The organism is Ferruginibacter sp. HRS2-29 (assembly GCF_024343615.1).
Taxonomy (GTDB): domain Bacteria; phylum Bacteroidota; class Bacteroidia; order Chitinophagales; family Chitinophagaceae; genus Ferruginibacter.
The window spans coordinates 1-57,671 of sequence record NZ_RJUB01000128.1; the positions used below are offsets into that span (position 1 = coordinate 1).

At 44.2% G+C, this 57,671-nt stretch carries 54 protein-coding genes (1 of these 54 running past the window's edge); 18 read left to right on the top strand and 36 right to left on the bottom strand.

Going from position 1 to position 57,671, the window contains the following annotated elements; all coding sequences use genetic code 11:
* The 3 genes from EGI32_RS13920 to EGI32_RS13930 all read left to right on the top strand — a co-directional run.
* Positions 1-360: zinc metallopeptidase (locus EGI32_RS13920; protein ID WP_255155973.1), on the top strand; the 360-nt coding region annotated here is incomplete at its 5' end.
* Positions 361-494: 134 nt separating this feature from the next.
* On the top strand, positions 495-1,187 hold the full coding sequence (locus EGI32_RS13925; protein WP_255155974.1) for a ClpP family protease: 693 nt from the start codon (positions 495-497) through the stop codon (positions 1,185-1,187).
* A gap of 99 nt (positions 1,188-1,286) precedes the next feature.
* The gene (locus EGI32_RS13930; RefSeq protein ID WP_255155975.1) at positions 1,287-1,910 is read left to right on the top strand and encodes a ClpP family protease; all 624 of its coding nucleotides are present in this window, start codon (positions 1,287-1,289) and stop codon (positions 1,908-1,910) included.
* A gap of 88 nt (positions 1,911-1,998) precedes the next feature.
* Here the strand turns inward: EGI32_RS13930 and EGI32_RS13935 are convergent, their stop codons facing one another.
* Positions 1,999-2,220, bottom strand: a complete 222-nt coding sequence (locus EGI32_RS13935) for a helix-turn-helix domain-containing protein (RefSeq protein ID WP_255155976.1) — start codon at positions 2,218-2,220, stop codon at positions 1,999-2,001.
* Positions 2,221-2,338: 118 nt separating this feature from the next.
* Between EGI32_RS13935 and EGI32_RS13940 the strand changes: the two genes are divergently transcribed.
* The 5 genes from EGI32_RS13940 (at position 2,339) to EGI32_RS13960 (ending at position 8,161) form a co-directional block, all read left to right on the top strand.
* Complete coding sequence (locus EGI32_RS13940; protein ID WP_255155977.1) at positions 2,339-3,427, top strand: hypothetical protein; 1,089 nt, start codon at positions 2,339-2,341, stop codon at positions 3,425-3,427.
* A 121-nt stretch (positions 3,428-3,548) separates the two neighbouring features.
* Positions 3,549-4,793, top strand: a complete 1,245-nt coding sequence (clpX, locus tag EGI32_RS13945; protein ID WP_255155978.1) for an ATP-dependent Clp protease ATP-binding subunit ClpX — start codon at positions 3,549-3,551, stop codon at positions 4,791-4,793.
* A 255-nt stretch (positions 4,794-5,048) separates the two neighbouring features.
* Positions 5,049-6,311 carry an adenylosuccinate synthase gene (locus EGI32_RS13950; RefSeq protein WP_255155979.1) on the top strand — a complete coding sequence of 421 codons (1,263 nt, stop codon included), beginning with the start codon at positions 5,049-5,051 and terminating at the stop codon, positions 6,309-6,311.
* A gap of 81 nt (positions 6,312-6,392) precedes the next feature.
* The gene (locus EGI32_RS13955) at positions 6,393-6,842 is read left to right on the top strand and encodes a hypothetical protein (RefSeq protein ID WP_255155980.1); all 450 of its coding nucleotides are present in this window, start codon (positions 6,393-6,395) and stop codon (positions 6,840-6,842) included.
* An 8-nt stretch (positions 6,843-6,850) separates the two neighbouring features.
* Complete coding sequence (locus EGI32_RS13960; protein WP_255155981.1) at positions 6,851-8,161, top strand: anthranilate synthase component I family protein; 1,311 nt, start codon at positions 6,851-6,853, stop codon at positions 8,159-8,161.
* Positions 8,162-8,257: 96 nt separating this feature from the next.
* On the opposite strand, the gene EGI32_RS13965 is transcribed toward EGI32_RS13960, so the two are convergent.
* The 11 genes from EGI32_RS13965 to pheT form a co-directional block, all read right to left on the bottom strand.
* Complete coding sequence (locus tag EGI32_RS13965) at positions 8,258-9,457, bottom strand: lytic transglycosylase domain-containing protein (RefSeq protein WP_255155982.1); 1,200 nt, start codon at positions 9,455-9,457, stop codon at positions 8,258-8,260.
* A 4-nt stretch (positions 9,458-9,461) separates the two neighbouring features.
* Positions 9,462-10,907 (bottom strand): Asp-tRNA(Asn)/Glu-tRNA(Gln) amidotransferase subunit GatA, encoded by a 1,446-nt coding sequence (gatA, locus tag EGI32_RS13970; RefSeq protein WP_255155983.1) that lies wholly within the window; start codon positions 10,905-10,907, stop codon positions 9,462-9,464.
* A 176-nt stretch (positions 10,908-11,083) separates the two neighbouring features.
* On the bottom strand, positions 11,084-11,335 hold the full coding sequence (locus EGI32_RS13975) for a twin-arginine translocase TatA/TatE family subunit (protein ID WP_255155984.1): 252 nt from the start codon (positions 11,333-11,335) through the stop codon (positions 11,084-11,086).
* 101 nt (positions 11,336-11,436) lie between these two features.
* Entirely contained in the window at positions 11,437-11,952 is a 516-nt protein-coding gene (locus tag EGI32_RS13980) for a DUF6705 family protein (RefSeq protein WP_255155985.1), read from the bottom strand.
* 9 nt (positions 11,953-11,961) lie between these two features.
* Entirely contained in the window at positions 11,962-13,590 is a 1,629-nt protein-coding gene (locus EGI32_RS13985) for a hypothetical protein (protein ID WP_255155986.1), read from the bottom strand.
* A 64-nt stretch (positions 13,591-13,654) separates the two neighbouring features.
* Complete coding sequence (locus EGI32_RS13990) at positions 13,655-13,786, bottom strand: hypothetical protein (RefSeq protein WP_255155987.1); 132 nt, start codon at positions 13,784-13,786, stop codon at positions 13,655-13,657.
* Between the two features lie 181 nt (positions 13,787-13,967).
* On the bottom strand, positions 13,968-14,348 hold the full coding sequence (gene rplS, locus EGI32_RS13995; protein WP_255155988.1) for a 50S ribosomal protein L19: 381 nt from the start codon (positions 14,346-14,348) through the stop codon (positions 13,968-13,970).
* 199 nt (positions 14,349-14,547) lie between these two features.
* Positions 14,548-16,113 carry a ribonuclease Y gene (gene rny / locus EGI32_RS14000; protein ID WP_255155989.1) on the bottom strand — a complete coding sequence of 522 codons (1,566 nt, stop codon included), beginning with the start codon at positions 16,111-16,113 and terminating at the stop codon, positions 14,548-14,550.
* 367 nt (positions 16,114-16,480) lie between these two features.
* The gene (locus tag EGI32_RS14005; protein WP_255155990.1) at positions 16,481-16,765 is read right to left on the bottom strand and encodes a cell division protein ZapA; all 285 of its coding nucleotides are present in this window, start codon (positions 16,763-16,765) and stop codon (positions 16,481-16,483) included.
* A 4-nt stretch (positions 16,766-16,769) separates the two neighbouring features.
* Entirely contained in the window at positions 16,770-17,057 is a 288-nt protein-coding gene (locus tag EGI32_RS14010) for a hypothetical protein (RefSeq protein WP_255155991.1), read from the bottom strand.
* A gap of 70 nt (positions 17,058-17,127) precedes the next feature.
* Positions 17,128-19,551 (bottom strand): phenylalanine--tRNA ligase subunit beta, encoded by a 2,424-nt coding sequence (pheT, locus tag EGI32_RS14015; RefSeq protein ID WP_255155992.1) that lies wholly within the window; start codon positions 19,549-19,551, stop codon positions 17,128-17,130.
* A gap of 566 nt (positions 19,552-20,117) precedes the next feature.
* Here pheT and dnaB point away from each other — a divergent pair.
* From dnaB to EGI32_RS14030, 3 genes are all read left to right on the top strand, one after another.
* A complete protein-coding gene (gene dnaB, locus EGI32_RS14020) occupies positions 20,118-21,683 on the top strand; it encodes a replicative DNA helicase (RefSeq protein ID WP_255155993.1) in 1,566 nt (521 codons plus the stop codon).
* Between the two features lie 133 nt (positions 21,684-21,816).
* Positions 21,817-22,536 carry a 16S rRNA (uracil(1498)-N(3))-methyltransferase gene (locus EGI32_RS14025; protein ID WP_255155994.1) on the top strand — a complete coding sequence of 240 codons (720 nt, stop codon included), beginning with the start codon at positions 21,817-21,819 and terminating at the stop codon, positions 22,534-22,536.
* Positions 22,537-22,547: 11 nt separating this feature from the next.
* Positions 22,548-23,501 carry a M20/M25/M40 family metallo-hydrolase gene (locus EGI32_RS14030; protein WP_255155995.1) on the top strand — a complete coding sequence of 318 codons (954 nt, stop codon included), beginning with the start codon at positions 22,548-22,550 and terminating at the stop codon, positions 23,499-23,501.
* 73 nt (positions 23,502-23,574) lie between these two features.
* Here the strand turns inward: EGI32_RS14030 and EGI32_RS14035 are convergent, their stop codons facing one another.
* Together EGI32_RS14035 and EGI32_RS14040 are read right to left on the bottom strand one after the other, a co-directional pair.
* On the bottom strand, positions 23,575-24,393 hold the full coding sequence (locus EGI32_RS14035; RefSeq protein ID WP_255155996.1) for a TerC family protein: 819 nt from the start codon (positions 24,391-24,393) through the stop codon (positions 23,575-23,577).
* A gap of 126 nt (positions 24,394-24,519) precedes the next feature.
* Positions 24,520-25,629, bottom strand: a complete 1,110-nt coding sequence (locus tag EGI32_RS14040; protein WP_369681667.1) for a quinone-dependent dihydroorotate dehydrogenase — start codon at positions 25,627-25,629, stop codon at positions 24,520-24,522.
* A 202-nt stretch (positions 25,630-25,831) separates the two neighbouring features.
* Here EGI32_RS14040 and EGI32_RS14045 point away from each other — a divergent pair, with 202 nt between their 5' ends.
* Positions 25,832-27,010, top strand: a complete 1,179-nt coding sequence (locus EGI32_RS14045; RefSeq protein ID WP_255155998.1) for an acetyl-CoA C-acyltransferase — start codon at positions 25,832-25,834, stop codon at positions 27,008-27,010.
* A gap of 134 nt (positions 27,011-27,144) precedes the next feature.
* Here the strand turns inward: EGI32_RS14045 and EGI32_RS14050 are convergent, their stop codons facing one another.
* The 3 genes from EGI32_RS14050 to EGI32_RS14060 form a co-directional block, all read right to left on the bottom strand.
* A complete protein-coding gene (locus EGI32_RS14050; RefSeq protein ID WP_255155999.1) occupies positions 27,145-27,582 on the bottom strand; it encodes a DUF983 domain-containing protein in 438 nt (145 codons plus the stop codon).
* Positions 27,583-27,584: 2 nt separating this feature from the next.
* Positions 27,585-27,848: a SemiSWEET family sugar transporter gene (locus EGI32_RS14055; RefSeq protein WP_255156000.1), complete on the bottom strand. Its 264-nt coding sequence runs from the start codon at positions 27,846-27,848 to the stop codon at positions 27,585-27,587.
* Positions 27,849-27,947: 99 nt separating this feature from the next.
* On the bottom strand, positions 27,948-29,720 hold the full coding sequence (locus tag EGI32_RS14060) for an ABC transporter ATP-binding protein (protein WP_255156001.1): 1,773 nt from the start codon (positions 29,718-29,720) through the stop codon (positions 27,948-27,950).
* 238 nt (positions 29,721-29,958) lie between these two features.
* Here EGI32_RS14060 and EGI32_RS14065 point away from each other — a divergent pair, with 238 nt between their 5' ends.
* A complete protein-coding gene (locus EGI32_RS14065) occupies positions 29,959-31,101 on the top strand; it encodes an AI-2E family transporter (RefSeq protein ID WP_255156002.1) in 1,143 nt (380 codons plus the stop codon).
* A 62-nt stretch (positions 31,102-31,163) separates the two neighbouring features.
* Complete coding sequence (locus tag EGI32_RS21400; protein WP_369681668.1) at positions 31,164-31,232, top strand: hypothetical protein; 69 nt, start codon at positions 31,164-31,166, stop codon at positions 31,230-31,232.
* Between the two features lie 253 nt (positions 31,233-31,485).
* On the opposite strand, the gene EGI32_RS14070 is transcribed toward EGI32_RS21400, so the two are convergent.
* Entirely contained in the window at positions 31,486-33,042 is a 1,557-nt protein-coding gene (locus tag EGI32_RS14070; protein ID WP_255156003.1) for a YifB family Mg chelatase-like AAA ATPase, read from the bottom strand.
* A gap of 507 nt (positions 33,043-33,549) precedes the next feature.
* Here EGI32_RS14070 and EGI32_RS14075 point away from each other — a divergent pair.
* On the top strand, positions 33,550-34,365 hold the full coding sequence (locus EGI32_RS14075; RefSeq protein WP_255156004.1) for an MBL fold metallo-hydrolase: 816 nt from the start codon (positions 33,550-33,552) through the stop codon (positions 34,363-34,365).
* Between the two features lie 127 nt (positions 34,366-34,492).
* Here EGI32_RS14075 and EGI32_RS14080 read toward each other — a convergent pair whose 3' ends face one another.
* Complete coding sequence (locus EGI32_RS14080) at positions 34,493-35,809, bottom strand: DNA mismatch repair protein MutS (protein ID WP_255156005.1); 1,317 nt, start codon at positions 35,807-35,809, stop codon at positions 34,493-34,495.
* Between the two features lie 227 nt (positions 35,810-36,036).
* The gene (locus EGI32_RS14085) at positions 36,037-37,377 is read right to left on the bottom strand and encodes a dihydroorotase (protein ID WP_255156006.1); all 1,341 of its coding nucleotides are present in this window, start codon (positions 37,375-37,377) and stop codon (positions 36,037-36,039) included.
* A 39-nt stretch (positions 37,378-37,416) separates the two neighbouring features.
* Here EGI32_RS14085 and EGI32_RS14090 point away from each other — a divergent pair, with 39 nt between their 5' ends.
* Complete coding sequence (locus tag EGI32_RS14090) at positions 37,417-39,141, top strand: capsule assembly Wzi family protein (protein ID WP_255156007.1); 1,725 nt, start codon at positions 37,417-37,419, stop codon at positions 39,139-39,141.
* 495 nt (positions 39,142-39,636) lie between these two features.
* On the opposite strand, the gene EGI32_RS14095 is transcribed toward EGI32_RS14090, so the two are convergent.
* Complete coding sequence (locus tag EGI32_RS14095; protein ID WP_255156008.1) at positions 39,637-40,344, bottom strand: outer membrane beta-barrel protein; 708 nt, start codon at positions 40,342-40,344, stop codon at positions 39,637-39,639.
* A gap of 20 nt (positions 40,345-40,364) precedes the next feature.
* Positions 40,365-41,108 carry a bifunctional demethylmenaquinone methyltransferase/2-methoxy-6-polyprenyl-1,4-benzoquinol methylase UbiE gene (ubiE, locus tag EGI32_RS14100; RefSeq protein WP_255156009.1) on the bottom strand — a complete coding sequence of 248 codons (744 nt, stop codon included), beginning with the start codon at positions 41,106-41,108 and terminating at the stop codon, positions 40,365-40,367.
* Between the two features lie 96 nt (positions 41,109-41,204).
* Between ubiE and yihA the strand changes: the two genes are divergently transcribed.
* Positions 41,205-41,852, top strand: coding sequence for a ribosome biogenesis GTP-binding protein YihA/YsxC (gene yihA, locus EGI32_RS14105; protein ID WP_255156010.1), 648 nt, complete (start codon positions 41,205-41,207; stop codon positions 41,850-41,852).
* A 267-nt stretch (positions 41,853-42,119) separates the two neighbouring features.
* Here yihA and EGI32_RS14110 read toward each other — a convergent pair whose 3' ends face one another.
* The 12 genes from EGI32_RS14110 to EGI32_RS14165 all read right to left on the bottom strand — a co-directional run bounded on the left by EGI32_RS14110 (position 42,120) and on the right by EGI32_RS14165 (position 52,144).
* Positions 42,120-42,593: a ribonuclease H-like YkuK family protein gene (locus EGI32_RS14110; protein ID WP_255156011.1), complete on the bottom strand. Its 474-nt coding sequence runs from the start codon at positions 42,591-42,593 to the stop codon at positions 42,120-42,122.
* A 343-nt stretch (positions 42,594-42,936) separates the two neighbouring features.
* Positions 42,937-44,520, bottom strand: a complete 1,584-nt coding sequence (locus EGI32_RS14115; RefSeq protein WP_255156012.1) for a T9SS type A sorting domain-containing protein — start codon at positions 44,518-44,520, stop codon at positions 42,937-42,939.
* 74 nt (positions 44,521-44,594) lie between these two features.
* Positions 44,595-45,026 (bottom strand): hypothetical protein, encoded by a 432-nt coding sequence (locus EGI32_RS14120; protein WP_255156013.1) that lies wholly within the window; start codon positions 45,024-45,026, stop codon positions 44,595-44,597.
* A gap of 344 nt (positions 45,027-45,370) precedes the next feature.
* Positions 45,371-45,736: a CoA-binding protein gene (locus EGI32_RS14125; RefSeq protein WP_255156014.1), complete on the bottom strand. Its 366-nt coding sequence runs from the start codon at positions 45,734-45,736 to the stop codon at positions 45,371-45,373.
* A gap of 4 nt (positions 45,737-45,740) precedes the next feature.
* Positions 45,741-46,142, bottom strand: coding sequence for a thiol-disulfide oxidoreductase DCC family protein (locus tag EGI32_RS14130; protein ID WP_255156015.1), 402 nt, complete (start codon positions 46,140-46,142; stop codon positions 45,741-45,743).
* Positions 46,143-46,245: 103 nt separating this feature from the next.
* Positions 46,246-46,632: a hypothetical protein gene (locus EGI32_RS14135; RefSeq protein WP_255156016.1), complete on the bottom strand. Its 387-nt coding sequence runs from the start codon at positions 46,630-46,632 to the stop codon at positions 46,246-46,248.
* Positions 46,633-46,656: 24 nt separating this feature from the next.
* Positions 46,657-47,031 (bottom strand): hypothetical protein, encoded by a 375-nt coding sequence (locus tag EGI32_RS14140; RefSeq protein ID WP_255156017.1) that lies wholly within the window; start codon positions 47,029-47,031, stop codon positions 46,657-46,659.
* A gap of 84 nt (positions 47,032-47,115) precedes the next feature.
* Positions 47,116-47,622 carry a GbsR/MarR family transcriptional regulator gene (locus EGI32_RS14145; RefSeq protein ID WP_255156018.1) on the bottom strand — a complete coding sequence of 169 codons (507 nt, stop codon included), beginning with the start codon at positions 47,620-47,622 and terminating at the stop codon, positions 47,116-47,118.
* 53 nt (positions 47,623-47,675) lie between these two features.
* Positions 47,676-48,407 carry an energy transducer TonB gene (locus EGI32_RS14150; protein WP_255156019.1) on the bottom strand — a complete coding sequence of 244 codons (732 nt, stop codon included), beginning with the start codon at positions 48,405-48,407 and terminating at the stop codon, positions 47,676-47,678.
* A gap of 91 nt (positions 48,408-48,498) precedes the next feature.
* A complete protein-coding gene (locus tag EGI32_RS14155) occupies positions 48,499-50,205 on the bottom strand; it encodes a pyruvate dehydrogenase complex dihydrolipoamide acetyltransferase (RefSeq protein WP_255156020.1) in 1,707 nt (568 codons plus the stop codon).
* 77 nt (positions 50,206-50,282) lie between these two features.
* Positions 50,283-50,987, bottom strand: a complete 705-nt coding sequence (locus EGI32_RS14160; protein ID WP_255156021.1) for a LytTR family DNA-binding domain-containing protein — start codon at positions 50,985-50,987, stop codon at positions 50,283-50,285.
* A gap of 128 nt (positions 50,988-51,115) precedes the next feature.
* Complete coding sequence (locus EGI32_RS14165; protein WP_255156022.1) at positions 51,116-52,144, bottom strand: sensor histidine kinase; 1,029 nt, start codon at positions 52,142-52,144, stop codon at positions 51,116-51,118.
* A gap of 191 nt (positions 52,145-52,335) precedes the next feature.
* On the opposite strand from EGI32_RS14165, the gene EGI32_RS14170 reads away from it, so the two are divergent.
* Entirely contained in the window at positions 52,336-54,747 is a 2,412-nt protein-coding gene (locus EGI32_RS14170) for a TonB-dependent receptor (RefSeq protein ID WP_255156023.1), read from the top strand.
* On the opposite strand, the gene dnaX is transcribed toward EGI32_RS14170, so the two are convergent.
* Complete coding sequence (gene dnaX / locus EGI32_RS14175; protein WP_255156024.1) at positions 54,744-56,543, bottom strand: DNA polymerase III subunit gamma/tau; 1,800 nt, start codon at positions 56,541-56,543, stop codon at positions 54,744-54,746. The two genes, EGI32_RS14170 and dnaX, sit on opposite strands and share 4 nt — an antisense overlap.
* Before the next feature lie 225 nt (positions 56,544-56,768).
* Positions 56,769-57,671 carry the 3' portion of a hypothetical protein gene (locus tag EGI32_RS14180; protein ID WP_255156025.1) on the bottom strand. 267 nt of this gene lie beyond the right edge of the window, so only the last 903 of its 1,170 coding nucleotides appear in the window; the start codon falls outside the window, past its right edge; its stop codon occupies positions 56,769-56,771.

The following is a 57,671-nucleotide window of genomic DNA, read 5'->3' on the forward strand; positions in this document are numbered from 1 at the left end:
CAGTTGCGCAGTAAGATCGTTCCGGCTGTGCAGATCAGCAGTAATCTTTCGCAGTGGATTATTCTTGCAGGTATCGGTTTTATGGGTTTTGGAAATGGCAATCCAACGATCTTGCTGGTGGGAATCATCCTGTTTGCAGTGACCACATTATTTACCGTGATCACTTTGCCCGTAGAATTCGATGCATCAGCGAGAGCGCTGAAGTGGCTCGATTCCACCAATATCACTTCACATACAGAACATGCACAGGCTAAGGATGCATTGAAATGGGCAGCATTGACCTATGTTGTAGCAGCATTGGCATCGCTGGCAACATTGGTACAATACATCATGATCTATCAGGGAAGGAGCAGAGACTAAAATAATTACGAATTAAAAATTACGAATTACGAATGTGTTTCGAAATTTGTGCACTTAATTCGTAATTCGTAATTTTTAATTCGTAATTGAATACTTAACTTACAAACAATCTTAAATCAATTAAAGCATAACAGATGAATTTTGGAAAAGAATTTGAAAAATACGCGGTAAAGCACAAAGGCATCAGCAGTAATACTTTGAGCAGTTACATCAATCATAACGTTACCAACCTTACCCCGAATATCATTGAGGAAAGGCCTATGAATGTAGCAGTGATGGATGTATACAGCAGGCTCATGATGGACAGGATCATTTTCCTGGGTTATCCCATCAGCGATGAGGTAGCCAACATCGTAACGGCGCAACTTTTATTTTTGGAAAGTACCGATCGCACCCGGGATATACAGATGTATATCAACAGTCCGGGAGGCAGCGTGCATGCAGGTTTGGGCATGTATGACACTATGCAGTTCATTACTCCCGATGTAGCCACCATCTGTACGGGTATGGCAGCGAGCATGGCGCAGGTGTTGATGTGTGCAGGTGCACATGGTAAACGCACAGCGTTGAAACACAGCCGCATCATGATGCATCAGCCGAGTGCAGGTGCGGGCGGGCAGGCATCGGATATCGAAATTACGGTGAACCAGATCAGGAAGCTGAAACATGAGCTGTATGAGATCATTTCAGAACATACGGGGCAGCCTGTTGAAAAAGTTGCACTCGATTGCGACCGTGATAAATGGCTTACAGCATTAGAAGCCAAGGAATACGGACTGGTGGATGAAGTACTGCTGACCAATACACGCAAAGCGAAAAAAGACTAACAAGGTATGATGTAAGATGTGAGATGTGCGATGTGGATCATCGATATCTGATATCAATTGTCAAATCAATTTATCACTACAACCATTAAACATTTAGCAATGAATATAAATTATAAAATACGCCAGGACGAGGAAGAAGAAAACCCGGAAGTTCAGTCACCGGAAAACCCGATGGAGAAAATGATGGGTGGATGGAGATTCGATAAAAAATTCATCGAGCAAAGAAAAGTATTTCTTTGGGGCCCGGTAGATGACAAGAGTGCCAAGGATATCACTGATCGTCTATTGTACCTCGAAGCGATCGAACCGGGAAAAGAGATCACGTTTTATATCAACAGCCCGGGTGGTGTTGTTACCAGCGGAATGGTGATCTATGATACCATGCAGATGATCTCCTCGCCGGTAAGCACCGTGTGTATGGGGATGGCAGCGAGCATGGGTTCAATTTTACTGAGTGGTGGCGAAAAAGGACGCAGGTTCATTTTTCCTAATGCCGAAGTGATGATCCACCAGCCAAGTGGCGGCGGGCGTGGTACCAGTGCCGACCTGGAGATAATGGCAGTGCAGATACAGAAAGCGAAAATGCTGGGAGCGAAGATCCTGGCAGATAATTGCGGCCAGCCGATTGAAAAGATCTTAAAGGATTTCGATCGTGATCATTGGATGGATGCGGATGAAAGTATCGCTTATGGAATTGTGGATGCGAGATTGGAGAAGTTGTAAATTTTATTACACGAATTATAGCGAATTACACGGATTTTTCAAACCCCGCCCAAGGCGGGGTTTAATTTTATTCAAACAGTAATTATAGTCAGGCTAGTTGAAGATATTCCTTATCAATTTTTACATTAAAATTAATATCTGCTTTCAATGCTTTGAATACTTTGAGAATAGTACCGATGGTAGCGCTGTTGGCGTTGTTTTCCAGCTTTGATATCTGGGCTTTTTGTACGCCTACAAGTTCTCCGGGTTGCTCTTGAGTCAGATTCCTTTCCGTACGCACGGTTTTGATCATATGGCCTAGAAGGTCCATGCGTAATTCATATTCATATTGGTCACGTTCTCCTGCAATAAATACAAACCTGAATTTACCGAACCAAGCCTCGGAGGTTTGACCATTCATCATTCACTTATTCACCTAACTTTGCCCCATGCAATTCTCCGACATCATCAACGCTAAAGTTTCTCATGAAGCCGACAGGCCACTGATGAAAAAGGATATCTATCCGGTGAGTGAAGGATTGCAGAAATATCTCCGCCGCAATAACCGCGACACCCCGCTGCCCATCAATTACCGCGACCTGCTGAATTATCGGTATTCGGATTCCATCCGCGATAAGAATGGCAAACTGACACATTGGGAAACGGCCGTGTACGATCTCAAAGAAATGGAAGTGCTCAAGGAGAGCCTGATTGAAACCTATGCCGTTTTAAAAACCGAAGGCAACCTGCGATATATAGAGCACCTGGAGATTGAGCGCATCGACTTCTGCGAATTTGGCAACAGCGTGCCTTTTCGCATCCGGGTAAAAAATAAGGTCAATAGCAATTACGATCATTTTTATGTAAAAATGGCGGATGCTTCCCGGATCTACGGACTGGAACTCGAACATTTACTATCACCCAATTATATCGTTTTCCTGCATCACAAGAATACGCTGGTAGAAGAACATATTCCCGGTATACCCGGCGATGTTTTTCTGGAAAAATACCTGAACCATCCGGAACATAATAAGATCCGTATCGCCAAGGAATTTGTCAAGTTCAACGAACGGTGTTTCGCCCGCCTGCTCGGCGACATGCGCAATTATAATTTTGTAGTAGACATCACACCGGATATTGAAGATTACCAGTATCGTTTCAGGGCCATCGATTTTGATCAGCAATGTTACGAGGGCAACAAAAAATTATACCTTCCCCAGTTTTACAAAGAAAATTATGAGTATGTGGAAGTGGTGCTCAAAAACCTCAGTGCCCACGTGATAGAACAATACCAGACAGAAGAGCATACCACCATGGCATACAGGGTAATAGGCAACCGAAAGCAGCTGATGGAACTGTTCAATACCATGATAAAAGACGAATTATCCGAGAATTATAAGGTAAAACAGTTGCGATCCGAACTAAATGAGCACTTCAGCAGCACCAATTTTTCGAAATGCAACACCATGGGGGCTATCGTCAAAAAACAGCTTAAGCAGATGATACAGAAGCATTTGAAGAATCTGAAGCATGTATAATTGGCTTTTCTTTCACCTCAATTGTAACGGGCACACATTGCTTTTACGAAGCATTTAGTATCTTTACATTGTGTGAGCATTACACAATTCGTACTCAACTCAACAACTTAAGGAAATTTCAATGGCAAAACAGCAAGCATTACATTGTTCATTTTGTGGCCGCAACAGGGATGAAGTTAAGATCCTCATTGCGGGACAGGATGGTCATATCTGCGAAAATTGTGTAGAGCATGCCCAGGAGATCATCATGCAGGAAATTGTTCCCAATGCGGAGAGCAAACAGCCGGCATCATCTTCCCAATACAAGCTTACCATCAAGAAACCGATCGAGATCAAAAAATTCCTGGACGAATATGTGATCGGGCAGGATGAAGCAAAAAAGATCCTCGCGGTTGCCGTATACAATCATTATAAAAGGCTGAATCAGAAAGCTGATAACGAGGTAGAGATAGAAAAGAGCAATATCATCATGGTGGGCGAAACCGGTACGGGTAAAACCTTACTGGCGAAATCCGTAGCACGTATGTTGAACGTGCCCTTCGCTATTGTAGATGCTACGGTGTTTACAGAAGCCGGGTATGTAGGTGAAGATGTGGAAAGCATGCTGACGCGATTGCTGCAGGCATGTAACTATGATGTGGCTGCCGCCGAAAAAGGGATCGTATTCATCGATGAGATTGATAAGATCGCCCGCAAAAGCGACAACCCCTCCATCACCCGTGATGTGAGCGGCGAAGGTGTGCAGCAAGGTTTGCTGAAATTACTCGAAGGAGCTGAAGTACTCGTTCCACCTCAAGGGGGCAGGAAACATCCGGAACAAAAACTGGTAAAAGTAAATACGCAGAATATATTGTTCATTTGCGGCGGGGCTTTCAATGGCATCGACCGTATCATCGGCCGCAGGGTGAACACCAACGCGATTGGTTTCAACGTGAATAAGGAAATGCAGGAATACCAGCTCAACAACCTGTTGCAGTTTGTGAATTCTGTCGACATAAAAGATTTTGGTATCATTCCCGAACTGCTGGGGCGTTTGCCGGTGATCACTTACCTGAATCCGCTGGATGCAAGCACATTGCGCAGCATTCTTACAGAACCTAAAAATTCGCTGGTAAAACAATTTACCCGCCTGTTTGAAATTGAAGGCATAGCGCTGAAATTTGAACCGGAAGTGCTGGATTTTATGGTGGAAAAAGCATTGGAATACAAACTCGGCGCACGTGGGTTACGCAGTATCTGTGAAAGCATCCTCACCGATGCGATGTATGAACTGCCAAGCCAAAAGGTAAAACAATTTGACGTAACGATCGAATATGCAATGCGTAAATTCAGCAACAGCAAGCTGAGTTTATTGAAAGTTGCATAAACGTTTTTCATATCTTATATAAGGGAGCCAATGGCTCCTTTTTTATTTGTATCCGCTCAAGAGCCTTCAAAAATAAAATTGGTATAAGCCTGAAAAAGTAATCTGTGAAATCTGTTTACATCACCTTAAAATCTGCGTTTAATTTTTAGGTGGTTGTTTTTTTTACGGTTATTTTTGCGTTTTGTTACAATACAGTCCATCCGGGCGCAAACAATTTCATAAACATTCCCTTATCCGGGAAAAAACTACAAGACAATGGTTGATGTAATTCTGGGGCTTCAATGGGGCGACGAGGGCAAGGGTAAGATCGTGGATTATTTCGCGAAAGACTATGACGTGATCGCCCGTTTCCAGGGTGGGCCGAATGCGGGGCACACACTTTATGTAAACGACAAAAAGATCGTACTGCACCAGATCCCCAGCGGTATTTTCCATGAAGATAAAACCAACCTTGTAGGCGCCGGCGTAGTACTGGATGCGGTAACGTTGAAGAGAGAATGTGATTCGGTAGCGGCATTTGGCGTAGATTACAGGAAGAACCTTTTTATCAGTGAACGTACCAATCTTATTTTGCCTACGCACAGGGCGCTGGATAAGGCGAGCGAATTGGCAAAAGGTACCGACAAGATCGGAAGCACTTTAAAAGGTATCGGCCCGGCATATATGGATAAAACAGGCCGTAATGCATTGCGTGTAGGCGACCTGCTCGATAAGAATTTCACCACCCAATATATCAAGCTTCGCCTGAAGCATCAACGCCTGCTCGACAGTTTCAATTTTCAGGAAGACATCAGCGCATGGGAAGAAGAGTTTTTTGAAGCCATCGATTTCCTTCGTTCATTGAAGATCGTAAACGGTGAATATTTCCTGAATGATAAGATCAGTGCCGGGAATAAAGTACTGGCCGAAGGTGCACAGGGAAGTATGCTGGATGTCGATTTCGGAACATTTCCGTTTGTTACAAGCAGCAGTACTATCACCGCAGGTGTCTGTAGCGGATTGGGGATTGCGCCACAAAAGATCAAAGAAGTGATCGGGATCACCAAAGCATATTGCACACGAGTGGGCAGTGGTCCGTTCCCTACAGAACTTATGGACGAAACCGGCGATTTCCTGCGGAATACAGGTAACGAGTTTGGCAGTACTACCGGAAGGCCGCGCCGTTGCGGATGGATCGACCTGGTGGCATTACAATTTGCCTGCATGATAAATGGAGTGACTCAGATCGTGATGACAAAAGCGGATATTCTTGATGGGTTGAAAGAACTGAAAGTTTGCAACAGTTATAAGATCAACGGGGAAGAAACAGACCGCATTCCTTTCCAAATGAATAAGTTGGATATTGAACCAATTTATAAATCATTTGAAGGGTGGAATACCGACATACAGGCATTTGCGAATTATGAAGCGATGCCTTCGCAGATGAAAAATTATATCAACTATTTAAATGAATTTATAAAAGTACCTGTAAAATATATCAGTAACGGTCCTGGCAGGGATCAGCTGATCATCACGTAGAATATTTTTTTTGAAAAAAAGTAAAAAATATTTGGCTAATTAAAAAAGTCGTGGAATTTTTACAGTAACAATTCTCTTAGCATGGCAACAAAATCTGATAACAACAAAAAGACAGCTGCGGCAAAATCAGCAGCTCCGAAAGAATCGCCAAAGAAGTCATCTGCCAAATCGAAAGCAGAAGAAGATGATGACCTGGAAGATGACGACCTGGATGAGGTAGAGGATACCCCGAAAAAATCTGCGGCGAAAGGTAAAGCATCCAAAAAGAAAAGCAGCGACGACGATGATGACGATGATGATGAAGTGGATGATGTAGAAGATGATTGGGAAAAACCGGAAGAAGATGACAACTGGGATCCTGATTTCGACGAATTCGATGTGCCAAAATCCAAGGTCAAAAAAACAGGCGGATCAAAAAAGAAAGACGATGACGACCTGGGCCTTGATGACGACTTCAAAGAATTCGGCCTGTTCGACGACATGGACGGCGGCGGTGGTAGCGGTGGCTACGATGACGATGATGATTTTTAATTAAAAATGTGAAATCAACCTTTCCATATTTACAGATAAAGGATAACAATATTTTTAAGCAGAAGATGTTGAATTGGGCGAGCCGGTTCAACATCTTTTGTTTTTTGGATAATAATGAATATTCTGAAGGTACTGTATCTTTTGAATGCATACTGGCTGCAGGTTGCAGGCGATCAGTAAAACTCATGCCGGGAACTGCCTACCAGCAGTTGCGCACATTTTACGATGAACGACCTGCCTGGTTATTCGGCCATCTCGGATACGATCTTAAAAACGAGACAGAAAAACTTTCCTCTTCCAGAGAAGACAAAACCGGTTTTGGCCCGGGGTTCTTTTTTGAACCGGAGTATATCATCCGCCTGCGAGATAATGAATGGTCGGTAGAGAGCGATCATGCCGATCCCGCTTCCATCATTGCAGAAATTGAAATGGAATCTGCTGAAGCCGGTGCAAAAATGCCGTATCACATTCCGCTGATACAACATAGTACCACAAAGCCGGAATACCTACGCATCATCAATGCATTGAAGGAGCATATCGTTCGCGGCGATTGCTATGAAATAAATTTTTGTCAGCATTTTTTTGCTGAAGATGCAGTAGTAGATCCTATACAGCTTTATCACAAGCTCATTCATTCTTCACCCGTACCATTTGCGGCGCTTTATAAATGGGAGGATAAATACTGCCTTTGCGCCAGCCCGGAACGGTATCTCAGAAAAGAAGGCCAGTCGGTCATTTCACAGCCAATCAAAGGTACCAGCCGGAGATTTTTACAGGATGCTGCCGCCGATGAAAACAGTAAGGAGTCGCTTCGTAATAGTGCAAAAGATAAAAGTGAAAACGTGATGGTGGTAGACCTGGTGAGAAACGATCTGAGCCGCATTTGCAGGGAAGGTAGTGTGCACGTGAAAGAATTATTCGGTATCTATAGTTTTCCGCAGGTGCACCAGATGATCAGCACGGTGAAAGGTTTATTGAAGGATGGTTTACATTGGACAGACGCCATCAGGGCCACCTTCCCGATGGGCTCGATGACAGGTGCGCCAAAGAAACGCGTGATGGAACTGATAGAACAATATGAAGCAACCAACCGCGGCTTGTTTTCCGGCTCTATAGGTTATGTAACACCCGATGGGGATTTCGATTTTAATGTGGTGATTCGCAGTATATTCTACAATGCTTCGCAACAATACCTTTCTTTTTTTGCCGGTGGCGGAATAACTTTTTACAGCAATGCGGAAGATGAATACGAAGAGAGTTTGCTGAAGACGAAAGCAATTGTAGAAAGTTTAGGGAGAAGATTAGAGATTAGGGATTAGGTTTAGAAGGTTTAGAGGTTTAGAAAGTTTAGAAAGGGATTTCTTTCCAGAAATGAACAACCTTCAAAGATTTGACTATTGACTATTCACTATTGACTACCCTTTCTTTCGAGCCTTCCCATATTTTGCAGGATAGACTGTCTTGTTGTTGGGGATATTATTGTCGCTTAACAGCAGCTGCACACACTCATTCAGGATCTGGTATTTGGTAGCGAGGAAAAGCTGCATCTTATCTGCCGGGAGTATCAGTTCAAACTGCCCGTTGGTATTGATCTTGCTGTCGAACTGCGGATTGTATTTATTGAAAACCACGATGTCCATCGCGAGATTTTTTGCAATGACAGCCGAATTATATTTTCCCGAAATGGTTTGGGTTTCAGCCTGTTCTTTTTCCTGTGCGGTAAGGTTGGAACTGCTTTCGTAAGGATTGCTGCTGCCGGTGGCATCCAGCGAACCTGTAAATCCTGCCTCCATGCCACCATTGCCCGATTGCGATGTAGTAGTGATGCCGCCGGTTCCTTCCATAATATAATGTGTAGCAATGAATTTCTTTACATGGTTGCGGCTTTCTTCAGGCAGGTAATACTGCAATGCCCAGAAATCTTTGCTGCCACTTCTTTTCATGGCACTAAATACACGGCCGGGGCCTCCATTGTAAGCAGCTATCACCAGTAACCAATCGCGGTTCATTTGTTTGTATAAGGTGAGCAGGTAACGGGCGGCGGCATGTGTACTTTTGTAATAATCCCGGCGCTCGTCGTAAGAGCCATTTACCACCAGTCCATAATTGCGGGCAGTATAGGGCATGAATTGCCATGGGCCGCCAGCGCCCACCCAACTGGTAGCACCCGTACTCAGGCCGCTTTCTATCACCGCCAGGTATTTGAGTTCTTTAGGAAGGCCATATTGAGCAAAAATATTGTCGATCAGGTTGAAATAGGGAGTGCCCCAATCTTTCATTTTCAGCAGGCTCTTCGAATGAACTTTAAGGTAATCCTGCATATAACTTTCCGCATGTGGATTTACCTGGCTGGAGTAGGGAAGTGTGCTGCTGAAGGTATTGCGGGAAAACAGGTTTTTGAAACCGTACCGCGTCAGCTGGCTGAAATATTGAACCTTATCTTTTTGAGGAGCCCTTTTGGTTTCCACGATCTCATCGATGATCTCGTCTTCCAGGATATTTTCTTTTCGTAGAGTGTCGTTTAGCGTAGCATTGTTCTTTACCGGGCTTTTGGGCTGTGCATACGCCAGTGCCGAAACCAGGATGAATGATGATATGATAAGCGATCTTTTCATTTATCTAAAGAGCCCGAACGGGCTTGTATTGCTGCATCAGCCTGTCGGCAATGTGGAGCAAAGGTAGTTCTTCTTGTTTATTTGTCATAACCTGCAGTCCGAAGGGCATGTTATTGCTGTGTGAAAACAACGGCAGCGAAATACCCGGAATGCCGGTAAGGTTGGCAAAAACGGTAAATATATCCGCCAGGTACATCTCTACCGGATCTTTGTCGTGCTGGCCGATGCTCATGGCTGTAGAAGGAACCGTGGGCATCAGGATGGCATCATATCCTTCAAATATCTCTGTGATTTTTTCTGTAAGCAACCGCCTGATCTTCTGTGCTTTACTGTAATACGCATCATAATACCCCGTACTCAGCACAAAAGTGCCCAGCATGATCCTGCGTTTTACTTCCATACCAAACCCTTCGGAACGGTTATTCCTGTAAAAAGCATCCAGGTCTTCAGTAGCTTTTTCGCTGCGATGGCCATACCGCACACCATCGTAGCGGCTGAGGTTGCTGCTGGCTTCGGCTGTAGTAAGTACATAATACGCCGGAACGATATAATCCAGCCATTCAAAATCAAGCCTTGTCACCGTATTGCCTTCAGTTTCCAGTTTTTCAGCCAATGCATTGATATTATCCCTGATCTCCGGATCAAGCGAAGGATGGTCCATTACCTGGCTAAAAAGACAATAACGTAAAGGTGTTGGTTCCGGGTTTTCAAAAGCCGGTAAAGGCCCCGTTTTATCCATGGTACTGTCCATCTTATCCGGCTGGCTCATGATCTGCAGCAGCAACGCTACATCGGGAACGTGGGTGCCAAAAATACCGATCTGGTCGAACGAAGAAGCATATGCCAGCAATCCGTAGCGGGAGATGCGGCCATAGCCAGGTTTGAGCCCTATGATGCCGCAGAAATCTGCGGGCTGCCGCACGGATCCACCGGTATCACTGCCGAGGCTGAGCATGCACATGCCTGCCTGTACCGCCACTGCACTTCCACCACTTGATCCGCCCGGCACTTTGGTTTCGTCGAGTGCATTCAGCACTTTTCCGTAAGAAGAATTTTCATTGGTGCTACCCATGGCAAATTCATCGCAATTGCAATTGCCGATGATGATGGCATCTTCATTCAGCAGGTATTGCAGGGCACTGGCCGTATATAAAGAATTGAACCCTTTCAGTATCGCGGAAGCCGCGGTAACACTGTGATCCTTGTAACAGATCACATCTTTGATAGCGATCACCACGCCATGCAGTTTTTTCAATGGTTCCCCTGCATTTCTCTTTGCATCCAGCTCCGCAGCTTTTGCCAGCGCTTCTTTTTCATACACTTCCACAAAAGCATTCAGGTGTGCTTTTTCTTTTATTCTGGAAAGGAAATGATTGACCGCCTGAAGGCAGGAAGTGGTGCCAGACTTGAGTTGATGGTGATAGTCAGTAATGGAGTTAAAAACGAACATGTAGGACAATTATAAATTACGAATTACAAATTACGAATTACGAATGGAAGGTTTATGATTTCGCCTCCATTCGTAATTCGTAATTTGTAATTCGTAACTGAAATGTATAAATAAGCCGAAGTATTCAACCCTTTCCGGACTGTATACTTCGGCTGAAATTTTTTAAAACGAAATCCTTAGCGGGCTACGTTGTCTGCTGCAGGTGGTGTAGTGGGGGCAGAAGGCCTTGAGTCTTTCTCTTTCATGCCTTCTTCGATCTCGTTCTTAACGTTGCCTTTGGCATCGTTGAACTCACGCATACCGCGACCGATACCTCTCATCAGTTCAGGGATTTTTTTACCTCCGAACAGGAGCAGTACCACCAGTACGATCAATATCCACTCGCTGCCGCCCGGCATTGAGATCAGGAAGATTGAATTTAATGTCATAATTTAAAATTGAGGCTGTAAAGATAAAGCTTTTTGCGGATAATGAATTTTGGACAGAAATATCCTGATCGTTTAACTAGGTTTTAACGGATGCCGAAAATTTACTGCTTTATCAAAGTGAAATTTTCCGGTAAGGTAACGCCAGGCAAAGTTGGAGGGAAGATCATTCCTTCGCTGCTGTACACTGTGCAAAGCAGTTGGGGTATAGCACCGGCAACATAAATAACATCAATATGTTGTGATTTTTTCTTAAGAGGATCCGCCAGCATGCCATCAAGAGTATCAGGTTTAGGATGGTGCCAGTCTAACCATATAAATAGCGATCCTTTTTTTGTCTGCCCCACCTGATTGAAGACAGGCAAATAATCATCTATAACCACACCATTTTTGATATATTTATGGCTGCCCATGAGTATGTCCTCTGTTATCTGGCTTTTTGATAAGTAATGAACTTTTTTTAGCTGAAAAATAATGGTTTCGGTAGAAGTTGACCACTGCCAGGTTCCTACATATTTATCTAATTCAGGGTTGTACCGCTCAGAGCCAGGTGGAGGTATTTGACTATAAGAGGAGTAGACTGATAGAACAAAACAAAATATAAATAATATAGGTTTCATTTTTTTAGTTTAAAAGCATGTAAGTGAAATTATTGTAGTTTTTGGTAGACTAAGTTGTGTGAACTGAGTAAAATTCTGATCGCTTTTCAATACTTTGATTCCACAGTCAATAGATTTTAAAAACTGAAGAAAATTCTTCTCTGTATCGGCAGCATTTGTATTATGATTAATATTAGCCCTTTTAAAATCTAATTCAAATTCTGTATTATTTTCTGATTGATTATAAAAATCATATCTATTAGCAAACGTATAAAATTTATTAATATCATCGATTACCATAAAATACGCATCCCCTTTCCAGTTCAGTACGCCAATCGAAAAAGTCGTAAAATCGGCAATGGGCTGGTTGCCAACTCTAAGTGTCAATGCCTGATATAGTGCAATGATATCACTTGGCGAAAAGATGGGGAGCATTTTGTCGTTAAAATCCGGGTGCGTGTGTATATACCCCAGGCAATTCGTCGTCAGGTTAAAATTAATTTCAGGAATTTTTGTATTTGAAATCAGGGGGCCCTGATAATATAAAGGTGCTTGATTAGAATAAAATCCAAAGCCCACTTCTCTTTTTAAAGCAGGATCGCTGCTGTTCATTTGTGTCCATAAAAGCTGCAGGGTTTCAGTACCTTCCTTAAAAGGCAATATTTTTTCGCAGGGTGTTTTATTAACAGGGGGCTCATCTGGGATAAAACCGATCCCTCCGCCCGGCGGCGGGCATGTGCCTGGTACTGGGCAGGGATAATTATGGGGAGGGGAGCTACCTCCGCCACCTCCGGGACCATTGCCCGGTGAGCCCCCTTCGCCACCACCAGTATTTCCGCCACCTGTACCGCCCCCATCTTCAAAAGTACAACTGGTATAGTGATCAGTTGTACGGTAACACGTAGGATATCCACATAGATCGCATCCATCCCAATCGCTGCATTGGGGATAAGCGGGAGTGCCGCAATATTCACCAAAAACTGTTACCGTAGAACAAACTGAAGGTGTGTTTAAAGAAGCGTTGGTGCTGTCGGAAATCGAAGGCCCTAAGACCAATCTACGGGTTTTGCGATGTACAGTGTCGTTACTGAATAATCTCTGATCTGTTATAATAAATTCATTTGTGCCAAATACAGATTGATTGAGCAGCATGATATTCATTGCAAATGCAGAAGCTGAATACACATTTGTTCCCAGTTCGAAAGGATATGCTTTATAATCCTGTGCCAGGCTGTAGCTTAACGCTATACCTGTTGAAAGATTGGCCAGCAGGTATCCATTGACATAATTCGAATCTGCCAGAACCAATGGTATATAAGCCAATGTATCGTCGTCACCAGTAAGATTTCCTGCAAAACTTTGTATATCCGTATGTATCGTTTTAAAAATGGCTTTGTCCCAATGCGGATAACCATTTTTTTCTGAAAAATCATTCACGAACTCCTTTTTATCGTTCCTTCGGCGCATTTCATTGGCTACATTTATTACTGATCCATTTGTGCCTGGAACTATATTAAAGAATAGCGCAGAACGATTTTGTAAAGAAGCTGCCTCATTTGAAAGAGAGTCATTTTTTTTACAAGAAGTTAAAGAAAAGGTAGCAATAATAATTGCCATGGCAATCATTAGTTTCCCTTTTGGGGACGGGAAAAAGCTCATACGTTCAGTTAGGGTACAAATAAAGCACTAAGGTATAGGAAATATCGTTACCCTGATCTAATAATCACCTCAATGATCTTCCGCATTTTGCCCTGCCGTTGGCAGCTTCATACGGGGTAATGCTCCTGGCACAGGAACTGAATACGAATGCTGTGATAACAAGGATGAATAAGCCCAAAGAGATACTTCTTTTCATAATGAAATGATTAGGTGGTTAGAGGTTTAGCAATAAATAAAAAGAAGTAGAGGTCTTGTCAGAAGCGTCAGTTAGGTTGGAGGTAAAAATAATAAAAGCTTTGATAAAAGCAAATATTACGGGCACAAAAAAAGTGAGCGGCCATGGGCTACTCACTTTTTTATATAATTTCTTTAACGAATTATGCTTTGTCTTTCTTGGTTTTTGTACCAACAGCCATACGTTTTTCCTTGATACGTGCGCTCTTACCGCTCCTTTCACGCAGGAAGTACAGTTTAGCACGACGAACACGGCCAACTTTGTTCAGCACGATGCTTTCGATGTTAGGCGAGAAGATAGGGAACAAACGTTCAACACCTACACCATCGCTCATTTTACGTACTGTAAATGAAGCGGTAGCGCCAGTACCCTGACGTTTGATCACATCGCCTTTGAAGCTCTGGATACGTTCTTTGGTACCTTCTACGATTTTATAATTCACGGTAACGTTGTCACCTGCTTTGAATGTCGGAAGCGTTGGAACTGTTGTCAACTGCTCATGAACAAAATTAATTGCGTTCATATCTATTTTTTTTAACGGACGGCAAAGGTAAGGGATAATTGATAATTAATAATGGATAATTAATAATTTTTTTTATCAGCCACTTCTCTTTTCTATCTCTTTTTTTAATATTTGAAAATCAACGATTTGACTTACGGCCTCTGGTTTATTTGCAATCTGCAATTGAAAGAATTCGTAATTCGTAATTGGTAATTCGTAATTATCGGGCGATGTTAATCGCACGTTTCTCCCTGATCACTGTTACTTTGATCTGGCCCGGGAAAGTCATTTCCGTCTGGATCTTCTGTGCGATCTCGAAGCTCAATTTATCGCTGTCGGAATCCGTCACTTTTTCTGCTTCTACGATCACCCTCAGTTCACGGCCGGCCTGGATAGCGTAAGCTTTTTCCACGCCATTATAAGCCATGGCCATATTTTCCAGGTCTTTGATACGCTGGATATATTGCTGCATGATCTCCCTCCTGGCACCTGGCCTTGCACCGCTGATGGCATCGCAAGCCTGGATGATAGGGGATATCACATATTGCATTTCCATTTCATCGTGGTGAGCGCCGATGGCGTTTACCACCGCAGGGTTTTCACCATATTTTTCAGCCAGCTTTGCACCCAAAAGCGCATGGCTCAATTCTGTTTCTTCATCCGGAACTTTACCGATATCGTGTAACAAACCGGCACGTTTCGCCAGTTTGGGGTTCATCCCCAGTTCTGCCGCCATGATACCACAGAGGTTGGCGGTTTCGCGACTGTGCATCAAGAGGTTCTGTCCGTACGATGAACGGAAACGCATACGTCCCACCATCCTTACAAGTTCCTTGTGCAGGCCATGAACCCCTAGTTCTATTACGGTACGTTCGCCGATCTCCATTACCTGGTCGTCGAGCTGGCGTTTTGTTTTCTCCACCACTTCCTCGATACGTGCCGGGTGAATACGGCCATCGGATACCAGGCGCTGCAGCGACAAGCGGGCAACTTCCCTGCGCAACGGATCGAAAGAAGACAATACGATCGCTTCCGGGGTATCATCTACTATGAGATCAACACCGGTGGCCGCTTCAATGGCACGGATATTACGACCTTCACGGCCGATGATGGAACCTTTTATCTCATCGCTTTCCAGATTGAAAACGGTAATGGAATTTTCGATAGCAGTTTCAGCAGCAGTACGTTGTATCGTCTGGATAACGATCTTACGGGCTTCTTTGGAAGCTTTTTGTTTTGCTTCTTCAATGATCTCCTGCTGTAACACCAATGCCTTGGAATGAGCTTCCTGTTTCAGGCTTTCGATCAGCTGGGTTTTGGCATCTTCGGCAGATAATCCGGCCACTTTTTCCAGGCGGCGGATATGTTCTTCCTGGTGTTTTTCCAGTTCGGTCCTTTTTATGCTTACTACCTCTATCTGTTTGTTCAGGTTTTCTTTGATAGCATCATTTTCCTTCAATTGCTTTTCAAGATTACCTTCTTTCGAATTGAGGCTCTGCTCTTTCTGCTTGATACGGTTTTCACTTTCCACTACTTTCTGGGTACGTTGCAAAACTTCCCTTTCGTGGTCAGCTTTCAACTGTACGAACCTTTCCTTAGCTTCCAGTTCCCTTTCTTTTTTATAAGTATCAGCTTTGAGCTGGCTTTCGGCGATGATTTTCTGTGCCTGTATTTCGGCTTCCTGTAACTGTTTTTCTGTGTTTTTGGCAAAAATGATCTTACCCAGGATGACGCCCACAACAAGGGCAGCTACACCTATGATGATGTAAATTATAGTAGAGTCCATTGATTATTAAGGTTTTAATCTGATTCACAATATTGTATAAAATTTCTGCTCCCGGTTCATTCCGAATGGGCAGTCAGGTGGCGAAGATAAACAATTAGGTGATAATTTGTTAATAAACGGGAAGAAATGCGGGACAGAAAGGAAGAAGGGGCCTGTTGTACAAAAATAAGTGAAATGACCTGTGAACTTTTTGATGTGAACTTTTTTTGTGAACTCACTATAAAAAAAATCTCACAGAATGTTAACTAGTTAACTTTGTGAACTTTTGGGCAAAAAAAAGGGTTTTACGTGTGAACTTTGCGGGTTTGTGAACTTTTATGTGAACTTGTTATACCGGTTCAACGCCAGGTCATTAGTCATTTTGTATTCAAATGACTGAATTCAGCTGATCTTCCAGCTTCCTCAATCCGTTAAGCATTTCCTTTTGTTCAACTGTAGTGTTATTATCAGCGACAGCCTGTGTTGCGTACCAGATGATGACCATGGCGATATAATCCTGCATATCCTTGCCCGCGAATTGTGTTTTGAACTCAATGATCTTGTCATTGATGATCTTCACTGTCTTGCGGATCACTTCCTCATCTTTCGGGAGCGTCTTTATCCGGTAAGTGCGGTCGGCGATCAATATGTTTACAGGGATCATTTCTTCCATGACATTATTGGCTTAAAAGAGCGATGCTCTTGTCGATGTTTTTAATGTATTGCGTCAGTTTCAGCTCGAGTTCCTTTTTTTCTGCAGGCTCAAGGCTTTGCAGCGAAGCTTTCAGCACCTGGTTCTGCTGGTGCAGATCGGCCAGTTCTGTTTCATGCTCTTTCTTTTCCTGCTGCAAGGCAAGAATAAGCTGCCTGGACCTCTCCTGCTCTTTTTGCAACGCCTCGTACTGCTTCAGCAGCTGTTGCAACTTGGTGGTGATACGGGCAATATGTTGGTTAATGTCTGACATATTATTACGAGTTGTCAACTGCATAGAGTTGACAACTCCCGCGAGTTGTCAACTCTATGCAGCGGACTGTTTATTTCCTAATCTCAGCGCCTACATTTTTTTCAAAAGCACTGATGAGTTTGTTCATAAATCCATCAATTTCTTTATCGGTCAGCGTTTTTACTTCATCCTGGAATGTGAAACTTACGGCCATGGATTTTTTTCCTGCACCCAGTTTTTCGCTTTCAAAAATATCAAACAATTTCACCGACTGCAAATGGCTGATCTTCGCAGATGTAGCAGCAGCCTCTATTTCGGCATACACTGTTTTTTTGTCAACGATCAATGCCAGGTCACGCTCCACCGCCGGGAATTTGGTGATCTCTTTGTACTCGATCTTGTTTTTTACAAGTGCCAGCACTTCATCCCAATAGATATCGGCATAAAAAACCGGTTCCTTTATATCGAAATTCCCCAGTGTTTTTGGGTGAATATTCCCTGCGATGCCCACTACTTTATTTTTCACTTTCAGTTCCGTGCCATTTTCCAATGTAGGGTTAGCGGCATTTTCAAAACTGAGTTTGGCAATGCCCAGCGAAGTAAATATCCTTTCGCAAACTGCTTTCAGGTAATAGAAATCAGCTTTGACGGCCTTCCCCTGCCAGCCTGCTTCCGTTGTATTGCCACTAACGTATATGGCTAAATGCTTTTCTTCGGTGTAATTGCCTATGCCGGAAGTAGCGTACACTTTACCCAGCTCAAACAATCTGAGGCTGCTGTTTTTCCGGTTCATGTTGTGAGCGATCACTTCCAGGCCGGTTTGCAGCATCGATGGGCGCAATACATCAAGATCCGCACTCAGGTTGTTGATCATCCTCACCGTACTCTTCAATACCTGCTCATCGTAGTATTTGCTATTAGTGATGCTATTGGTAAATATCTCGTAAAACCCAAGCCCCGTAAGGTATGTAGCGATCTTTTCTTTTAAAGCGATGTTGCCTGCATTGGTGTTCACCGAGGGTGAAATGGTGATGGCTGTAGGAATGTCTATGTTGTCCAATCCATCGATGCGCATGATCTCTTCCACAATATCCGCCTGTATTTCAATATCCGGTTTGCTGAGAGGGACATTCACCCAAAGCTCATCGATATTGTCTTTCACGATCACAAAACCCAGTGCGACCAAAATATTTTTCACCGTATCTCCATGATAATTTTTACCACTGAGTTTTTTCAGGTAATGATATTTCAATCCCACACTTTTCGGCTCTGCCGGAACCGGGTATACATCGATCACGTTGCTGGAAAATTCCCCGCCGCATATTTCTTTGATCAGCGCAGCTGCACGTTTCAGCACATTCACCGTATTGCTGATATCAACGCCTTTTTCAAAACGGGTAGCAGCATCGGTGCGCAGGCCATGAAGCAAAGATGTTTTGCGGATGCTCTGCTGGCTGAACCAGGCGCTTTCCAGGAAAATGTTTTTGGTTATTGCGCTTACCCCGCTGTCGAGCCCGCCATATACACCTGCTATACACATCGGCTCTTCGGAGTTGCAGATCATGAGGTCATGAGCAGACAGTTTCCTGTCTTTATCGTCCAGTGTTTTAAACACCGTTCCTTCCGCTACATTTTTTACAATGATCTTATTACCGGTGATCTTGTCTGCATCAAAAGCATGCAACGGTTGCCCGGTTTCATGTAAAATGAAATTGGTGATATCTACGATATTGTTGATCGGTTTTACACCGATGGCTTTCAGTTTATTTTTGAGCCATTCCGGGCTATCCGTTACCGTTATGTTGCTGATGCTGATGCCCGCGTAACGTTTGCAGTCTTCTTCGTTTTCAATCACCACATCAATGGCCAGATCAGTATTATCAGCCTTGATATTATTTTTAAAAGGAAGTTTTACGTGTGTTTCTTTTTTGTCGTGATGCGTAAGGTAAGCGCATACATCACGGGCTACGCCGAGGTGGCTCATAGCGTCCATACGGTTTGGCGTGAGGCCGATCTCGTAAATGAAATCCGAATAGGAATCGAACAGTTCGGATACATTTTTACCTGCAGGAGTATCTTCCGGCAGTACCATGATGCCTTCGTGGCTGCTGCCCAGGCCTATCTCGTCTTCGGCGCATATCATGCCCTGGCTTTCAATACCACGGATCTTCGCTTTTTTGATGGTAAACGATTCGCCGTTGGTAGGATGTATGGTAGTATTGATGGTGGCAACGATCACTTTTTGGCCTGCAGCAACATTTGCTGCGCCGCATACTATCTGCAACGGTTCTGTACCACCAACATTTACGGTAGTGACCTTTAATTTATCCGCATCCGGATGTTTTTCGCAGGTAAGTACTTCGCCGGTTATCAGCCCCTGCAAACCCCCTTTGATAGATTCGTAAGGGTGAAGGCTTTCCACTTCAAGGCCAATGGCCGTCAATATCCTGCTGAGTTTTTCCGTATCTACTTTTACGGGTAAATATTCGCTCAGCCAGTTGTAAGAAATAATCATGTATGAGTTATAATTTTCGGTGCAAAGATAATGCAATGGATAATGAGATAGTGGATAATGGATAATGGGTTCATTTTTTGAGAGCTTCGACTTAAAAAATGTACGCTTTTTGTGAAATGATCCGGGGTCAAAACATTATCCATTATCCATTATTACATTATCCATTGTTCAACATCCATTCAGCTATAAAATTCCATCCGTTTTTCCAAGTGAATAATTTCCCTTCGCGGTGCACAAAAAGAATTTTTCACCACTACATTTTGTTGATAAAAACAAACAATTTGCGATGCTGTGCATAAAGATGATGTGGGTAATACTGTGAATAAGCCGTTAATAAGCTACTTTTGCATGTGGAAATGCAGGGGAAACTCTGTAAATTAAAGTTGATAACATCGAATGTTAATTTAACATTACCAAATTAGCAGTTACCTTAGCCGCCCTAATAAAAATGACTACCGCAAAATCCTTTTTTAGGAATTTCAGTACAACATGAACGGGGAATTTTCACGGGCCGCAAAAGCCGGGAAAAGTATTTTTTACAATTGTTTTTAAAAAAGGGGAATTAAATGGAGCTTACAAATTTTAATAAAGATAGAAAGGGCATCAGGAAACCGAAAGTTGACCTTGGCAGCATGGTTTTCGGTAAGATCCCGCCGCAGGCGAAAGAGCTGGAAGAAGCTATTCTCGGTGCGATCATGCTGGAAAAAAGCGCTTTCGATACCGTGATCGAGATCCTGAAGCCGGAATGCTTTTATGTAGACGCCAACCAGCGTATCTACAGGGCTATGCAAAGCCTGGCGGTGAAGAGCCTGCCGATAGATCTGCTTACCGTGGTGGAGGAATTGAGGTCGAAAGAAGAACTGGAACTGGTAGGTGGCCCGTATTATGTTACCAAACTGACCAATTCGGTGGTATCATCCGCCAATATAGATGCTCACTCCAGGATCGTTCTGCAGAAATTCATACAACGGGAACTCATCCGCATCAGCGGCGAGATCATCGGCGATGCTTACGAAGACAGCACCGATGTATTCGATATGCTGGATGATGCCGAAGGAAAGTTATTTGAGATCACCAACAGCCATCTTCGCAAAAATTTCGACGACATCGATACCGTGCTGGTGAAAACGATCCAGCGAATTGAGGATATGCGTAACCGTGATGATGATATTACAGGTGTGCCAACCGGTTTCCCTACGCTCGACAAGATCACGTATGGCTGGCAGCCAACGGATCTTATCATCCTGGCGGCAAGGCCTTCCGTGGGTAAAACCGCGTTTGCGCTTAACCTTGCCCGTACCGCCGCATTGAACGCCAAGAAGCCAACGGCGGTAGCATTTTTCAGCCTTGAGATGAGCAGCAGTCAGCTGGTGCAACGTATCCTGAGTGCCGAAAGCGAGATACACCTTGAAAAGATCTCCCGCGGTAAACTGGAAGAACACGAAATGAAACAGCTGTACAAAAAGGGGATCGACAGGCTTACAAAAGCACCGATCTTCATTGATGACTCTGCAGCATTGAACATATTTGAACTGAGGGCGAAATGCCGTCGTTTGAAAAATAAACACAACGTAGGTATCATCATCATCGATTACCTGCAGCTCATGAGTGGAAGTGCCGACCGCAACAGCAACAGGGAGCAGGAGATCAGCAAGATATCACGTGATCTCAAAGGGCTGGCGAAAGAATTGCAGGTGCCGATCATCGCATTGTCGCAGCTGAGCCGTGAGGTGGAAAAAAGGAAAGAAGGAAACAAGATGCCACAGTTGAGTGATCTTCGTGAATCGGGTGCGATCGAGCAGGATGCCGACATGGTAATGTTCCTTTACAGGCCTGAATATTACGATATCACCGCCAATGAATTTGGTGAAAACAATAAGGGTGAAACGCATGTGAAAATTGCGAAGCACAGGAATGGTAGCCTTGAAACCGTAAAGCTGCGGGCATTGCTGCACATACAGAAATTTGTGGAAGATGAAGCGGGTAACGATTTCAACCCGGGCGGCGGTTCATCCGATGGCGGGAACTGGAAGCCGGTACAAGGCGGCGGCGACGAAGGTGGTGGAAGCCTCTACATCCAGAAGGGAAGCAGGATGAATGATGATGCGTATGATGAAGAAGCACCTTTTTAATGGATAATTTTATAATGGATAATGGAGAACGATCATTTGTTTCTCCATTTTTCTTTTTAAGCTATTATCTATCGAACTTAAAATATTAGAAACCCGGATAATTCATTATCCATTATAAAATTATCCATTAAAAATGGCGCTTCCTTTTTTTTATATAGAACAAACAGATGGCTCAGGAATTGTGCAACTCAATGAAGAAACATCGAAACATGTGGTGCAGGTGTTGCGCATGAAAAATGAGGAACAACTGCAACTCACGGATGGCAAGGGAAATCTGTTTACCTGTACCATCATCGATGATCACCGGAAAAAATGTGTAGTGAGGATCGATAAGACTGATCATACACCGGAGCCGGAAAAGAAAATAACCATCGCTGTTTCTCTCGTAAAAAATAATACCCGCTTCGAATGGTTTCTCGAAAAAGCCACGGAGATCGGGGTTTCGTCCATCATTCCATTGCTTTGCACGCGTACGGAAAAACAGCATTTTCGTACAGAGCGGATGAAAGGCATACTTGTAAGTGCCATGTTGCAAAGCCAGCAGACCTGGCTGCCTGAATTGCCCGAGCCGGTGAAATTCAATGTATTTATTGAAAAGGCTGTTGCAGCCCAAAAATTCATTGCGCACTGCGAAGAGGAGAATGATAAAAAGGAACTGACAGCACAGATGGACGGGAAAGCTGCTTCGCAAATAATGCTGATCGGCCCCGAAGGAGATTTTACAAAAGAGGAAATTGAAAATGCATTGAAGCAGGGTTTCATACCGGTAAGCCTGGGAAATACAAGGCTCCGCACAGAAACCGCCGGAATGGTAGCGGCAGCACTGATGGTAAACCATTCGTATAAAAAATAGTAAATTTAACCATGAAAAATATTTTTCTCGCTGCGGCAATGCTTACAACGATCGTTTCGTGCGGTCAGAAAGAATTGGTAACGGATGCGCCTGTAACGCCGCCGCCGGTTGTGCCGCCTGTTGTAGCCAGCTTTCGTGTACTGGATAGCACCCAAATGGACAACGACCTGAAGGCTTTATCCAGCGACGCTTTCAAAGGCAGGAAAGCGGGAATGGCCGAAGTGGTTCTGTCGCACCAGTTGATACAATCAAGATTGCGTCAGGCGGGAGTGGATAGTTTCGCGACAGGATTTATGCAGGAGTTTTCTTACCTGGGGCTTGACAGGAAAAATTTTCTCGGATTGGTAAAAGGCACTTTGTATCCTGATAAATATATAGTGGTGGGGGCACACTTCGATCACCTTGGGGTAGACGGAAGTGGGGTAGTATATCATGGAGCCGATGATAATGCCAGTGGTGTTGCGGCCACATTGGCTATGGCAAAATATTTTCATCAACATAAACCCACGCATTCCATCATTTTCGCTTTGTGGGATGGAGAGGAAATCGGCCTGAGGGGATCAGCATATTTTGTAAATAATCTTCCGGCAGGACTGGATCTCTCAAAAATAAAATTCAACCTCAATGCCGATATGCTGGCCCGCAGCGATAACAACAGCATCTGGGCGAGCGGGCTTTCGCATTATCCCGAATATGCTTACCTGGTAGACAGCATCAAGTCCAAATCGGCAACGCAGTTGAAAAGCGGTTACGATAAACCAACCGATCCGCAGGACTGGACATTCCTGAGCGACCATGGCAGTTTTTACAATAAGAATATCCCGTATTTATATTTAGGTGTAGAAGATCATCCGGATTACCATAAGGTTACAGATACCTATGATAAGATCAACCCGGACAGGTTCACAGAAAACGCGAACATATTTGCGCAGATGGCAATATTGCTGGATAGAAAGTTGAACTAGTTTAGGGTTTAGCGCTTAGAGTTTAGAATTTCCTTGAAAGCAACTCTAAACTCTAAGCGCTAATTTCTAAAACTTAATGTGCGGAGTCACTATATTCATCCGGCTGTTTATTCTCCTGTAATGTAGGTTCATTCAATTTTACCACTCTTCTTTTCTTGGCACGGTTCAACATGGTCATGTTCAAAAGTTCAACGATAAACGAGAATGCCATACCGAAATAGATGTAATTTTTTAATCCGAGTTCATGTGCTTTAGTGGGTGCCCATCCTTCCATCACAAGGCTCAGCCCGATCATCACCAGGAACGAAAGCGCCAGCATTTTTAGTGTAGGATGTTTGTGTATGAAAGCGGAGATTTTCGGGCTGAAGAGGAACATGATGGTCATGGCGATCACCACAGCGGCGATCATGATCTCCACATGTTTGGCCGTACCACCAGCTGTGATGATACTGTCGAAAGAAAAGACGGCATCAATGATCACAATCTGTGTAAGAGCTTTCCCCAGAGTGAGTTTGTTATCCAGCAGGTCGTTTTCTGAATGGTCTTCTCCTTCGAGTTTGCCATGAATTTCTTTCACCGATTTGTAAATTAGGAATAACCCGCCGGCCAGCATGACAATACTTGCGAGGTCTAATCCTTTACCAAACCAGCTTTCGGGAATGATGTAATTACCTTTTTGCGACAGCAACCAGCCAAGGCCCAGCAGCAGGAGGCTGCGAACGATAATGCCGGATATCATCCAGAAACGACGGGCCGTTTTTTGTTTTTTCTGGTCAGGCAGCCTGTTCATGATGATGCTGACGAAAATAACGTTATCGATGCCCAGTACAACTTCCAAAATAACTAATACGAAGAAACTGATGATGCTCTCGGAGGTAAATAATTCTGCCATGGCGCAAAAATAAGAAAAACCGATGCTGGATGCTTGTTGCTGGCAATCTTTAATTTTCGAAGTATATATGATACCCCGGTTTATTAAAAACCATCAATAGGCTATCAGGCATCCAGAAACCCGCATCTATTTATTTCCTTCGGTGATCTTCCGCACAATTCCAGGCCCTTCATAGATGAAACCGGTCCATACCTGTACCAGCGAAGCGCCGGAAGCAAATTTTTCTTCTGCATCTGCGCCGGTGAAAATTCCACCGCTGGCGATGACAGGGATCGAACCGCCGGTCTTTTCAGTGATGTATTTTACAATTTCGGTGCTACGCTTTTTCAACGTCTTTCCACTCAACCCGCCAGCTCCTATTTTTTCACATTGCAGTTTGGAAGCATCACTCAGCAGGCTCCGGTCAATAGTGGTATTGGCTGCCACCAGTCCATCAAGTTTTATTTCCAGCGCCAGTGAGATCACATCGTCGATCTGTTCCCGGGTGAGGTCTGGGGCGATCTTGAGCAGGATGGGCTTTGGCGGATCGGGAAGTGTTGGATTGAGCTGCTGTAGGGTGGTGAGTATTTTTCTCAAGGCATCTTTTTCCTGCAGTTCGCGTAAACCCGGCGTATTCGGACTGCTCACATTCACCACAAAATAATCCACGTAAGGATGCAGCTTTTTAAAACAGGTCTCGTAGTCTTTCCAGGCGGTTTCGTTAGGGGTTACTTTATTCTTTCCTATGTTGCCGCCTATGATGAGTGAAGGGGTAAGGGTTTCGGGTGACGTATTGCTGGTTGCGGCATTTGTAACCCCTGATCCGTGCGCCGTAACCCGCCACTTCTTAAGCCTTTCAACAATAGCATCCGCACCATCATTATTAAACCCCATGCGGTTGATCAGTGATTTATCTTTTGGCAGACGGAACAACCGCGGCTTGTCATTTCCATCCTGCGGCAGGGGGGTAACGGTACCGATCTCTACAAATCCAAAACCAAGGCATTCCAGTTCTTCCAGGTATCGTGCGTTTTTGTCAAAACCGGCACCCAGGCCAACCCTGTTGCGAAAATGCAGGTTGAATAAAGAGAAACCGGATGCGTTTACAGGCGTATACATCCGTATAATTGCTTTTCTGATAAAACCTATGCTGCAGAGTTTTTTCAGTGCATTCATCGAAAAGTAATGCACTTTTTCCGGGTCAAATAGGAATAAGAAGGAACGTAGGAGATTGTACATGGTGCGCAAAAATATCATTCTAATTAAGAATTAAAAATTAAGAATTAAGAATGCCGGTTTGCCTGCGGTATATTTTTCATTTTACATATCAAATTACGGGTGCCAGATGGCCATTTCAACTGAAGCGTTCTCAATTCTTATTTCTTAATTTTTAATTTACAATAAGAAACTATAACTTTGATATATAGTTGCATAAACAACCATTTTAAAAATAATTACCATGCAGGAAGCATATATAGTGGCAGGTTTCAGGACTGCAGTAGCAAAAAGTAAAAAAGGCGGGTTCAGGTTTACCAGGCCCGATGATCTGGCGATCGATGTGATCAAAGGTTTGATCGCTACGGTTCCGCAGCTGGATCCGAAAAGAGTGGACGATGTGATTGTGGGCAATGCTGTTCCGGAAGCGGAGCAGGGGCTGCAGTTTGGCCGTATCATTGCGGCAAAAGCACTTGGAATTGAAGTGCCCGGAATTACCGTGAACCGTTATTGCGGCAGCGGCCTCGAAACGATCGCTATGGCTACTACAAAGATCCGTTGCGGCATGGCAGAATGTATCATTGCCGGAGGTACCGAAAGCATGAGCCTGGTGCCTACCGCGGGATGGAAAACCGTTCCTTCTTATGCTATCGCGGTAGATGAACCGGATTATTATCTCAGCATGGGATTGACTGCCGAAGCGGTGGCCAGCGAATACAATGTGAGCAGGGAAGACCAGGATATGTTCAGTTATAATAGCCACCTGAAAGCGGCCAATGCCATCCAGGAAGGGCATTTTAAAAGTGGCATTTTGCCTATCATGGTCGAGCAGGTGTACCTGGATGCGAAGGGAAAAAAACAAAAGAAATCCTATGTGATGGATACCGATGAAGGTGTACGTACAGACACTACACCTGAGGGCCTGGCCAAACTGAAACCGGCTTTTGCAGCGGGTGGAGTAGTAACGGCAGGGAATTCATCGCAGACCAGCGATGGTGCGGCATTCGTGATCGTGATGAGCGAAAGGATGGTGAATGAACTTGGCCTGAAACCGATAGCACGGCTGGTAAATTGCGCCAGTGCGGGCGTAGAGCCAAGGCTGATGGGAATCGGGCCGGTAGCTGCCGTTCCGAAAGTGCTGAAACAAGCGGGTATGAATTTAAGTGATATCGACCTGATAGAATTGAATGAGGCATTCGCTTCTCAATCTCTGGCGGTGATAAGAACGCTGGGACTGAATCAGGATATCGTGAACATCAACGGTGGTGCGATCGCTTTGGGGCACCCGCTTGGTTGTACCGGTGCAAAACTGAGCATCCAGGTGATCAACGATATGAAACGACTGAATAAAAAATATGGAATGGTAACGGCCTGTATTGGCGGCGGGCAAGGGATTGCGGGAATAATTGAGAACATTGGTTGATTACACGATTTGACTACACGAATTAACGGAGGTGATGTTATAAAAAAGGCACGAATTAAGCAGGTAATGCCTGTTTTAATTCGTGCCTTTTTCTCGCTGATTCGTGTAATTTGCTTTAATTCGTGTAATAAGATCTACTTAAACTCTTTCGGAGCTGTCTTCTCATAATCCGGATCGTAGCTGATGAAAAACCTCATATAGATCACCCGGCTCAGGCGCATAATCCATGGCTGCAAAATAACCAGTATCACTGCATTTATCCCCAGCCACCAGAAAATCCTGCTGTCGCTTACCGAAATTCCTATCAGTACCCACCATGCTACAAAAGTGGCAACGGAGATAGCCACCGTCAGCGCATAACTTACATAGCCTGTGCCATACCAGAAGCCCGGTTCCATATCATATTTTTGTCCGCACTCGGGGCAATACTCCGGCATGTCGAAAATATGTTTGAGCGATAATTTGCGGTAGGCGTTGGGATCGGTAAACATTTCCCCACGTCTGCACCTCGGGCATTTCATAGTGAGCATGCTCCACAATGAATTTGGTGTACTTCTTTTTTGTTTTTCCATGATTATGTCTTATTGTTTCTGAACCTGATCTTAAAATAGATCATAGCCAGTACCATCGATAATACGATGGCATTAGTGATCCACAAAGGCCTGTTACTGATTGAAATACCATAGGAAAGCCAGAGTGTTACATTGCAGGTGAGCAATAATAAAGTGGGCATCGAAAGATCGGTGGCAGACTTTGTCTTCCATATTTTTATTACCTGCGGCAAAAATGAAACCGAGGAAAATATGCCGCCGATGTAGCCGATGATATCTGGATTCATACAGTTTTATTTCACGAATTACACAAATTAACGAATTAGCGGAGATAAATAGTTTAATTAGTTTGATCCCGGTAATTCAGGTAATATATGTCATCAAAATCATTTCTTTCTTTCCCCGATCTGCTGCCTCCACATGGCATAATACAATCCTTTCTTTTCAATCAGTTCTTCATGCGTGCCTGTTTCTTCCACTTCGCCTTTTTCCAACACATAGATCCTGTCGGCGTGCATGATGGTGCTCAGCCTGTGTGCGATCAATATCGTTACCTGGTCTTTGATTTCAGAAACATCGCGGATGGTATTGGTGATCTCTTCTTCCGTAATAGAATCAAGGGCGGAGGTAGCTTCATCAAATATCAGCAGGTGTGGTTTGCGCAGCAATGCCCGGGCAATGGAGATACGTTGTTTTTCTCCCCCGGAAAGTTTCAATCCTCCTTCTCCGATCATCGTATCGAGGCCGTTTTCGGCACGCTGCAAAAGTTGGGTGCAGGATGCTTTTTGCAATGCGGCATTAAGTTCTGCTTCCGTAGCCTGGGGATTAACAAACATGAGGTTCTCCCTGATGGTCCCGCTGAAGAGGTTGGTGTCCTGCGTTACAAAACCGATCTGCCTGCGAAGGTCGTCAAAAAGGATCTCCGTTTCATCGAGGTTATTGTATAATATTTTTCCTTCCTGCGGACGATACAAGCCCACCAATAATTTCATCAGCGTTGATTTACCGCTACCGCTTGGGCCAACAAATGCGATGGTTTCACCGGTCTTTACATCAAAGCTGATATTGTCAATGGCTTTGTGAGAAGCGGTCTGATGCTGGAAGGAAACATGATTGAAGGAAAGTGTCCGAATATTTCCCAATGGTTTTGGGTTCAGTGGTTCCGACTCAGGGGCCTTATTCATCAGCGCATCAAAGTTGGTAAGAGATGCTTCCGCTTCGCGATAGGATAACAGGATATTACCGATTTCCTGTAATGGGCCAAAAACGAAGAAAGAAAATATCTGCATCGTTACCAGTTGACCCGCATTCATCTCGTGATGGAAGATCAGCCACATCAAAATGTATAAGATCACCTGCCGTAAAGTATTTACCATCGTGCCTTGAATGAAGCTGATACTGCGGATGCGTTTTACTTTCGATAATTCGAGGCCGAGGATCTTATATGTGTTTTTATTCAGCCTTTCTACTTCCTGCCTCGTGAGACCAAGACTTTTTACCAGTTCGATGTTGCGTAATGATTCGGTAGTAGAGCCGGCTAAAGCGGTTGTTTGTCCGACAATATTCTTCTGTATCGCCTTTATTTTTTTGCTCAGCAAATTGGTGATAAAAGTAAGAGTAGCAATGCCGACCAGGTAAGCGACAGGAATACGCCAGTTGATAAATATGGCGGCATAAACGAAAACGAAGATAACCCCGATCAATACGCCAAAAAGTATATTGATGAAGTTGGTCATGAATTTTTCTACGTCAGAACGAACTTTGGTGAGAATGGACAAGGTCTCCCCACTACGTTGATCTTCAAACTGGTAGTAAGGAAGTTTCATAGCGTGTTGCAACCCGTCGGTGAAAACGCTGGCGCCGAATTTTTGAATTACCACATTCAGGAAATAATCCTGGAATGCTTTGGCGATCCGGCTGACCATGGCTACCGAAATTGAACAAAGCAGAAGGAACCAAACGCCGGGATCATCCCAGCTAAAAGACGAGAAAAATTTAGTTTCGGAGAAATTTTTGGCAATGCCGTCATTTGCGAGGTTTATTAGCTTACCCAGTATGATAGGATCGACCAGGGAAAAACCGATATTGATGGATGCCATCAATAACGTAAATATGACCAGCCATTTGTGCGGCTTCAGGTATTTTAATAATATTTTCATTGCAGGAGAATAGAAATTGATTGATAGATGGGAGACAACAGCAAATCCGGTGCAAGTTCGCTAAAAAATGACGTAAAGGCAGGAATAAAAAAAAGTGGGCAATGGAAAGTGGAAAATTGATAGTTAAACATCGAGTTTGAACTTTTTTGGCAGTCTGGAAATACTTCAGATCTGGTTCGTAAATATTTATCTCACTAATTCGGTTAATTCGCTTTAATTCGTGTAATAAATTATTCACATGAAGCCTGCCATCAAAGAATACCCGTTTTATATTAAAAGCACCGTGGTGTTGCTGGGGTTAACGCTATTTTGTATCGCATTATTTACGTTAAAGGAAATTGTGGCACCCATCGCTTTTTCGATGATCATCGCCATACTCCTGAACCCGCTGGTGAATAAGTTGCAGAACAAAGGGGTGAACAAGATCGTTGCCATTTCGCTTTCGCTGACCCTGGCATTTATACTTGTGGCAGGAATACTGTATTTTATTTCTTCCCAGGTGATGAACTTTGGTGATAACTTACCTGCCCTGAAGGTGAAATTCAACGAGCATCTCGGGCAACTGCAGCAATGGCTTTCTTCTAACTTTAATGTTTCCATAGAAAAACAACAACAGGCGCTCAATGATGCACTCAACAACAGCAAGGCGTTGCTGGGCAGTGCTGTAGGAGGCTTGCTGGGCACCATCGGACTGATCGTGCTGATCCCTATTTATGTATTTCTTTTATTGTTTTACAAAACACTCATCATCAATTTTTTTCACGAAATATTCGCGGAAGAAAATACGGCCAAAGTATCTGAAGTGCTCGGCGAAACCAAATCGGCCATACAGAGTTACATGGTGGGCCTGCTGCTGGAAGCGCTCGTGGTAGCCGTGCTCAATTCGGTTGCGCTACTGTTGCTGGGCGTCGAATATGCGATATTACTCGGTGTTATCGGTGCATTGCTCAACATGCTTCCCTATATCGGTGGAATAATTGCCATCGCATTGCCCGTGATCATTTCCGCGGTAACAAAAGATGGGTTTACCACGCCATTACTCATCGTAGGTGCTTATACCCTCATTCAATTTATCGATAATAATTTTCTCGTTCCATTCCTCGTGTCTTCAAGGGTTAAGATCAATGCATTCTTTTCCGTCGTTGTTGTGCTGCTCGGAGGCGCTTTGTGGGGAGTTGCGGGAATGTTCCTTTCCATTCCATTTGTGGCAATCCTAAAGATCATTTTTGATCGCCTGCCCGAAATGAAGCCATGGGGAAAACTGCTCGGGGATGAAGTGCCTACCCGCCACAAAGGCGAAGTATGGATGCGGCGGCAACAGCGGAAGCTGGAAAAGTCATCGGTAGCGGAGAAGATCGTTGAGTCGAGTGAAAAGAAATAACAGATACAATTACGAATTGAAAATTACGAATTACGAATGATTGAAGCGAGATAAGATCACAGATTTCAGAGGGATGCAGGAGATTACTCAGATTATTTTCTGCTTCGCAGAAAACAAAATGCAGTTTATAAATCTTTCCGCTTTTATTAAAGTTTCAAAAATTTTAAACTGCAGCTCAGTTTTTCACTTGTGAAAAATCTGTGTAATCTCCTGCATCCCTCTGAAATCTGTGATCTTATCTCACTCATATCTTCGCTCATATCTTCGCTCAAATTCGTAATTCGTAATTCGTAATTCGTAATTCGTAATTCGTAATTCGTAATTCGTAATTCGTAATTCGTAATTCGTAATTCGTAATTCGTAATTCGTAATTTCAATTTGTGATTATCCAATTGCCCTGTTTCCCCATCCCTGCCTGTCAAGGCTCCTGTATTGAATAGCTTCAGCCAGGTGCTGCGGAAGAATATCGGCACTGCCGCCCAGGTCGGCGATCGTCCGGCTTACTTTTAAGATGCGGTCATAGGCCCGTGCAGATAAATTTAATTTCTCCATGGCCGCTTTCAATAACTGATGGCCGGGTGAAGATATCACGCAGATGTCCTTTAGCATACTACTGCTCATTTGTGCATTTGCATACACATCCTGTATCGTCCGGTACCTTTCTGCCTGCAGATTTCTGGCAATGATCACCCGGTCGCGGATGTCGCAACTTTTTTCAAAAGATTGCATGGAAGAAAGTTCGCTGAATGCTACCGGGGTCACTTCTACATGAAGGTCTATCCGGTCGAGTAATGGCCCTGATATCTTGCTCAGGTAACGTTGTACTACTCCGGGGCCACAGGTGCATTCTTTATCAGGATGATTGAAATAACCGCAGGGGCAGGGGTTCATACTGGCGATGAGCATGAAACTGGCGGGAAAATCGAGGGCAATCTTCGCCCTGCTGATGGTTACCCTGCGTTCCTCCATGGGCTGGCGCATCACTTCCAGTACGGAACGTTTGAATTCGGGCAACTCATCGAGAAACAAAACCCCGTGATGGGCCAGGGATATTTCTCCGGGCTGGGGATTGCCGCCACCACCTACCAGCGCCACATCTGATATGGTATGGTGCGGGCTTCTGAAAGGCCGTTTGCTCACCAATGTCGCATTTTCCATCAGCTTGCCTGCAACGCTATGGATCTTGGTTGTTTCCAAGGCTTCCTGTAGCGAAAGCGGCGGCAATATGGTAGGCAGCCTTTTTGCCAGCATGGTTTTTCCGGCTCCCGGCGGGCCAATGAGGATGGCGTTGTGCCCGCCCGCCGCCGCAATTTCCAATGCCCGTTTGATATTTTCCTGTCCTTTTACATCAGAAAAATCAATATCGAAACTGCTTTGCGCCAGCGCAAATTCTTCCCTTGTGTTTACGATCACCGGCTGAAGTGATGCTTCATTACTGAAAAAACCGATCACTTCTGTCAGATGATTCACTCCATACACTTTCAGGTCATTTACCATAGCGGCTTCGCGGGCGTTTGCCGCAGGAACGATCAGTCCCTCAAAGCCTTCCTTTCTGGCCTGGATGGCTATTGGCAAGGCACCCCTGATAGGGCGCACTTCACCATCGAGACTTACTTCTCCCATGATGACGAATTTCTCCAGCCGTTCAGGGTTTTCTATCTGGTCGGTAGCGCCGAGTGTGCCGATCGCGATCGGCAGATCGAATGCGGAGCCGGTCTTTTTAATGTCTGCCGGTGCAAGGTTGACGACAAGTTTTGTTCTTGGCATAAAATAATGATTGCTTTTAATGGCGCTCTCCACACGTTGCAGGCTTTCCTTTACTGCATTATCCGGCAGCCCCACGATGAAATAATGTTGGCCCTGATTATTTACACTTACTTCTACCGTGATGGTGATGGCTTCCACACCATACACGGCACTTCCGAATGTTTTTACTAACATTTGTAAAGGTTTGAATTAAGCCGGAGATGGCATGGAGGTTTTCAACAGGAAATGGAGGAGATTTTTCGGGGAAATGACTGGTGATTTTCTCCCTGGAACATGTGTTGTTACACCTATCGTAGAATTTTACCTTTTACATAAAGCCTTTAGAGCAACCTGCTCAAATTGAAACCGGCACACATGGACATTTCCAGTATGGCAGATTAATCATACATGATAGTGCTTATGTACTTAGATGAATTTTTCCCCTTCTTCTTTCGCGGATGACCGGTATGGCTTTTAACCAAAAATGTGATTGCAATAAATAATTTGCCGGGAAGACGGGAAGAAAAACCTGAATAAATATCTTCCCGTCTTCCCGGCAAATTATTGTTAAGACGTCTTCCTTTTTCCATTAAGATATTCAACTTATTTTTTGCTTCGGTGACCAGCATCCAGTAACCGGCATCGGCTTTTTTGTTACTAAAAAATTTAGGCAGATATCTTCCCTCTTCTTAGCTTTGCGCCATGTCCCTTTTCATCACATCCCTCAACAGCGGCAGCAACGGCAATTGTTACTATATAGGTAACGACCGCGAAGCGATACTGGTAGATGCCGGGCTCACCTGCCGGGAAACGGAAAAGAGGATGCGCCGCCTCGATCTTTCGATGAGCAAAGTGAAAGCTATTTTCATTTCACACGAGCATGGCGACCACATAAAAGGGTTACCGGTGATCGCGAATAAATTTCAGCTGCCCGTATATATTACTTCCAGAACATTGATCGGTTGCGCCGATCTCAAACGACAGTATGTAGAAAGTTTTACGCCTTATGAGCCGGTACAGATAGGGGCGTTGAGCATTACCGCTTTTCCTAAATTTCACGATGCCGCCGATCCGCATAGTTTTATCGTGCAAAGCAATGGTATTACCGTAGGCATATTTACCGATATCGGCAAAAGCTGTGAGCACCTGGTAAAACATTTCAGCCAGTGTGATGCAGCTTTCCTGGAAGCGAATTATGATGAGGAAATGCTCGACAAAGGAAGATACCCGATCTTTCTGAAAAACCGTATACGAGGTGGCCACGGGCATTTATCCAACCGGCAGGCGCTGGAATTATTTACCACGCATCGTCCGCCGGCGATGACCCATCTTTTGCTGGCACATTTGTCAAAAGATAATAATGACCCGCTTATCGCGAAGCAATTATTTGAAGCACATGCCGGGGAAACGAATATAATTGTAGCATCGAGATATGAGGAAACGCCTGTGTATCATATAAGTCGTGAAAAAGCTATGCAAAAGAGAATGAGCCGTGTGGTACAAATGGGGCTTTTTTAATGGATAATAGAATGGATAATTGTATAATGGATAATGGATAATTTTTTCGATCCGAGGAACTTTCAAATTAATATAGACATTCAACCCAAAAGCATTATCAATTATCCATTATGACATTATCCATTGATCAAAGATCTTCCAGCATCTTCACCACCCCTTCTTTTTTCAGGATCAGGTAACCCAGCCGGTCGTTGCTGATACCGCTCTTGAGCTGGTAATTGAAATTGAGCTGATCATTCAGCACGCTTGTTTCAAAATAATTGAACGTGATGTTCGGATGGCCTTTCAGGTCGTCGCCGATCTCGTAGAGGTGTGTAGAAAGTATGAAGAGAGAATTTTTTATCTTGAGCAATCCCTCAATCACAGCCAGGCTGCACTTCATGGCATCCTGTACATTGGTTCCTTTGAACAGTTCGTCAATAAGGATGAGCCATTTTCTTCCATCGCTGATCTTACTAACGGTAGCCTTTATACGCTGCACTTCGTTGAAGAAATAACTTTCACCTTTCATGATGTTGTCGATCACATTGATGTTGCTGAGCATGCCGTCGAATACGCTCAGCCGCATGCTGGCAGCCGGAACGCCCATGCCCATATGTGCCAGGAAAACGGCGCTGCCAACCGCTTTGATGAAAGTGCTTTTGCCCGCCATATTGGCCCCGGTAAGAAAAAGAAAATTTGTTTCTTTATCCAATGCCACATCATACGGTACCGGCTCACGGAGCAGGATATGATAAAGCCCTTTTGCATCGATCACCGGTTGATGCGAGTCTGCTATCTCAGGAAATATCAGCTCGTATTTTACCACCGCCATCGCCATGCCATACCAGGCATCCAGCTGCGCAAAAATACTGAGCAGGCTGATCATGTTATTCTTGTAATGATAACGGAAAAAATGCCCGAGGTACAACATCTCCTGCGGCGGCATTTCCGATGCTTTCCTGTATTTACCAATAATGGCCAATCGCTCGCTGCCGATGATCTTTTGCGCAGCCTGCAATATTATCTTCAGCAACTCCGGCGTATCCGATTGGGTGAAATGATCCACCATCTGCTGCATGCCTTTTACCAGGTCGAAATAATGATTGACAGAATACCGCACCAGCGAATAATCGTGGCCATTGATGATCTTATAACTCATCGCCGAGATCTTCGATGGGGTAGAAGGGATAGCCGAAATATTGGACTCAAAAAAACGTTCGACCACCATTACGGTCCCGTTGCTGATGAGCGAAGGCCAGTGCGCTTTTTCGCGGATGATGAACTTCAGCACCCGCTGCACTTCACGGATATCGTCGGCACTTTCCAGCGGTTTGCTGAGGCTTCGCCGCAACTGGTCTTTGCCACGAATAGTGACACATTGGTTGATCTTGCTGAAAACTGAAAATTCCTCTTCTGAATTGAATATGGAAAGGTCGTCGATGGTGGTTTTATCTATCTCCATAAGTGAATGGGTCAATGAGTGAATGAGTGAAATGTTTGAAAGTTGCGGGTTGCGGGTGCAGGTCATTTTGATCGTTTGCTCAAAAAATTATTCTCTGCGCAAACTCTCTTTGCTCTGGTTCTCTGCGGTAAAGAAGGATTTCCAACCGCAGAGAACGGGAGAAAACGCAGAGGTTTTCGCAGAGATTGCTTCGCAAGCGATCAAATAACCGGACACCCGCCATGCTTTTATCTGTTAAAGGTTATCCTTTGTCCCCTATGAGACTCAATGAGTGCCCCTTTTTCATAAACTAAATTTCCGCTTACCATCGTGCTTTCAATGCTGGATGGGAAATGGAAGCCTTCCAGCGGGCTCCAGCCACATTTATACAGGATGTTTTCCCTGGTTACGGTGGCCGGTTTTTGGAGATCTGCCATTACCAGGTCGGCATAGTACCCCTCGCGGATATATCCACGGTCTTTTATCTGGAAACAATCCGCTACCGCATGGCTCATCTTTTGCACGATCTTTTCCAGCGTTATTTTCCCCAGGCTATGATAATACAGCATGAGCGAAACCGAATGCTGCACCAGCGGAAGCCCGGAATGTGCATGTTCATACGGCCCGGTTTTTTCCGAAAGCAGGTGTGGGGCATGATCCGTAGCGATCACATCCAGCCGGTCGTCGTTCAAGGCTTCCCAGAGGGCTTCTTTGTTATAAGCCGCTTTGATGGCGGGGTTGCATTTGATATGATAGCCCTGCTTTTCGTAATCATCGGCAGTAAAATGCAGGTGATGCACACATACTTCCGAGGTGATGCGTTTGTCTTTCAACGGAAGCATATTGCCAAACAACTGCAGTTCCTTTTCGGCGCTGATGTGCAGGATATGCAGGCGGCTGTTGTATTTTTTTGCAAACTGTACCGCTACCAGGGATGATTCAAAACAGGCTTCCTCATCACGGATGATGGGATGGTCGGAGGCTTCAAGATTATTTTTCTCATTTTTCCTTAGCTCGTAATTCCTTTTGATGATCCGTTCATCTTCGCAATGAGTGGCTATCAGTAATTCGCTTTCGCTGAAAATACGGTTGAGCGTGCTGTGGTTGTCTACCAGCATATTGCCGGTACTGCTGCCCATGAAGATCTTCAATCCGCAGATATCGTTTTTGGCTTCATTGATGCGTAATGCTTCATCTGCATTATCGTTGCTCACGCCCATGAAAAAGGAATAATTGGCGAGCGAGTTCGCTTTCGCGATAGCATATTTCTGCTCCAGCAGTTCACGCGTAAGTGCATTCGGAATGGTGTTGGGCATTTCCATGAACGTGGTGGTGCCTCCGGCAACGGCTGCACGGCTTTCCGAATGAATATCGGCCTTGTGGGTAAGCCCCGGTTCGCGAAAATGTACCTGGTCGTCGATGGCACCCGGAAGCAGGTATTTGCCTTCGCCATTTATCTCCGTCACGTTGCCTTTTTCGTTGATGGATGCGGCTATCTTTTCAATGCGTTCGCCTTTCACCAGTACGTCGGAAGCCTGAATTTTTCCTTCATTTACCAACAGAATGTCCCGGAAAAGATATTTTTGCATACCTTGAATTTAAAGAATTAATAAAAATTACCAAAACACATGCAAATTATTAAAAGCCTGCTCAAAGTAATTGTTTTTGTTTGCCCGGTAACGGCTACAGCACAATCTACCTACTTGTACCAGGGTTCGAAGGAAACGCGTTTTATAGAAAGGCTGGAAATAAAACAGCAAACCAATACCAATCTTAATTTTTCCACTTTAAAACCGTTCAACAGGAAGTATATCGTGCAGGAAGTAGAATTCCTTGATAGCGCCCGCATGGGATACAAGGATTCTACCGGGGTGGATATGCATAGGGAATGGACAGATCTTGACCTTACTCCTGTGGATGAATACAACATGCGCAGCCTGCTCATGAACAGCAGCGAATGGGTGACCACGCCAAGAGAAGATTTTTTAAGCAAAAAACCTATCTGGAATACTTTTTATAAAACGCAGGCGAATTTCCTGGAGGTGAACAATAAGGATTTTTTCCTGGCGGTAAACCCGGTATTGCAGATCAGGCAGGCAGTTGAGCCGGGGTATAAGGAAGGCATCTTTTTGAACAGCCGTGGTGTGAGCCTTCGCGGGATGATCGCGAAAAAAGTAGGCTTCGCTTCGATCATTACCGAAAACCAGGAACGTGGGCCGCAATTCTTCCAGGAATATGTGAATTCCACCCGTTCGGTGCCGGGGGCAGGTTTTTATAAAAACTTCAAAAAAACGGGTGTCGATTATTTTGACGCACGGGGTTATGTCACGTTCAACGCCGCAAAATTCATCGATTTTCAATTCGGCTACGATAAGAATTTTATCGGTAATGGTTACAGGAGCCTTTTCCTGAGCGATTTTGGCAACAGCAACCTTTTCCTGAAAGTAAATACCAGGATCTGGAAATTGAATTACCAGAACCTGTTCATGGAACTGATGCCACAATTCACCAAAAAATCGGATACGCTGCTCGACCGCAAATATGCGGCCATGCACCACCTCAGCATGAACGTGACCAAATGGCTCAACATCGGTTTGTTTGAAGGCGTGATCTTCGGAAGAAGGAACCGTTTTGATTTTGAATACCTGAACCCGATCATTTTTTACAGGCATGTGGAAGGCACTGTAGGCAGCCCGGACAATGCCGTAGCAGGTTTTGATTTCAAAGCGAACGTAGCCCACAGGCTGCAGTTTTACGGACAGTTCCTGCTGGATGAGTTCAGGATAAATGAGATCAGGAATGTACCGAAAAGCTGGGTGAATAAATTTGGTATACAGCTGGGTGCAAAATATGTGGATGCATTTGGCGTACGCAATCTCGATCTGCAGTTTGAGACCAACCGGGTCCGTCCTTTCACCTATTCGCACAACGATACAACAGCTAACTACACGCATTATAATCAGCCACTGGCCCATCCGCTCGGAGCTAACTTCCAGGAATTTATCGGGGTATTGCATTACCAGCCGGGGCCGAGGTGGAACATCGATGCTACGGCGATTTATTATTACAAAGGACTGGATAGTGCAGGAACTAATTTTGGTGGTGACATCTTCAAAAATTACAACACCCGCAATCAGCCCGACGATAATTTTACACTGGGCAATGGCGCCAGGGCGAAATGCCTGAATGCCTTGTTGAACATCTCTTACGAGTTCAGGCAAAACCTATTCTTTGAAGCTTCCTTACAACACCGTAATTATAAGATCGAAGGGGTGAGCGGACAAAGCAATACCACGCTGGTAACGGCGGGTATAAGGCTGAATATGTTCAGGAGGGAATATAATTTTAATTAGAGCGGGGAGGATGCCACGAATGGCACGAATCAGACGAATGATTTTGCGGCTACCATCGTTGGTGATAATACCAACATGGCGCAAAGCAAATACTAAAAAAGCAACCCTAGTAAAAAAGAGAAGGCTACCTAAGTAGCCTTCCAATGTAAGGATGGGATTCGAACCCACGATACAGTTTCCCGTATACTCGATTTTGAGTCGAGCGCATTCGACCACTCTACCACCTGACTATCTTAACAAAAGAAATTCTTCTCAATTTAAGCAAATACTGAATTTCTATTTCTGTATAATAGAAAATACCAAATTGTTTGCCAATGGAAAACATCTGCCAAATTTTCATGAAAACAAACGTGGACTAACAGGATGTACTAGTTACCTGTTATCACCAAAAACGGTGCAATGGCTGATCTTTTAGCTTAATGAATAAAGAGAAAGGCTCCGATCATTGAGCGGAGCCTTTCTCTTTATATTATTAGTGTAATTCGTGGCTGTATTCTATTCCACCGTGAGAGAAAAAGTAACGGTGCGGGAATTTACCCGGTCGATCACATTTGAATATTTCAGATCGGGATCACGTTTGTGCATATTGCGCAGGCCATAACCGATCTTCAGCTCAGGGGTGAGTACGAATACAGGAAAGTACAGGTGAAAACCGATACCGGCTTCAAGGCCGTAATCGAGTTTCTGTAATTTGATCAGATCCGCATTTTGCTTGGAAGCTTTATTGGCCGCCAGGTCATACTCGATCTTTCCGCCTGCCATCATATACACTTTGAAATTGGCGATACGGTCGCTGCTGAATTTTACCTGCAACGGCAGCGCCAACGTAATACCCTGTACTTTTTTGGTGGTAATACTGTCTTCACCCAACACTTTATTGGGGTAGGAAAGATGGTATTGAAATGCTTTTTCGGTAAATACGAGATTGAGCGGATAGGTGCGGATATCAAAATGCTCGCTCAGGTTGAGGTTTACCAGCCACGCGAGATTGATACCGGTACTGTTCACACTTTCCACCACGGTTACGGTGTCGTTGATGGCACCATTTGGCAGCCTGATAAAACGCGGATGATGTGAAAAGCTGAAATGCGACCTGTTGGCGCCCACGTTGATACCAAAGTGGATGCGTTTGGAATCGTGGTCGGGGAGGTTCAATTCTATATCGCCGCCCATTTGTGCAAAAGCCCCAAGGGGAGCTATCAAAAGTAATATTAAACAGTACTTCATTTTTGTCCGCAATAAATACTACAGATACCCATGCTCAAAGCAGTGCTCTGTATGTTGTTATAACCTAGGTTTTCTAAAATCTGAGTAAAGTTTTTGCCCTCGGGAAATTTTTTAATTGATTCGTCTAAATATGAATATGCATTGCGGTTCTTCGAAAATAGCTTTCCCATGCCCGGGGTGACCACTTTCATATATATGTTATAAAAGGTGCGTACAACCGGGAAACGGGGTTTGCTGAACTCCAAAACTACCAATTTTCCGCCGGGTTTCAATACCCTTAAAATTTCGGAAAGCCCTTTTTCCAGCTGTTGGAAATTGCGGACACCAAAAGCTACTGTTACCGCGTCAAACGTGTTGTCTGCAAAGCTTATTGTTTCACTATCACCATTTAACAATTCTATCTGCTGCTCCAGCCCCAGTGATTTTACCTTTTTTCTACCCACTTCCAGCATACCATCGCTGATGTCGATGCCCGTTATTTTATCCGGTTTAAGCAAACCCGATGCCATAATGGCTACATCGCCGGTGCCGGTGGCTACGTCGAGGATGTACCGGGGTTTGAGTTCTTTCAGGTAACCCAGGGCTTTTTTTCTCCAGCGGATATCGATGCCGGCGCTTAAAAAGCGGTTGAGGAAATCATACCTGCCGGCAATATCGTTAAACATTTCCGCTACCTGTTCCTTCTTGCTCAGGTCCGAGTCTTTGTCAGGGACCACCGTATCATGATCAAATGTTGTCATACAATGCTGCAAATATAAGCCCTTTGTGAGAGCGGCAGAAGCGGCATTTGCATTTCATGGGCAGATAAAGGTTAAATTTGCAAATATTTTAGTTTTATGCAGATCAAAAAAGCAGTTTATCTTATCAGCAGCCCCGATTTCGAAAAATGCCCGGTGGCCGACAAGCCGGAGTATGCGTTCATCGGGCGGAGCAATGTGGGCAAATCGTCGCTCATCAATATGCTTTGCAATAACGACAAACTGGCCAAAACTTCGGCGTCGCCGGGAAAAACGCAGATGATCAATCATTTTGACATCGTAAGTACCGCTGTTTCTGAAGAAAATAAGAAGCAGGAAAATGTTTACCACTGGTATCTCGTGGATCTGCCGGGCTACGGCTTTGCAAAAGTGAGCATGCGTAGCCGCAACCGCTGGGAGCAGATGATAGAAAATTATTTGCGCAAGCGTGAAAATCTTGTCCAGGTATTTGTTCTCATAGACGCCCGCCACAGCCCTCAAAAGATTGATCTTGAATTCCTGGAAAACCTGAAAAAATGGGATGTGCCTTTCAGCCTGGTTTTTACCAAGAGTGATAAAGAGAATCAACGGATAGTTTCGAAGAATGTCAAATCATTTTTAGAAGCCATGAAAAAGACCTGGCAATTTTTGCCGAGGCATTTTGTAACCAGTGCTGTGAAGAAAAGCGGGAAGGATAAAATACTCAATTTTATCGCGGAAACGAATGAAGAGAACACCAGTAAATAATTACGAATTGATAATTACGAATTACGAATGTTATCTGAGCGAAAAAGTAATCACAGATTTTAGAAGGATGAGATGATTACACAGATTATTTTTTACTTCGTAAAAAATGAAAATGCAGTTTATACATTGATTCAACTTTGTATAAACTGCATTTTCGTTTTGCGTAGCAAAACAATCTGCGAAATCCTTTCATCCCTTTGAAATCTGCGATTATTCTTACGCTTCTATTTTCGCGTTCATTCGTAATTCGTAATTTCCAATTCGTAATTAATTCACCACTTTATTTGCACACGAGCTGCTTGCAAATGCTTCCGGCTTCGCTTTGAAGGCAAAGCCCATCCCGAGTATATAACCCATGGCTTCCTTGAGCGCTTCATTACTTTTGAAATTGGGACTGGTGTTGATGTCTGCATGTACTTCCATTTCCACCTGGTATTGGGTAAAGAGGTTGCAGAGTTCGTAAGCGGTCTCGATGCTTTTGGCAACTTCTACCAGCATGCGTTCTTTGATGCTGTAACTGATGAGTGTTTTTTCGTTGTGGATGAACATGAACCCTCCCTGTCCTTCGCGTAAGAAAACGATGACAGTAGCAAATTCAGTTTCTTTTCCTTTAACCTGGCTATCGGTGCCGATGCAAACTTTCAGCTTATGGCCTGCAGCTGTTTCTCTTTTAATGGCCTGTGATACCGCATCTTTGATGGGAAGATGAATGGTGTCACCATTGAATTTTCTCCATAGCATAATTAGTGGGGTTTCCTAAATTTACGAATAAAAAGAAAGCCCGGTATTAAGAAAAAGAGAAGAAAACTGAAAATGTGAAGATGTGGAAAAACAATCGTAAAAGAAAAATCGCAGATTTCTGATTGATTTTATGATTTCGCAGATTGTTGCTGCGCAACTTTTAACGCTTTGCGAAAATCCGAAGACCATTATTAGAACGAAAAATCCCGCTTCAGGCGGGATGAAATCAGCGAAATAATAAAATCTTTTTTGAAATCAGCGTTTATTCTTAAATCTTGTTAATCAAAATTAAAAAAGGGGCCAGTCCCTAACACTGACCCCTAAACTTACACATGAATCTACCTTACTGTTTTATAATTCTTTCTGTCTGTTTGTAATTGTCGTTGAGCAATTGCAGCACATACATTCCCGCCGGCTGGCGCTGAAGATTGATGCTGTTGATGCCTTTTATACCTGTGCCGAGTGCGATGGTCTTGCCATTAATGTCCATCAGTTTGTACTGGTATTTGTCGGACGCATTTACCATGATATTCTGTTGTACAAAACTCGATACGATGAACATCTTATCTTTCACGCCATTCGATTTCAGCGTAATGATGTTGGAGTAGGCTACCTGGTCGATCACCGATACTACTTTTATCCTGTAGTAAAGTGTGCCTTCCTGCATAGGAGCATAAGTATAGGTATTTGATGTAGAACCAACATTCACCAATGTCTTGAAATTCCTTCCATCTTCCGATACTTCAATTGTTTGTGTACGCATCGGTTCGTCTGCTGTCACTTTCCAGTTCAGCGTATGCTTGTTATCGTTAGCCGTGCCTGAAAGAGCGATCTCTTTTATCGCAAGCACACCTGTTGTACCTCTCAGTGTATAACCGCCAAGGCTTCCATATTCGGAGGTGTTGGCGTTTCCAACACCGCTGACTACCAGGTAATAAGTCCCCGCAGAAAGGCTGGTATCTTTTACCACATCCAGTGCTTCTAGCGGATTGAATGTATTGATCAGCACTTTAGAAGAATTATACAATTGAACTTTAGCATCCAGGTTGGCGGCTTCTTCGCTGCCATTGACACCGTTAGGTTTTACTTCAAGATGAAAAGTCGAATTTTGAGAGATCACGAATTTGAATGCGTCAAGATCTGTTGCTGTGGTTATCACACCAGTAGCGGTGAAATTATTTGTGCCCAGTGAATAAGTGGTATTATCCAATGTGCCGGTATAGTCGTCGTTGCGGTAGCCAAACCCATTGGTAGTAGTAATGATGGTGAGGTTATCCTGCGTAAGCGCACACCCATAAGGTGTTGGGCCATCGTTCCACCCGGTCATATTCTGGTAATAGCTGTTGCCCATGATCGGCGACCAGCCCGTTTCGCCGGAGCCAGAGCCCAGGGCGTATGTTTCAGTGAGATTGCAATTGGTATCATATGTTGACTGGTGCGAAAGCCCTACTGTGTGGCCACCTTCGTGCGAACAGCATTCGGCGATGTATTTGGGGTTGTTGAGCAACCGGTCGGTAAATACAAAACCAGGTACATCATCGCCCCATGTAAAAGAACCGATGTAAGAAATACCGCCAACTCCCTGGTACCATCCGCTGGTGGGTGTAACGATGATCCGTACACGCTGAGCTACCGGGGCTGCTATGAATTTTGTAGAATCCGTAGTGATATTGATATTGAAAGGACGGTAATCTTCCGAAACCCTGTTGAATATTTCAGTGATCTGTGCAGTAGTCATTCCGCTTGCTGCACAAACAAAAGTATTGTTGCCGTTCCATGCATAAGACTTTACCGTGTGCCCGTCAAAATCGAGGAACATGGTAGCGCTGGCGCTTGCAAGGCTGTTTAGTTTTGGCACCTGGGCAAACGCATTAAGCGATGTTGCCAGCAGCAGCGTGAGTAATAGTTTAGGCGTAAAGTTTTTCATTTTGGATCTGTTTAATGCCAGTTGGGGTGGCAATTATTTGGATAGTGTTTGGATGTATTGGATCGGTTGGATTGTTAATTATAACTGCAATCCTGCAATATTCTTGCTGTTTCAAATTTTTGCAGCTTGTAATTTCCAGCTTCCGCTTTTTTTATTTCATAACCATCCAGCGCATTATTATTCATGATCCTGCCGGTGTATGAAATGCTGTTGTCGGCATTGGTGATCTTTGAAATGGAGAAAAAAGAATTATCGAGGTTGGCCGAACGGATCGTAACACTCTGCAGGTTGCTGTATTTTATTTCATTGCTCAATACGATCCCCTGGAAAGTATATCCATCGCCCATAGGGATAGCAATGGCGGCACCTTCGGCAAGTGTCATTACATTTTTAAATACATCTGAATTAAGATCGATCCTGTCGGGAAGAGTGGCGAAAAGCCGGGTTTTTGCAGCAACATTTTGTTGCGAGAAGCCAACTGCAGTGGATAGGCAAAGCAGTAGCATAAGCAAGGTTTTACTTAGCAATTTCATGGTATTGGTTTTTAGGAGTTGATATTGGATATATGAAACTCTTTACCTGAAACGCCCTGTTGAAGACCCTAGTATGTGGAAAATTAATTTTTTTGCTAAAATGATGAAATATAGAAGATTTACTACAAGGGAGGATGGTGGCGGGTTACGGGTGTCGGTTGGAGTGTTATCGATCGTTTGCGAAACGTATTTCCTCTGCGAAAGCGCTGTGTTTTCCGGCACTCTATGGCACAGAAAGCTTCTTTCACGGCAGAGAACGAGAGAGAGCAGACGTTTCGCGGAGATAGCTTTTCTAACGATCGATAACCCGTAACATCCTAATATTGATTCGTGGATAACAAAACCAGCGTACAAGCTTCCATCGTAGCGATGCCGTTCTTTTCTGCCAGTTCCTCCAGTTCGGGGTTTTCTGTACCGGGGTTGAAGATGATGCGTTTGGGTTTCAGCGAGAGGATCGTATCGTAATAAGGCCGCTGATTGGCAGGGTTCAGGTATAATGTTACCGTATCTATATCCGGTACTGAAGGGGCTTCTGTGAGTATATCCGTATCTTTTATTTTCCCTTTTCTTTTGCCAACTGCCACCACTTCATGGCCATTGTTGAGCAATTTATTTACCGCAAGGAAACCATACCTGGCGGGGTTTTCGGAAGCGCCTAATACCAACGTTTTTTTTGAAGCCATATGATCAGTTTAAAAATCTTGATTTTAGTTCCGGCGTGGGGATCATGCAATGATCCCGCTCACCAAACCATTTATAGCGGTTTTTAGCAATGAAATTGTAAACCGCGTCGCGTATGAAAGCAGGTACAATAATGAAGCCATATACGAGTTTGATAAAACCTTTTAGCTGCCTGGCCACTTTTAAAGCGGCAGTAGATCTTGTATAGACTTTTCCATCCTGCACCAGCACGAAGGAATTGAAATCATTTGTTGGCAGCTTGAATTGTTTCAGCAATTGCTGCCCGGATTCACTTTGCAAAGACGAATAGTGAAAAAAGGCATCCGGATCGCGGCGTATTACATACTGCACAGAACTGTTGCAGAGATTGCAGACGCCGTCGAATAATATGATGGGATGTGTACTCATCGATGTTGCAAAGATAAACTGTTATATTCAGTTGTTCAGCGCAAGGCAAATCCCGGGCAGATCATACAATTCTGGTGATCTGCCCGGGAAGTTTGGTTAAAATCTACAGTTGATGTAAAACCGCAGTGCCTTTACTTTTCGCTTCCAGTGCCGCTTTTTTGCGCAATGTAAAAAAGATATAAAGGTTGAAGAAATGCATGGCGCCGACTATCAGGATAATGAGCCCTACTTTAAGGCTCAGTTTCTCTATCACTTCCTGGTAGCTGCTGATGACGGAGGTAATGCGTAAAGTATATACGGCATAACCGATGTTGATGAGGTAGAAGCCAACCAGTAAAAGATTGTTGACACTGTCTGCAAGTTCTTTATTTCCATGGAAAATGTCTACTAAAAAGACCTTGCCGTTCCTGAATAATGTTTTGGCTACCCAGATGGTGAGGCTGATTGTGATAATGAGGTAGAGGGTGTAGGTGAGGATGATCTGGCTCATAAAAAATAGTTAAGTGGAGAATGATTACCTGAGCAAGGAAAGTGGGCGGCGCATTTTTATATAATATTCTTTGTAACACAGGTAGGCGTAATAACAAGCCATAAACGGTGCTGCAAACAATAAAAATGCCATCAGGCAGAAAAGCAAAGTATTAAACAATGCTCCGATCAAAGCAAATGCGGCAATAATTAAAACTATATAATGATAACGGAGACGTGCTTCACTAGGTTCGATGAACCAGTTGCATAACGTATGTGTCAGCATACTGAACACCTGCCAGCCACCAACAATAAAATAGGAATAGATGAAGTCAAAATCATGGCTGGCAAGACTGAAAATTACAGCCCCAATGATCAATACGATATTTATCCAGGCGTCAATTAATTTAAACTTTCTCATGTCAAATGTATTTGTATTTTCAGAAAATAATGAAGCATAGGTCTTAAAAAAAAGCCGTTTTCACGGCTGCTCTTTTTACCAGGGTTATTTAAATATTTTCAAGACGCTTCCTGTAAACCAGTTCTCTTCTGCTTTCACCATTACATCGAGTAGTTTATCCGCCTGGCTGCCGAGTTTTTTTATTCCCCCGATCACTTCGGTGAATTGTTTGATATCCTTATCTTTTTTATCTCCCTCCACATTTTCCAGTTGCGCCAGCAATTTGATCATAGGATCCAGCTCACGTTTTTTTCTTTCCTTGATGATCTTGGTAGCTACTTTCCAGATATCTTTTTCTGCGGTAAAATATTCTTTCCGTTCGCCCGTGATGATCACCCGCTCTACCAGGCCCCAGCCGATCAGGTCGCGGATGTTCATATTCACATTGCCCCTGCTGATGGTCAGTTGCTCCATGATATCGTCCTGGGTAATGGGATCCACACTTACCAGCAGCAAAGCATGTATCTGCGCCATAGTGCGGTTGATGCCCCAATGGGTGCCAAAGGCACCCCAGCTGCTGATGAATTGTTGTTTTGCTTCTGTAAGTTTCATACAGCAAATATAATCGCTGTTTCTGAATTTTCAAAATAAATTGAAAGCTAATTTCAGATTACTTGGAAAGAGATCGGTTGAATGCGGTAGGCATTGACGGTATGGCCATTCCGGAATGCCGGTATCCATTGAGGAGATTTATAGATCACCCGGAGTGCTTCTTCATCCAGTACGAATTCTACAGATTTACGCAAATGTATAGTCTCTAAGTCGCCGTTTTTATTGATCATAAAACCTACCAACACCTTACCGCCCTTTACCGATTTTGCAGCCACATCGGGATTAATAGTTGATTGAATGAATTTAACCCATGCTTTGGGGCCTCCCTTGAATTCACCTCTTCTTTCATCAGGATATTCTACCGCTTTTTCCTTTTTTACGGTATCGGGATCGATGGTTTGAAGCAAAGTACCATGGTCATACTTTTCTTCTTTCACCACTTTAAAAGTGTCGTTATAATAATACCAGGAACCATCTTTTTTATTTCCCTCATAAGTTCCCTGGATCTGTAATAAACCATTCTCTCTGTAAGAATAAAAGGAGCCGTTGAGTATTTTCATGTCCCGATCCTTATAAGTTTTTACTGTCATCAACGGTCCGTGCAGCTTGTAGTCAAGCCGCCGGAATACACTTCCGGGAAACTCTTTGATCAGGATAAAATATTTTGTCTCTTTGATGTCTTCAGTAACACCATTATCCCCGACGTAAATAAGATCGACGATCTTTTGTGATTGGGAAGCAGAAGCAAAATGCAATAAAACGAATGCAAGTAGAAGTTGTTTCATAATTAGTTTTCTGACGGGGAATTTAAAAGGTTCAAAAATTATGAACTTCCATAACTTTTGAACCTTTGAACTTTATAACGTTTTGAACCTTTTACACCAGCATGGTCACCGGGTTCTCCATATATTTCTTGAATGTCTGAAGGAAAGCTGCTCCTACAGCACCATCCACACTTCGATGGTCACAGCTGAGCGTAACTTTCATGATGTTGACAACACCGAAGCCGTCGCCTTTTTTCACCACCACTTCCTTGATCGCACCCACCGCCATGATAGCGCTGTCTGGTGGATTGATGATGGCCGTGAATTGTTCGATATCCATCATGCCCAGATTGGAAACCGTGAAGGTATTTCCGGTGAATTCTGCAGGCTGTAATTTTTTATCTTTTGCTTTCGCATACAATGCTTTTGCATCAGCGGCAATTTGTGATAATGTTTTCTGATCAGCAAACCTTATCACCGGTACGATCAAGCCTTCCGGCAAAGCCAATGCCGATCCTACGTGGATATGCTGGTTCTGGCGGATGAAATCGCCCATCCAGCTGCTGTTTACCGCAGGATGCTGGCGCAATGCCGTAGCGCAGGCTTTGATCACCATATCGTTGAAAGAGATCTTCACAGGGCTCACTTCGTTCATCGCGGCACGCGCCGTGATGGCATTATCCATGTTGATGTCCATGGTGAGGTAGAAATGCGGGGCGGTAAACATGCTTTCGCCCAGACGGCGTGCGATCACTTTGCGCATCTGCGTCAGTTCAACATCCGTGTGCCCTTCCTGCCCATTGGCTGTGAAGGCCGCCACGGTTGCTGTCGGAGCAGCTTTTGCAGCGCCGGTTGCCGCAGGAGCGGTAGTTGCCGGAGCAGCAGAAGGCGTATAACCATCTACATCTTTTTTTGTAACCCTTCCGTTGTCACCGCTGCCGCTTACTTTGGAAAGATCGATGCCTTTTTCGGCAGCGAGTTTTTTAGCAAGGGGAGAAGCTTTGATCCGTTGGTCGGTATTTGCACCGCTTTCAGGGCTTTCAGTCGCTGAAACGGTATCAGCCGGTGTAGGGGTATCGGCTCCGGTTGAAATTTCTGTGGTCTGTGGTCTGTTGTCTGTGGTTGCGGCTCCGTTGTTACCCGCTTTTTCAGCAGCAACGTATGCGCTCACATCAGTTCCCGGTTTACCAACAATGGCAATGATCTCGTTGATCTTTGCGGCTTTGCCGGCTTCCACACCTACATATAACAGAGTTCCTTCTTCGTATCCAACCACTTCCATGGTAGCTTTATCGGTTTCCACATCGGCGAGCACATCATCCGCTTTTACCTTGTCGCCTACTTTTTTGTTCCAGGCAACGATCTTTCCTTCGGTCATCGTATCACTCAGCAGCGGCATCCTGATCTCTTTGGCACCAGCAGGAAGGGATACTTTTCCACCACCACCTTTTGATCCCCCGTCGGAACCTGCAGTTGCTGCCGGAGCGCTTTCCGCGGTTGAAGGAGCAGGTGCAGCGGTCGCCTGTTGTCCCTTATCGGTAGTGGCACCAGCGCCATCCAGCAAAGATTCATATGCTTCGCCTTCTTTACCGATGATCGCAATGATCTGGTTCACTTTAGCTGCCTGGCCGGCCGGAACCCCGATGTATAATAATGTTCCGTCTACATAACCATTCACTTCCATCGTCGCTTTGTCTGTCTCCACATCGGCCAGTACATCGTCCGCTTTTACTTTATCACCTACCTTTTTGTTCCACGTAACGATCTTCCCTTCGGTCATCGTATCGCTCAAAAGCGGCATGCGTATCACTTCTGCCATAATTATTTGATTTCTTATTTAAATTGATGCCCGAAATTAAGGCAAAAAGAGGAATTTCAGCGGTATTTATATGGCTACTATTTATGAAAGTTTCTGCTTTCAACCAGGTCAAAAAACATTTTCTGGTGGGTTACGCCTACCGGGATTACCGCGTTTCCTATAAAAATGCGGTTTCTTTCGATGCTGTCGATCTTATCCAGGGCTATTATGAAGGATTTATGTACCCTCACAAACCTTTCACCAGGCAATCCTTCCTCCATATTCCGGAGGTTTTGGAGCGTGATGATCTTCTCTTTGGCCGTATGAAGTATGATATAATCTTTTAATCCTTCTACAAAAAGCAGGTCATCCAGCATCACTTTAACGATCTTTCCGTCTGTTTTTACAAAAATGAAGGGGTGTGATGCGGCTGGTTCAGGAGCATTTTTGGGCGGTATGGAGTGCGCTTTTTCTGCTGCTTTGTAAAATCGTTCGAACGGGATTGGCTTCAGTAGATAATCGACCACATTGTGCTCATAACCTTCCAGTGCATATTCGCTGTAAGCGGTAGTAAGTATGAAGGCGCATTTGCCCGCGGCTATCTTCATGAACTGGAGGCCGGATAATTCCGGCATCTGCATATCTAAAAAAACAAGATCTGCTTTTTGTTCCTGCACCATTTGCAACGCACCAATCACATCTGTAGTAGCCGCTACGAGTTGCAGAAAAGGCACTTTGCTGATATAATCCTCCAGGATATCCAATGCCAGCGGCTCATCATCTATCACAATACATCTTAACATTCGTTTAGAGTTTAGGGTTTAGAGTTTTAGATGAGGGTTGTATTGATTATACCACTTATCCCTGCGCCAACTCTGTGCTCTCCTGTTCTCTGCGGTTTCACTTCCTGTAAACTATCGGAATGGTGAAACTACAGGTGGATGGTTAGTTGACAAATATAATTCACTTCGTCTTCTTTTATCGAAAGTGCGTGCGAACCGGGATAAAGCAACATCAGTCTTTTTTGAACGTTCACCAGCCCGATGCCATTGCTTTCATCCTTATTCCCTTTTGCTTTGATGTTTTTTACGAACAACAACAAATGGCCATTTTCGATGGAAATGTTGATCTGTAACGGGAAGTCAGGATTGTTCGTTTCGCCATGTTTGAAACCATTTTCTATGAAAGGGATCAGTAGCAAAGGCGCAATCTGGTAGGTATCTTTATCGCACGAAACGGTGTAAATAATATTGCCGCCGTTGGGATAACGTAATCGCTGAAGATCGATAAAGTCTTTGATATAGTTCAGCTCTTTCGAGAGCAAGACTTTTGCCGCACTGCTGTCCTTGAGCATGTAACGCATAAGGCTGCTCAGTTTCAGGATACTCTCCGGGGCGCTGTCGCTTTTTTTAAAACTCAACGAGTAAATATTATTCAGTGTATTAAAAAGAAAATGCGGATTTACCTGGTTTTTGAGCAGGTTGAGTTCTGCATCAAAAACTTCTTTCTGCAGAATATTTTTTTCTTTCTCCGTCCTGATCCAGAAATCGGCCGTCCACAACACCGTGCTGATGACAATATAGATCCCGATAAAATAAATGTTATCTAAAATGTAGTAGGTAACAGGAGTACTCTCATTGTAATTTCGTATGTCAAATAGATAAGGATATAACCTCTCTTCCACATTAAAGCGTACGGCGATTCCCACACATAATAATACCAGCCAGGCGAGCCAAAGTTTTCCGAATTGTTTTGTTTTGAAAAACTTCGGTAGAACCACAAAATAATTCGTATAAAAAATCAGGAGGGCGATCAGGAAATAACTGAGGGTAAGCATGCTGAACATATTGCGCCAGTCGAGTTCTTTATGCTCAAATACCACCTGTTGGATTACCTTCAGCAATCCCAGGGAATACAACCAGTAGCAGATGTGCAGTAATATCTTGTACGAACGTCTCATTATTTTTTTCTGTAAATAAAATTAATCTAATCCGGCTGAAGGGCATGCATCTTTCGACCAATGAGCCGTTTTGATCTGCCAATGAAAACTGGTGCAGATAAACCCATTCGTCGGAAATTACCTTTCATTGGCAGAAAATAAAAAACAGGCTTGAGTACCCGAAGCATATTTGTGTATCAAATAAAACTGTTATGCAAAAGATCTTATTTTTCCTGTCGTTATTCATTTCGCTTTCGGCACAGAGCCAGCAGATAACCGGCACTGTATCGTCTGCCGATGGCCAGCCGATGATTTTTACTACCGTATCGTTGATAAACGAAACTTCCAGAAAGATCATCAAAGCTGATCTTACCGATTCATCGGGCAACTACATTTTTAAAAATTTATCCGCCGGAAAATACAGCATTTCCATTTCGGCTACGGGTTACCGTGAGGCCACCCAAACCGGCTTATCGGTTGACAGCTTTCCTGATTTTGTCAGAACAGTGAATATTCAGCTGGCCAATACCGCTAAAGATCTCCAGGGTGTGGTGGTGACTTCCAGGAAAAAACTCATCGAGATAAAACCTGATATGACCATCATGAATATCGAGAACAGCATTGTGGCCACAGGCAACAGCGCATTCGATCTTTTGCGCAAAGCGCCGGGTGTTAGCATTGATGCGCAGGAGAATATCAAATCGAAAGGCCAGGTGGTAAGGATATTCATCGACGATAAACCTGCTTACCTGAGTGGAGAGGAACTGCGGAATTACCTGAAGAACCTGCAGGCAGATGAGATCAGCAGGATCGAGATCATCAGCAATCCCGGAAGCAGGTACCCCGCAGAGGGCACGGGCGGTATCATCAATATCGTGCTCAAAAAAAATAAGCGGTACGGCAGTAATGGCAATGTTTCGGCAGGCGTTGGCTACGGAAAATATCCGAAGCTGAATGGAAGCGGAAGTATCAATTACCGCAATAAGAAGGTCAACATGTTTTCTTCTGTGGGAACGGGCAGGTACGAAAGTTACAACCGTCTTTTGCTCAACAGCGATATCGGAAGCGGTGCCAATAAAGTTATCCAGGAGCGTACTAATTACTGGCACCCCGTTACCATTTACAGTAATGCAAGGTTTGGAATAGATTACAGTGTTGATTCAAAAAGTACACTTGGCTTCCTGGCCAGGGGAACTTTTTCCAACGAAAAAGCAGTTACGGATAACAATTCATTGTTCAGCGATGTACAAGGGCAGCCGCTATCGCAGATATACAGCACAAAAAAAGATAAAGGTAATAGCAGCAATTTCGTATTTAACCTGAACTACAAAAGAGATATCGATTCGGTGGGCAGCTCTTTCAATATCGACCTTGATTATGGTTATTACAGGAACCGTGGAAATGATGTGAATGCAAATCATTTTTATGAAAAGGATGTTATGATACGACCGGATTATACGTTCAGGAGCATCACACCTATCGACGTGAATATTTATTCACTCAAAGCAGACTGGGTAAAACATGTGGATTCGACTTTTTCATTTGAAACGGGTTTCAAGTTGAGCCTGGTGAAAAATGACAATGAACTCATTGCCGATTCTATCGGGGCCAACCATCAATGGACTCCTGACTACGGCCGCACCAACCATTTCATCTATGATGAAAATATTTATGCTGCTTATTTTACCATCAGTAAACAGTTTAAGAAACTGAGCATAAAAACCGGAGCCCGTGCCGAATATACCAGGTCAACGGGCAACGCGATCACAGTAGGCAGGGTGGATGAGCGCAAATACTTCAACGTGTTTCCTTCCACTTTCCTGAATTATACGCTGAATAAGAATAATACGCTCAATCTTAGTTACACCTATCGCATCAACCGGCCGGCGTACCAGAGCCTCAACCCGTTTGTGAATTTTGTAGACCCTTTCACTTATTTTCAAGGCAATCCTTTTCTGAAGCCATCGTATGCGCATGCGATCGAACTAAAACATGGCTTTCGCGATTTCCTGTTTACGTCTATCGGTTACCGCTATGCTGATGATGTATCGGATAATGTGATCCTGCAGAACCCTGATACGAAAGTGTCGCTGAGCCGTACGGAAAATGTGGGAACGAGCCGTTACTGGTCGTTTGATGTGAATGCGGGTATGCCCATTACAAAATGGTGGAGCACCGATCTGAGCGGAGGTATGGGGTATGGCATCGATCGTTCCGATTACCCGTCTTTCTCCTACCTTACCAAAGCCTGGAGTGCTTATTTCAGCGCGGGCAATACATTCACTTTACCTAAAAAGATAAAACTCGAGTTGCAATTATATGCGAATGCGCCCACGCGTTCGGGAATAGCAAAAGTAGCCGGTGTGGTGAATGTGAGTGGCGGTGTACAGAAACCGGTGTTGAAGGAAAAAGGTTCGCTGAAACTTTCGGTAGCCAATTTTATTGGCCCCACAAGATATAATGCGCTTTACCGTAGCGATCTGCTGCACATCAAATGGATCAATGAATGGGAAGGTAAAAGGGTGAACCTTTCCTTCTCTTACAAATTCGGGAACATGAATGTGAAGAACAGCCGCCAGCGGAGGACAGCTTCGCAGGAAGAAAGTAACCGGGTGAACCTTTAATCCACTTCCAGCCTGAGGCGCTCCCTGAGTTCTTTTATCAAAGGATATTGCTCCGTCATGAGGGCGTATTGCTGCTTGCGGTTGAGCGTTTTTGCTTCCGGTTCTTCCACGCGTTCCTTTTCATCTATTATGATGCTGTATTTGAGTATCCTGTTGTTGAAATGGTCCTGCAGATGATGTATCAACCCGGATCTTTCCGCTTCGATGATCTTTTGCTGGAGCGTATTGTCTACGATGATAGTAAAAGTATTATCATCTACGATTGAAAGAGCTGCAGCTTTGATGGTACTGGCACCAAGATTATTTTTTTCGGCAAATAACTTTTCAATATGAACAGCCAGTGAAGACTTGAGCTCTTCGAGAAGGAGGGGTTTAGGACCGGAAACGACCTTGTTTTTTTCAGCCAGTTTTGCCCGTATATTCCCCAGTGTTCCCATTGATCCGCCGGGCAGAGTAGTTGTGGGTGCAGGTGTGGCAGGCTGCTGGCGTTGCGCAGGAGCAGGAGCGGATACAGGCGCTGGCCTTTCCGTTCTTTCTTCTTCAATCACAAGGCTTGCCGCTTTTGGCGCAGGGTGTTCGGCAACGGGTACAGGTTTGTCGTCTTTTACCCGGATGATGGGCAATGCTTTGAAAGCGACCGGTTTTGCGCTATCCGTCAGTTTTTTTTTTGATATGCCGCCATCGCCGGCAGAAATTTCCAGCGCCTGCTGAAGATAACTGAGCTTAATGAGCGTCATTTCCACAAACAGCTTTTTATTGCGGGCTTGTTTGTAACCGATGTTGCTGTCGGTAAGCAGGTTGAGTGCAGACAGCATCCATGCGGTATCGGTATCGAGTGAAACCTGTAAATATTTTTGTTTAAAATCTTCTGCTACATCCAGCAGTATCGCTGCTTTGGGTTCTTTACTCACCAGCAGGTTACGCACGAATTCCGTGAACCCTTCCAAAAAAGTATCCCCTTCAAAACCTTTCTGGTTGATGGTATCGAACAGCAAAAGCGCATCGCTCAATTGTTGCTTTCGCATATGATCCAGCATGCTGAAGTAATAATCTTCGTCGAGGATGTTCAGGTGCTCAAGGGTGTTGGTGTAAGTGATCTTTCCGCCGGTAAAACTCACGATCTTATCAAGTATGCTCAACGCATCACGCATACAACCTTCGCTTTTTTGAGCGATGATATGCAGGGCGGTTTTTTCAGCAGTAATTTCTTCCTTGTCGCATATTTCCTGGATATGCTCTACAGTGTCGTTGGTGGTGATGCGTTTGAAATCGAATATCTGGCAACGGCTGAGGATCGTGGGAAGTATCTTATGTTTTTCGGTAGTAGCCAGGATAAAGATAGCGTATGGTGGCGGCTCTTCCAGCGTTTTCAGGAAAGCGTTGAAGGCGGCGGCACTGAGCATGTGTACCTCATCCACAATATATACTTTGTAATCGCCCGCCTGCGGCGCAAAACGTACCTGCTCTACCAGCGAACGGATATCATCCACCGAGTTATTGCTCGCGGCATCCAGTTCGTGAATGTTCATCGAAGAGCCATTATCAAAAGAAACACAGCTGTTGCAGGTATTGCAGGCTTCGCCTTCCCCGGTCTTGTTTTCGCAGTTGATCGTTTTTGCCAGTATCCTTGCACAGGTAGTTTTGCCCACACCTCTTGGCCCGCAAAAAAGAAACGCGTGCGCCAACTGGTTGTTATTGATCGCGTTCTTTAAAGTGGTGGTGATATGAGATTGCCCTACAACGGTGCTGAAATTCTGCGGCCTGTATTTTCGTGCCGAAACGATGAACTTGTCCATGCTGCAAATTACGAAAAAGTTGTGAGTTGTCAGAGGTGAGTTGTCAGCGGGGAAGCCGAACCAATCCGCAAGTTATTAAGAGTCAATAGTGAATAGTCAATAGTCAAATCTTCGAAGGTTTTTATACGTTGCCCTGGTGTTTTTTACCAGCCAGCCATGAGTAAAAAGTACCCCTGCCGTGTAAAGTGTAAAGGTTTCACCATTGACTATTGACTATTCACTTTGCTAGTTTAATATCGGGTGCCGTTTAAATTCCTTCGTCCTGTCAAATAAATAACGGAAAGTTGTCAACTGTCTTCCGCGTGATACTTCGCCGAGGCTGGCAGCAATGTTGAGCATTTTCGGGTTGAAATCGCCGATCCATTGCATTTCATATTCAGTGTAAGGCACATCAGGCTGTTGGATCACTTTGGCGGCTTCCGCGATGATATAGGCATCTACCCCTTTACCCTGCCACTCGGGAACCACGCCAAACACAAGGCCGGTGAATTTTTTATTGGGCTTGAATTGTTTCAGCCAGAGGAATTTCAGTTTTTGCAGCAACCCGAATTTTCCATTCAGGTGCCTGAACCATTGATTGAGATCGGGGAGGTTGATGAACATAGCGATGGGAACATTTTTGTGATAAGCAAACCAGATGATCCTTTCATCCATCACCGGCTTCATGGTTTTAAATAAAATCACCACCTGTTCTTTTGCCATCTGTTTCAATCCTCCGTGCCCGGCCCAGGCTTTATTGTATACTTCGGCAAAATCCCCGGCAAATTTTTCGAGTTTCTTCTTATCCATGTGTGCCGACGAGAAAGCCGGGTCTGCGGCGATTGCAGCATGACGGTCCCAGATCTTTTTTTCCAGGGGCGCCTTGGGTTGCATATCAAAACATATCTGCTCAAAAAAATGTTTGAACCCATAGTTTTCAAACAATTCCACATAATAGGGCGGATTGTAATTCATACAATAGAGAGGCTCGATAAATCCTTTGGTAACCATTCCCCACCAGCGGTCGCGTTCGCCAAAATTGATCGGCCCATCCATCGCTTCCATTCCCTGGTTTGACAGCCATTCTTTGGCAGTATCCAGCAGCAGGCTGGCAGCATCCTGGTTGTTGATGCATTCAAAAAAACCTAT

Excerpts from the sequence above, each read along its gene's own strand:
- EGI32_RS13935 (WP_255155976.1), bottom strand. The coding sequence starts at position 2,220 with ATGGACCTTCTAGGCCATATGATCAAAACCGTGCGTACGGAAAGGAAT.
- EGI32_RS13950 (WP_255155979.1), top strand. The coding sequence starts at position 5,049 with ATGGTTGATGTAATTCTGGGGCTTCAATGGGGCGACGAGGGCAAGGGT.
- EGI32_RS14070 (WP_255156003.1), bottom strand. The coding sequence starts at position 33,042 with ATGTTAGTAAAAACATTCGGAAGTGCCGTGTATGGTGTGGAAGCCATC.
- yihA (WP_255156010.1), top strand. The coding sequence starts at position 41,205 with ATGCAGATCAAAAAAGCAGTTTATCTTATCAGCAGCCCCGATTTCGAA.
- EGI32_RS14125 (WP_255156014.1), bottom strand. The coding sequence starts at position 45,736 with ATGGCTTCAAAAAAAACGTTGGTATTAGGCGCTTCCGAAAACCCCGCC.
- ubiE (WP_255156009.1), bottom strand. The coding sequence starts at position 41,108 with ATGACAACATTTGATCATGATACGGTGGTCCCTGACAAAGACTCGGAC.
- EGI32_RS13940 (WP_255155977.1), top strand. The coding sequence starts at position 2,339 with ATGCAATTCTCCGACATCATCAACGCTAAAGTTTCTCATGAAGCCGAC.
- EGI32_RS14145 (WP_255156018.1), bottom strand. The coding sequence starts at position 47,622 with ATGAAACTTACAGAAGCAAAACAACAATTCATCAGCAGCTGGGGTGCC.
- pheT (WP_255155992.1), bottom strand. The coding sequence starts at position 19,551 with ATGATTATTTCTTACAACTGGCTGAGCGAATATTTACCCGTAAAAGTA.
- EGI32_RS14150 (WP_255156019.1), bottom strand. The coding sequence starts at position 48,407 with ATGAAACAACTTCTACTTGCATTCGTTTTATTGCATTTTGCTTCTGCT.
- EGI32_RS13980 (WP_255155985.1), bottom strand. The coding sequence starts at position 11,952 with ATGAAACCTATATTATTTATATTTTGTTTTGTTCTATCAGTCTACTCC.
- EGI32_RS13975 (WP_255155984.1), bottom strand. The coding sequence starts at position 11,335 with ATGACATTAAATTCAATCTTCCTGATCTCAATGCCGGGCGGCAGCGAG.
- EGI32_RS14155 (WP_255156020.1), bottom strand. The coding sequence starts at position 50,205 with ATGGCAGAAGTGATACGCATGCCGCTTTTGAGCGATACGATGACCGAA.
- dnaX (WP_255156024.1), bottom strand. The coding sequence starts at position 56,543 with ATGGACAAGTTCATCGTTTCGGCACGAAAATACAGGCCGCAGAATTTC.
- EGI32_RS14085 (WP_255156006.1), bottom strand. The coding sequence starts at position 37,377 with ATGCAAAAATATCTTTTCCGGGACATTCTGTTGGTAAATGAAGGAAAA.
- EGI32_RS14010 (WP_255155991.1), bottom strand. The coding sequence starts at position 17,057 with ATGTCAGACATTAACCAACATATTGCCCGTATCACCACCAAGTTGCAA.
- EGI32_RS14005 (WP_255155990.1), bottom strand. The coding sequence starts at position 16,765 with ATGGAAGAAATGATCCCTGTAAACATATTGATCGCCGACCGCACTTAC.
- EGI32_RS13930 (WP_255155975.1), top strand. The coding sequence starts at position 1,287 with ATGAATATAAATTATAAAATACGCCAGGACGAGGAAGAAGAAAACCCG.
- EGI32_RS14090 (WP_255156007.1), top strand. The coding sequence starts at position 37,417 with ATGCAAATTATTAAAAGCCTGCTCAAAGTAATTGTTTTTGTTTGCCCG.
- EGI32_RS14135 (WP_255156016.1), bottom strand. The coding sequence starts at position 46,632 with ATGAGCCAGATCATCCTCACCTACACCCTCTACCTCATTATCACAATC.
- EGI32_RS13990 (WP_255155987.1), bottom strand. The coding sequence starts at position 13,786 with ATGAAAAGAAGTATCTCTTTGGGCTTATTCATCCTTGTTATCACAGCA.
- EGI32_RS14065 (WP_255156002.1), top strand. The coding sequence starts at position 29,959 with ATGAAGCCTGCCATCAAAGAATACCCGTTTTATATTAAAAGCACCGTG.
- EGI32_RS13985 (WP_255155986.1), bottom strand. The coding sequence starts at position 13,590 with ATGAGCTTTTTCCCGTCCCCAAAAGGGAAACTAATGATTGCCATGGCA.
- EGI32_RS14060 (WP_255156001.1), bottom strand. The coding sequence starts at position 29,720 with ATGAAAATATTATTAAAATACCTGAAGCCGCACAAATGGCTGGTCATA.
- EGI32_RS14130 (WP_255156015.1), bottom strand. The coding sequence starts at position 46,142 with ATGAGTACACATCCCATCATATTATTCGACGGCGTCTGCAATCTCTGC.
- EGI32_RS14075 (WP_255156004.1), top strand. The coding sequence starts at position 33,550 with ATGTCCCTTTTCATCACATCCCTCAACAGCGGCAGCAACGGCAATTGT.
- EGI32_RS14035 (WP_255155996.1), bottom strand. The coding sequence starts at position 24,393 with ATGGCAGAATTATTTACCTCCGAGAGCATCATCAGTTTCTTCGTATTA.
- EGI32_RS14045 (WP_255155998.1), top strand. The coding sequence starts at position 25,832 with ATGCAGGAAGCATATATAGTGGCAGGTTTCAGGACTGCAGTAGCAAAA.
- EGI32_RS14080 (WP_255156005.1), bottom strand. The coding sequence starts at position 35,809 with ATGGAGATAGATAAAACCACCATCGACGACCTTTCCATATTCAATTCA.
- EGI32_RS14120 (WP_255156013.1), bottom strand. The coding sequence starts at position 45,026 with ATGCTACTGCTTTGCCTATCCACTGCAGTTGGCTTCTCGCAACAAAAT.
- rny (WP_255155989.1), bottom strand. The coding sequence starts at position 16,113 with ATGGACTCTACTATAATTTACATCATCATAGGTGTAGCTGCCCTTGTT.
- EGI32_RS14165 (WP_255156022.1), bottom strand. The coding sequence starts at position 52,144 with ATGAGACGTTCGTACAAGATATTACTGCACATCTGCTACTGGTTGTAT.
- EGI32_RS14055 (WP_255156000.1), bottom strand. The coding sequence starts at position 27,848 with ATGAATCCAGATATCATCGGCTACATCGGCGGCATATTTTCCTCGGTT.
- EGI32_RS14025 (WP_255155994.1), top strand. The coding sequence starts at position 21,817 with ATGGCGCTTCCTTTTTTTTATATAGAACAAACAGATGGCTCAGGAATT.
- clpX (WP_255155978.1), top strand. The coding sequence starts at position 3,549 with ATGGCAAAACAGCAAGCATTACATTGTTCATTTTGTGGCCGCAACAGG.
- EGI32_RS14050 (WP_255155999.1), bottom strand. The coding sequence starts at position 27,582 with ATGGAAAAACAAAAAAGAAGTACACCAAATTCATTGTGGAGCATGCTC.
- EGI32_RS13965 (WP_255155982.1), bottom strand. The coding sequence starts at position 9,457 with ATGAAAAGATCGCTTATCATATCATCATTCATCCTGGTTTCGGCACTG.
- EGI32_RS14140 (WP_255156017.1), bottom strand. The coding sequence starts at position 47,031 with ATGAGAAAGTTTAAATTAATTGACGCCTGGATAAATATCGTATTGATC.
- EGI32_RS13925 (WP_255155974.1), top strand. The coding sequence starts at position 495 with ATGAATTTTGGAAAAGAATTTGAAAAATACGCGGTAAAGCACAAAGGC.
- EGI32_RS14030 (WP_255155995.1), top strand. The coding sequence starts at position 22,548 with ATGAAAAATATTTTTCTCGCTGCGGCAATGCTTACAACGATCGTTTCG.
- EGI32_RS13955 (WP_255155980.1), top strand. The coding sequence starts at position 6,393 with ATGGCAACAAAATCTGATAACAACAAAAAGACAGCTGCGGCAAAATCA.
- EGI32_RS14170 (WP_255156023.1), top strand. The coding sequence starts at position 52,336 with ATGCAAAAGATCTTATTTTTCCTGTCGTTATTCATTTCGCTTTCGGCA.
- EGI32_RS14115 (WP_255156012.1), bottom strand. The coding sequence starts at position 44,520 with ATGAAAAACTTTACGCCTAAACTATTACTCACGCTGCTGCTGGCAACA.
- EGI32_RS14160 (WP_255156021.1), bottom strand. The coding sequence starts at position 50,987 with ATGTTAAGATGTATTGTGATAGATGATGAGCCGCTGGCATTGGATATC.
- gatA (WP_255155983.1), bottom strand. The coding sequence starts at position 10,907 with ATGTTCGTTTTTAACTCCATTACTGACTATCACCATCAACTCAAGTCT.
- dnaB (WP_255155993.1), top strand. The coding sequence starts at position 20,118 with ATGGAGCTTACAAATTTTAATAAAGATAGAAAGGGCATCAGGAAACCG.
- EGI32_RS14040 (WP_369681667.1), bottom strand. The coding sequence starts at position 25,629 with ATGATATTTTTGCGCACCATGTACAATCTCCTACGTTCCTTCTTATTC.
- rplS (WP_255155988.1), bottom strand. The coding sequence starts at position 14,348 with ATGAACGCAATTAATTTTGTTCATGAGCAGTTGACAACAGTTCCAACG.
- EGI32_RS14110 (WP_255156011.1), bottom strand. The coding sequence starts at position 42,593 with ATGCTATGGAGAAAATTCAATGGTGACACCATTCATCTTCCCATCAAA.